The organism is Clavibacter tessellarius (assembly GCF_001618005.1).
Taxonomy (GTDB): domain Bacteria; phylum Actinomycetota; class Actinomycetes; order Actinomycetales; family Microbacteriaceae; genus Clavibacter; species Clavibacter tessellarius_A.
The window spans coordinates 1-56,817 of sequence record NZ_LQXA01000023.1; the positions used below are offsets into that span (position 1 = coordinate 1).

Consider the following 56,817-nt stretch of genomic DNA (forward strand, 5'->3'; position numbering starts at 1 on the left):
CGCGCCGCGGACCGACGCCCGCCCCGGCACAGGCACGCCCGCGCGCTCGGCCGCCACGCCTCCCTCGGCCGGGCGCCCCTCCGCCCCGTGGCGCGACGACGACGAACCCGACACCGAGCCGATCGTCCTCCCGCACCTGGCGGAGGCGCCCGTCAGCGCGCCTCCCACGCCGAGCACCGGCCGGGAGTCGGCCGCCTCCCGTGCGGGCGGCATCGCCGGACGCCTCGGCCGACGGGCGCGCGGTGCCGCCGAGGCCGCCGGATCCCGGGCCGCGAAGCCGCTCCGCCGCCGCACCCGGGGGGAGGGCGACGCCGAGCCGACGCCCCGCGCCCACCGGCCAGCGCGTCCGGCCAGCGCGACCACGGGAGACGCCGAGGCCCGTCGCCAGCTCCGCCGCGCCCGCCGCGAGCGCCAGCGCTACGAGCGCCAGGAGGTCCGCCGCTTCACGCAGCGCACGCGGCGTCGCCGCGCCGGTCTCCTCGGCGCGCTCGGCGCGTTCCTCGTCCTCGCGATCGTCGTCGGCATCGCCGTCTACTCGCCGCTCCTCGCCCTGCGGACCGTCGAGGTCGAGGGCGCCGACCGCGTCGCGCCGGACAGCATCCAGGCCGCCCTCGCCGACCAGGTCGGCACGCCCCTGCCTCTCGTCGACCTCGGACGGGTGGGCGACGAGCTGCGCGCCTTCCCGCTCATCCGCAGCTACAGCACGGAGAGCCGGCCGCCGTCGACCCTCGTGATCCGCATCGTCGAGCGCACGCCCGTCGCCGTGATCCAGTCGGGCGCGGGATTCGACCTCGTCGACCCCGCGGGCGTCACCATCGAGCGCGCCACCGCGCGTCCCGACGGCTACCCCCTCATCGACCTGCCGAGCGCCGGCCTGTCCAGCCCGCGCTTCCGAGCCGCGACGGCCGTGCTCGTCGCGCTGCCCGCCGACTTCCTGCCGCAGGTCGACAGCATCCAGGCCAACACGACCGACGACGTGATGCTCGTGCTCCGCAGCGGCAAGAAGGTGCTGTGGGGGAGCGGGGAGCGCTCGACGGAGAAGGCGCAGGTGCTGCAGGCCCTCGTGAAGGCCCGCGGCGACGTCGGCTCCTACGACGTCTCGGCGCCCGACGCGCCCGTCGCGGGTCCCTGAGCGACCGGGTGTGGCGACACGCGGCGCGCCGGTCGCCGCACCCGCCCCACGCCCCCTAACGTCGGGATCAGGAAATGCATACTGAGTAAACTCTAAGCCTCCACCGGAGGTCGAAGGTTCTAGCGGAGGCCCGTCGTGTCGAACAACCAGAACTACCTCGCCGTCATCAAGGTCGTCGGCATCGGCGGTGGCGGCGTCAACGCCGTGAACCGCATGATCGAGCTTGGTCTGCGGGGCGTGGAGTTCATCGCGATCAACACCGACGCGCAGGCCCTGCTCATGAGCGACGCCGACGTGAAGCTCGACGTCGGTCGCGAGATCACCCGCGGCCTCGGCGCCGGCGCCGACCCCGAGGTCGGCCGACGCGCCGCCGAGGACCACGCGGAGGAGATCGAGGAGGCGCTCGCGGGCGCCGACATGGTCTTCGTCACCGCGGGCGAGGGCGGCGGCACCGGCACCGGCGGCGCGCCCGTCGTGGCCCGCATCGCGAAGTCGATCGGCGCGCTCACCATCGGCGTCGTCACGAAGCCGTTCGGCTTCGAGGGCAAGCGCCGCTCCGCGCAGGCGGAGCTCGGCGTCGCGACGCTGAAGAACGAGGTCGACACGCTCATCGTCGTCCCGAACGACCGCCTCCTGGAGATCAGCGACCGCGGCATCAGCATGCTCGAGGCCTTCGCCACCGCCGACCAGGTGCTCCTCGCCGGCGTCCAGGGCATCACCGACCTCATCACCACCCCCGGTCTCATCAACCTCGACTTCGCCGACGTGAAGTCGGTCATGCAGGGCGCCGGATCCGCGCTCATGGGCATCGGCTCGTCGCGCGGCGCCGACCGGTCGATCAAGGCGGCCGAGCTCGCGGTGGCGTCGCCCCTGCTCGAGGCCAGCATCGAGGGCGCGCACGGCGTGCTGCTCTCCATCCAGGGCGGGTCGAACCTCGGCATCTTCGAGATCAACGACGCGGCCAAGCTCGTGCAGGAGGCCGTGCACCCGGAGGCGAACATCATCTTCGGCGCGGTCATCGACGACACCCTCGGCGACGAGGTGCGCGTCACCGTCATCGCCGCGGGCTTCGACGGCGGCGAGCCGTCGGCCAAGGTCGAGAACCGCCGCAGCGGATTCGTCGCCGCCGGTGGGGGAGCGGTCACCGCCCCCGAGGCCGTCGAGTCCGCGCCGTCGCGCCCGCAGGCCGAGGCGCCCGTCGCGGCCGTCCCGGCGAGCGACCCGACGTTCGAGGACGACGGCGACGACCTGGACATCCCCGACTTCCTGAAGTGAGCGACGCTCCGCTGACCGGCGGCGCGCACGCGTCGGACGCCCACCCTGGCGAGGCCCACCCCGGCCTCGCCGAGCGGTGGGCGTCCGTGCGCGCGCAGGTCGCCGACGCCGTCCGTGAGGCGGACCGCGATCCGGCCGAGGTGACCACGATCGTCGTCACCAAGTTCCAGCCCGTGTCGCTCCTCAGCGCCCTCGTCGACCTCGGCGTGCGCGATCTCGGCGAGAGCCGGCACCAGGAGGCGCAGGGCAAGGCCGCCGAGCTCGCGGGGCGCGACGTCGCCTGGCACTTCGTCGGGCAGCTCCAGGGCAAGAAGGCGCGCCAGGTGCGGCGGTACGCCTCCGTGATCCACTCCGTCGACCGTCCCTCCCTCGTGGACGCGCTGGCATCCGAGGAGGAGGGGACCCGCGTCTTCCTCCAGGTCAACCTCACGGACGACCCGGCCCGAGGAGGCGTCCCGCCCGCCGAGGCGGAGGCCCTCGCGGAGCACGCCGCGGCCGCGGCCGGCATCCGGGTGCTCGGGGTCATGGCGGTCGCGCCCGACGACGGCGAGCCCCGCCGCGCGTTCGCCCGGCTCCGCGGCATCTCGGACGACGTGCGGCGCATCCTGCCCGACGCCCGCGCCATCTCCGCGGGCATGTCCGGCGACCTGCGCGAGGCGCTGCTCGAGGGCGCGACACACCTACGGATCGGGTCGGCAATCACGGGAAAGCGACCCGACCGCCCTTAATGTCGGAGGTGCGGTCCGGTTCGTCAGGCCGAAACGGAAAGAGGAATGATGGCCAACCCACTTCGCAAGACCATGGTGTACCTGGGACTCGCCGACGAGGAGCTCGACTACCAGCAGCAGCCCACGCAGCAGCAGTCGCCCGTGCAGGCCGTCCCCGCGCCGGCGCCCGCCCCGCAGCAGCGCGAGCAGCAGCAGGCGAAGCGCGCACCCGTGACCCCCCTGCACAAGCCCTCGACCACCACAAGGAATGCGGCGCCGGCTGAAATGAACGAGATCCTCACCGTCCACCCCAAGGCCTACAAGGACGCGCAGGTCATCGCCGAGAACTTCCGCGAGGGCGTGCCGGTCATCATCAACCTGTCGCAGATGACGGAAGACGACGCGCGCCGCCTCATCGACTTCGCGAGCGGCCTCTCCATCGGCCTGTACGGCAAGATCGAGCGCGTCACGAGCAAGGTGTTCCTGCTCTCGCCGTCGCACGTCGCCGTCTCCGGCGAGCAGTCCGCCACCGAGGCCGAGGTCGAGGCCTCCTTCTTCGGGCGCTGATCCACGCGGACCGCTGAGATGGCGGGCGTCGACGGGACCTCCCATCGACGCCCGCCATACTTGTCTCCGTGATCATCGTCTCCCTCGTCGCCACCGTCGTGTGGTTCGCCCTCCTGGCGTTCATCATCTGCATGTGGGGGCGCTTCGTCCTCGACCTCGTGCAGTCGCTCTCGCGGGAGTGGCGTCCGCGCGGCGCGATGCTCATCGTCGCCGAGGCGTCCTACACGGTGACCGACCCGCCCATCGGCTTCGTGCGCCGGCTCATCCCGCCCCTGCGCCTCGGTCCGGTGGCGCTCGACTTCGGCTGGATGATCACGATGCTGGTCGCCATCATCCTGTTCAACGTCGCGCGCGGCTTCATCGGGTAGGCGCCGCCCCTCCGTCCGCGGATCGCGGCCCGAGTCCCCGGACCCGGGCGATCCGCTGGTAGCGTTGAGGCGCACGTTGTCCCGAATCCCCGTCCGCGCCCGCGGACCCCGCTCTACGCACAAAAGAGGTGGCAGGCCATGGCTCTCACTCCTGAAGACGTCGTCAACAAGCGTTTCCAGCCGACCAAGTTCCGCGAGGGATACGACCAGGACGAGGTGGACGACTTCCTCGACGAGGTGGTCGTCGAGCTGCGACGCCTCCACCAGGAGAACGAGGAGCTGCGCCAGCGCCTCTCCTCCGGCGAGTCCGCCCCCGCCGCCACCACGGCCATCGAGACCCCCGCTCCCGCCGCGGTCGAGCAGGCGCCCGTCGTCGTCGAGCCGGAGCCCACCCCCGAGCCCGAGCCGGCTCCCGTCGTCGTGTCGGCGCCCGTCGCCGCCCCCGCGGACGAGGACGACGAGACGTCGAGCACGAGCAGCCTGCTCAAGCTGGCCCGCAAGCTGCACGAGGAGCACGTCCGCGAGGGCGTCGAGAAGCGCGACGCGCTCGTCGCCGAGGCGCACGCCACCGCCGCCCGCATCGCCGCCGAGGCCGAGGCCGAGCAGCGCTCCAAGACCGCCGTGCTGGAGAAGGAGCGCCAGGTCCTCGAGGGCCGCATCGACGAGCTCCGCACCTTCGAGCGCGAGTACCGCACGAAGCTCAAGGGCTACATCGAGGGCCAGCTCCGCGAGCTGGACGCCGCCGGATCGACCGAGGCGCCCGCCACCGCCTCGTTCCCCGGCTACTCGGGCAACTAGCACCCGCACCACCCGCGCGCCCGACGGCGGCGCGGGACCCGGCTCGCACGAGCCACGAGGGTCCCGCGTCGCCGTCGTCGTTCGCGCGGCCCGTCGTCCCCGCACCGGAAGAGGCACCACCCGATGGAGCACCGCACCATTCCCGTCCCCGACGGCCTCGACGGGCAGCGCGTCGACGCGGGCCTCGCCCGCCTCCTCGGCTTCTCCCGCAGCTTCGCCGCCGAGGTCGCGGAGGCGGGCGGCGTCACCCAGGACGGCCGCGAGGCCGGCAAGTCCGATCGCCTCGTGGGCGGGTCCATGCTCGCCGTCAGCTGGCAGCCGAAGCGGGAGCCGTCGGTCGTCCCGCTCGCGGTGCCCGACCTCGGCATCGTGCACGACGACGACGACCTCGTCGTGGTCGACAAGCCCGTCGGCGTCGCGGCCCACCCGAGCGTCGGCTGGACCGGGCCCACCGTCCTCGGCGCCCTGGCCGCGGCCGGGTTCCGCCTCAGCACCTCCGGCGCCGAGGAGCGGCAGGGCATCGTGCACCGGCTCGACGCGGGCACGAGCGGGCTGATGGTCGTCGCCAAGACCGAGCGCGCGTACACCGAGCTCAAGCGCCAGTTCCACGACCGCGAGGTCGAGAAGATCTACCACGCGGTCGTCCAGGGGCATCCGGATCCGCTGACGGGCACCATCGACGCCCCCATCGGCCGCCACCCGCGCAGCGACTGGAAGTTCGCGGTCACGGCCGACGGCAAGTCGTCGGTCACCCACTACGAGACGCTCGAGGCGTTCCGCCGGGCGGCCCTGCTCGAGGTGCACCTCGAGACCGGCCGCACCCACCAGATCCGCGTGCACATGGCCGCGCAGCGCCACCCCTGCGTCGGCGACGCGATGTACGGCGCCGACCCCGTGCTCTCGGCGCAGCTCGGCCTCGGGCGGCAGTGGTTGCACGCGATGCGGCTGGAGATCACGCACCCCGCCACGGGCGACCGCGCGTCCTTCTCGAGCACGTACCCGGCCGACCTGCAGCACGCCCTCGAGGTCCTCCGCGACTGACGCCCGACACGCCCGAGGCGCCTTCGGGGGCCTGCCTATGATGGCCCCACCGCCCATCCATGAGTAGAAGAGACCCGTGCCCCGCAACGACTCGTTCGTCCACCTCCACGTCCACAGCGAGTACTCGATGCTCGACGGGGCGGCCCGCGTGGGACCGCTCGTGCAGGCCGCCGTGGAGCAGAAGATGCCCGCCGTCGCCATCACGGACCACGGCAACGTGTTCGGCGCCTTCGACTTCTGGAAGCAGGCGAAGAACGCGGGCGTGAAGCCCATCATCGGCACGGAGGCGTACATCACGCCGGGCACGCACCGCGGAGATCGCACACGCGTGCGCTGGGGCGACGGCGGCCGCGACGACGTCTCCGGATCCGGCGCCTACACGCACCTCACGATGCTCGCCGAGACCACGGAGGGCATGCACAACCTCTTCCGGCTGTCGTCGCGCGCTTCCCTCGAGGGCTACTACTTCAAGCCCCGCATGGACCGCGAGCTCCTCAGCACGTACGCGAAGGGCCTCATCGCCACCACCGGCTGCCCGTCGGGCGAGGTCCAGACGCGCCTGCGGCTCGGCCAGTACGACGAGGCCGTGAAGGCCGCGAGCGACTACCGCGACATCTTCGGGGCGGGCAACTACTTCTGCGAGATCATGGACCACGGGCTCGGCATCGAGCGCCGCATCATGAGCGACCTCCTCCGCCTCGCGAAGGACCTCGACCTCCCGCTCGTCGCCACGAACGACCTGCACTACACGCACGAGCACGACGCGACGAGCCACGCCGCTCTCCTGTGCGTGCAGTCCGGCACCACCCTCGACGACCCGAACCGCTTCAAGTTCGACGCCGACGAGTTCTACCTGAAGACGGCACAGCAGATGCGGCACCTCTTCCGCGACCACGAGGAGGCGTGCGACAACACGCTGCTCATCGCGGAGCGCTGCGACGTGCAGTTCAACGAGTCCGCCAACTACATGCCGCGCTACCCGGTGCCCGAGGGCGAGAGCGAGCAGACCTGGTTCGTGAAGGAGGTCGAGCGCGGCCTCGTCCGGCGCTACCCGCGCGGCTTCTCGGACGACGTGCGCAAGCGCGCCGACTACGAGGTCGGCGTCATCGCGCAGATGGGCTTCCCGGGCTACTTCCTCGTCGTCGCGGACTTCATCAACTGGTCGAAGGAGAACGGGATCCGCGTGGGCCCCGGTCGTGGATCCGGCGCAGGCTCCATGGTCGCGTACGCCATGGGCATCACCGACCTCGACCCGCTGGAGCACGGCCTCCTCTTCGAGCGGTTCCTGAACCCGGACCGCGTCTCCATGCCCGACTTCGACGTCGACTTCGACGACCGTCGCCGCGGCGAGGTCATCCGGTACGTGACCGACAAGTACGGCGACGAGCGCGTCGCGCAGATCGTCACGTACGGCACCATCAAGGCCAAGCAGGCGCTCAAGGACTCCAGTCGCGTGCTCGGCTACCCGTTCTCCATGGGCGACAAGCTCACGAAGGCCATGCCGCCCGCGATCATGGGCAAGGACATCCCGCTGTCGGGCATCCTCGACACCGACCACCCGCGCTACCGCGAGGCCGGCGACTTCCGCGAGGTGCTCGCGATGGACCCCGAGGCGCAGAAGGTCTTCGAGACCGCGCAGGGCATCGAGAACCTCAAGCGCCAGTGGGGCGTGCACGCGGCCGGCGTCATCATGTCGAGCGAGCCGCTCATCGACATCATCCCGATCATGAAGCGGGAGCAGGACGGCCAGATCGTCACGCAGTTCGACTACCCCGCGTGCGAGTCCCTCGGCCTCATCAAGATGGACTTCCTGGGGCTGCGCAACCTCACGATCATCGACGACGCGCTCAACAACATCGAGTCGAACCGCGGCGAGAAGCTCGTGCTCGAGGACCTGGGCCTCGACGACCAGGGCGCGTACGACCTCCTGGCCCGGGGCGACACGCTCGGCGTCTTCCAGCTCGACGGCGGCCCCATGCGCTCGCTGCTGCGCATGATGAAGCCCGACAACTTCGAGGACATCTCGGCCGTCATCGCGCTGTACCGACCGGGCCCCATGGGCGCGAACTCGCACACGAACTACGCGCTGCGGAAGAACGGGCTGCAGGAGATCACCCCCATCCACCCGGAGCTCGAGGAGCCGCTGCGCGAGGTGCTCGGCACCACGCACGGCCTCATCGTGTACCAGGAGCAGGTGATGTCGGTCGCGCAGAAGCTCGCCGGCTTCACGCTCGCGCAGGCCGACCTCCTCCGCCGCGCCATGGGCAAGAAGAAGAAGTCGGAGCTCGACAAGCAGTTCGCCGGGTTCTCGCAGGGCATGGTCGACAACGGCTACTCGATGGCCGCGGTGAAGGCGCTGTGGGACATCCTGCTGCCGTTCTCCGACTACGCGTTCAACAAGGCGCACTCGGCGGCCTACGGCGTCGTCTCCTACTGGACCGCGTACCTCAAGGCGCACTACCCCGCCGAGTACATGGCGGCGCTCCTCACGAGCGTCGGCGACTCCAAGGACAAGATGGCGCTGTACCTCAACGAGTGCCGCCGCATGGGCATCAAGGTGCTGCCGCCGGACGTCAACGAGTCGATCGGGTTCTTCGCGGCCGCCGGCGCCGACATCCGCTTCGGCCTGGGCGCCGTGCGCAACGTCGGCGCCAACGTGGTGGAGGCGCTCCGCGGCGCCCGCACCGAGCAGGGCGCGTTCGAGTCGTTCGACGACTTCCTCAAGAAGGTGCCGCTCCCCGTGGCGAACAAGCGCACCGTGGAGTCGCTCATCAAGGCCGGCGCGTTCGACTCGCTGGGTGACACGCGCCGGGCGTTGCTCGAGGTGCACGAGGGCATGATCGACGCGTCCGTGAGCGACAAGCGCGCCGCGATGAACGGCCAGGTCGGCTTCGACTTCGACAGCCTCTGGGACGAGCCGCAGCACGCGCGCAAGGTGCCGGAGCGGCCGGAGTGGGCGAAGCGCGACAAGCTCGCGTTCGAGCGCGAGATGCTCGGGCTCTACGTGTCCGACCACCCGCTCGCGGGGCTCGAGATCCCGCTGGCGAAGCTCGCCTCCACGGGCATCGCCGAGCTGCTCGCGACCGACGCGTCGATGGACGGCGAGACGGTCACGCTGGCGGGCCTGCTCACGAGCGTGCAGCACCGCACGGCGCGCAACTCCGGCAACCAGTACGGCATGGTGCAGCTGGAGGACTTCGGCGGCGAGATCACCTGCATGTTCATGGGCAAGGCGTACCAGGAGTTCGCTCCAGCGCTGCAGAGCGACACCGTCGTGGTGATCCGCGGCCGTGTGTCCACGCGCGACGACGGCATGAACATCCACGCGTTCTCGATGTTCCAGCCCGACCTCGGGCAGAGCCTCGGCTCCGGTCCGCTGCTCATCAGCCTGGCGGAGAACCGGGCGACGACCGAGACGGTCATGGGCCTCAACGACGTGCTGATCCGGCACTCGGGCGACACCGAGGTGCGTCTGCAGCTCGTGAAGGGCGACAACGGGCGCGTCTTCGAGATCCCGTACCCGGTCACGGTGAGCGCCGACCTCTACGGCGAGCTCAAGTCGCTGCTCGGGCCGAACTGCCTGGGCTGATCCGCGGCCCGGGCGCCTCGGGACCTCGGACGGCGTCCTCTCGGGCGGCGGCCTCTCAGGCGTCGGCGCCGGGGCGCAGGTAGCGCCGCGCGTGGTAGACGAGCGGCTCGTCCTCGACGCCCGCGCCGCCGTCCTCGATGCGCACGACCACGACGATCGCGTCGTGGACGTGCACGCGCTCCACGATGCGGGCGACGAGCAGGGCGGTGCCGCCGTCGAGCACCGGCAGGCCGTGCGGGCCGGAGGACCAGTGGTCGCCCGCGAAGCGCTCGGCAGCGGGGCCGCTGAGGCGCTCCGCGAGGGGCCGGTCGCGCGCGCCGAGCACGTGGATCGCGACGTGATCGGCGGTCCCGATCGCGGCGGCGCTCGATGCCGTGCGGGCCAGGCTGAAGCTCGCGAGCGGCGGGTCGGCCGACACGGAGGCGAGCGACGTCGCCGTGAAGCCGACGGGGGAGCCCTGGGCATCGCGCGTCGTGACGACCGCGACGCCCGCGGCATGGCGCCGGAACGCGGCGCGGAAAGCGGCCTGGCCCGGGGCCTCGGAGAGCGTGGTGGCGGGGTGCGCGTCCATGCCTGGAGACGCTAGCCGCCCGAACCGCCCGGCGCCCGCTCGGTAGACTTCCGGAGTCATGATGCGCATCCAGGACCTCCGCGGCACCACGCCCAGCACCGCCGACCTGCTCGACCTCCTCCCGCGTCCGGTCACCGACGTCGCCGTCGCGCTCGACGTGGCGCGCGAGCTCGTCGAGGACGTCCGCACCCGGGGGAGCGCCGCGCTCCTCGACCAGGCGGAGCGGCTCGACCGGGTCCGCCCCGACGCGCTGCGCGTGCCCGCCGAGGCGATCGCCGCGGCCGTCGACGGCCTCGACCCCGACGTCCGGGCCGCCCTCGAGGAGGCCATCCGCCGCGTGCGCCTCGGGTCCGCCGCGCAGGTCCCGCCGGAGACCACGACCACGGTCGTGCCCGGCGGGACGATCGTGCAGCGCTGGCAGCCGGTCCGCCGGGTCGGCCTCTATGCCCCGGGCGGCAAGGCCGCCTATCCGTCGAGCGTCGTGATGAACGTCGTCGCCGCGCAGGTCGCCGGCGTCGCGAGCATCGCGCTGGCCTCGCCCGCGCAGGCGGCGCACGGCGGATCCGTGCACCCCGCGATCCTCGGCGCCGCCGGGCTCCTCGGCGTCGACGAGGTCTACGCGATGGGCGGCGCCGGGGCCATCGGCGCCTTCGCGCACGGCGTCGCCGACATCGGCCTCGAGCCCGTCGACGTCGTCACCGGGCCCGGCAACATCTACGTCGCGGCCGCCAAGCGCGTCGTGCGCGGCGTCACCGGCATCGACTCGGAGGCCGGCACCACCGAGATCCTCGTCATCGCCGACGCGCACGCGGACGCCCGGCTCGTCGCCGCCGACCTGGTGAGCCAGGCGGAGCACGACGAGATGGCCGCGTCCGTCCTCGTCACCGACTCGCCCGAGCTCGCCCGGGCGGTGGACGCGGAGGTCGAGGCGCTGGCCGCCACGACCGCGCACTCCGCCCGCGTCGTCCAGGCGCTCGCCGGTCCGCAGTCGGCGATCCTCGTGGTCGACGACCTCGCGACCGCGGCGCGCTACAGCGACGCGTACGGCCCCGAGCACCTCTCCGTCCAGACCGCTGACCCGGATGCGCTGCTCCCGCACCTCCACAGCGCCGGGGCGATCTTCCTCGGCCCGCACTCGCCCGTGAGCCTCGGCGACTACCTCGCCGGCTCCAACCACGTGCTCCCCACCGGCGGCCAGGCGCGGTTCGGCTCGGGCCTCGGCGCCTACACGTTCCTGCGCCCGCAGCAGGTCGTGCGCTACGACGCGGATGCGCTGCGCGAGGCCGAGCCGATGATCGTCGCGCTGAGCCGCGCCGAGGACCTCCCGGCCCACGGCGACGCGGTGACAGCCCGCCTCCGGGGCTGACGTATCCTGGGCACACGATGTTCTGCCCCTTCTGCCGCCACCCCGACTCCCGCGTCGTCGACTCCCGCACGAGCGACGACGGGCTGTCGATCCGCCGGCGTCGGCAGTGCCCGGAGTGCGGCCGCCGCTTCAGCACCACGGAGACCGCGAGTCTCAGCGTGATCAAGCGCAACGGCGTGGTCGAGCCGTTCAGCCGGGAGAAGATCGTCACCGGCGTGCGGAAGGCCTGCCAGGGCCGGCCCGTCACCGACACCGACCTCGCGGTCCTCGCGCAGCGCGTGGAGGAGGCGATCCGGGCCACCGGCGCCTCGCAGATCGAGGCGAACGACATCGGCCTCAGCATCCTGCCGCCGCTCCGCGAGCTCGACGAGGTCGCGTACCTGCGCTTCGCCAGCGTCTACCAGGGCTTCGACTCGCTCGACGACTTCGAGGCCGCCATCGCCCAGCTGCGTGTCGCCCATTCGGCCGCGCCGGACGCCGACACGCCCTAGCCGCCGGCTGCGGGCGCCCGCCGGCTGCGGGCGCCCGCGGGGGACGGGGCCCGCACCCGCTAGCCTGGTGCCGATGTATCCCCTCCTCTTCCGCACGGTCCTGTCGCGCATGGACCCGGAGGACGCGCACCACCTCGCGTCCACGGCCATCGCCCTCCTCCCGCCGTCCGGCTTCGGCTGGATCGCCCGGCGGCTGACCGCACCGGATCCGTCACTCGCGGTGGACGCCCTCGGGCTCCGCTTCCCCTCGCCGTTCGGGGTCGCCGCGGGCTTCGACAAGGACGCGCAGGCCGTGCTCGGCCTGGGCCAGCTCGGCTTCGGCCACGTCGAGGTCGGCACGGTCACCGCCCTGGCGCAGCCGGGCAACCCGCGGCCGCGCCTGTTCCGCCTCATCGAGGACCGCGCCGTGATCAACCGGATGGGGTTCAACAACGGGGGAGCGGCCGCCCTCGCCGACCGCCTCCGCCGCCTCCGCGCGCGGCGCGACCGGCCCGTCATCGGCGTCAACATCGGCAAGACGCGCGCCGTCGCGGTCGAGGACGCCGTGGCGGACTACGTGCGTTCGACGCGCCTGGTCGCCCCCGTCGCCGACTACCTCGCCGTCAACGTCAGCTCGCCGAACACCCCCGGCCTCCGCGGGCTCCAGGAGATCGAGCTCCTCCGGCCGCTGCTCACGAGCATCCGCGACGCCGCCGACGGCGTGCCGGTCCTCGTGAAGATCGCCCCGGACCTGCAGGACGCCGAGGTGGAGCGCATCGCCGGGCTCGCCACGGAGCTGGGGCTGGCCGGCGTCATCGCCACGAACACCACGCTCTCCCGTGCGGGCCTCCGCACGGATGCCGACGTCGTCGCGGCGGCCGGGGCCGGCGGCCTGTCCGGCGCGCCGCTGGCCTCGCGCGCGCTCGAGGTGCTGGGGATCCTGCGCCGGGTGCTGCCGGACGATGCGTGCATCATCTCGGTCGGCGGGGTCGACACGGCCGAGGACGTGCAGGCGCGCATCGACGCGGGTGCCACCCTCGTGCAGGGCTACACGGCGTTCCTCTACCGCGGGCCGCTCTGGGCCCGATCGGTCAACGCCGGGCTCGCGCGGATCCGCCGCGGCCGCTGACGGCCGCCTCCCGCGGAGCTGCCGCTGGCGGCCGCCTCCCGCGGACGGCGATCAGCCGAACGTGATCTTCTCGCGACGCTTGACCTGCGGCTTCGGCAGGCGCATCGGGCGCATCTGGATGGTGCGCATGCCGGTGTACCAGCGGATGCCGCGCTCGACGCGGTCCGCGCCGACCCTCGTGGTGATCGCGGCTCGCACGCGGCGGCCGGTGAGGTACGCGTCGACGATGGCCGCCAGCACGAACGCGTAGATCGACAGCAGGGGGATCGTGGCCATGTTGGTCGGCAGCACGAAGGTCAGCACGACGACGACGCCCATCACGGGCAGCAGCAGCTCGCCGACGCTCCAGCGGGCGTCGACGACGTCGCGGGCGTAGCGCTTCTGCGGTCCCTTGTCGCGGACGGGCAGGTACCGCTCGTCTCCCGCCGCCATGCCGGCGTTGGCCCGGGCGCGCGCCTCGCGCGCCTTCTCCTTGCTCTGCTGAGCGGCGAGCTTGCGGTCCTGGGGGACGAGCGGACGCAGGTTCGCGGCCTCGCGCTCCCGGCGGGTGGGGGTGGGGCCCTTCTTCCCGTCGGCCGTCCGGCCCTCGGCGCCCGCCGGAGCGGTCGTCTCGGAGGGGGTCTCTGCGGGTGTCTGCTGCTTCGCCACGTCTCTCGTCCTTGCCTGGAGTGAATCTAAGATTACCTGCATGACGCCTCCCGACACCTCCGCAGACGCCGTGACCGCCCCGGACCAGGAGGCCGTCGACCGGCTCGCTGCGGCCGTCGCGGGCGGGTTCCCCGCCACGGTGGCCGACCTCTCCGCTCTCGTGCGCATCCCCTCGGTGTCCTGGCCGGCCTTCGACCCCACCCACGTGGCCGCCAGCGCGGACGCCGTCGCGGGACTGCTCGCCGGGCTCGGCGTCTTCGACGACGTCTCCGTCCACCGTGCCGCGACCCCGTCCGGCGACGACGGGCAGCCGGCCGTCCTCGCGACCCGGGCGCCGCGGAACGGGAAGCCCACGGTCCTCCTCTACGCGCACCACGACGTGCAGCCGCCCGGGGCGGACGAGCACTGGGATACTCCGCCGTTCGAGCCGACCCTGCGCGGCGACCGCCTGCACGGGCGCGGCGCCTCGGACGACAAGGCGGGCATCATGACGCACGTCGCGGCGATCCGCGCCCTCGTCGAGGCGGAGGGCGACGACCTCGATCTCGGCCTCGCGGTCTTCATCGAGGGGGAGGAGGAGGCCGGGTCCCGCTCCTTCTCCGACTTCCTCGCGAAGCACCACGACGCGCTGGCCGCCGACGTCATCGTCGTCGCGGACAGCGACAACTGGGACGTCGACACCCCCTCCATCACCATCGCGCTCCGCGGCAACGTCACGTTCCGCCTCACCGTCCGCACGCTCGACCACGCGTCGCACTCCGGTATGTTCGGCGGTGCCGTCCCCGACGCGATGATGGCCGCGGTCCGCCTCCTCGACTCGCTCTGGGACGCCGACGGCTCCGTCGCCGTCGCCGGCCTCTCCTCCGCGGACATGGACACCCCCGAGTACGACGACGCCCGCCTCGCCGAGGAGGCCGCGCTGCTCGAGGGCGTGTCCCCGGTGGGCACGGGGCCGATCCTGACCCGCCTCTGGGCGCAGCCCGCCATCACGGTGACGGGCATCGACGCCCCGTCGGTCGCGAACGCGAGCAACACGCTGCTGCCGGAGGTGTCGGTCCGGATCAGCGCGCGCATCGCGCCCGGCCAGACCGCGGCCGACGCGCACCGCGCCCTCGAGGCGCACATGCAGGCCCACCGTCCCTTCGGCGCGCACGTCGAGATCAGCGACGTCGACCAGGGCGATCCCTTCCTCGTCGACACGACCGGATGGGCCATGGCCGAGGCGACCGCCGCGATGACCGCCGGCTGGGGCCGCGCACCCGTGCAGGCCGGCATCGGCGGCTCGATCCCGTTCATCGCCGACCTCGTCGAGGCGTTCCCGTCCGCGCAGATCCTCGTCACCGGCGTCGAGGACCCCGACACCCGCGCGCACAGCCCGAACGAGTCGCAGCACCTGGGCGTCCTGCGGCGCGCGATCCTCAGCGAGGCGGTGCTCCTCAGCCGCATCGCCCGGCGCGGCTGAGCCGCCGGCCGACCGCGGGGATCCGTCGAGGATCCCCGCCGGACGGCGGGAACACCCGGGTGACTCCCGCGGTTGCACGACGTAGACTCCACCGGAGTCGCCCGACCGCAGATCCCATGACCCGAGGAGTGCTCATGACCGACACCACGCTGACCGAGGCCGCCCAGGCTGCCCACCGCGTCGGACTCACGGACACCGCCGCGAGCAAGGTCAAGAGCCTGCTCCAGCAGGAGGGCCGCCAGGACCTGCGCCTCCGCGTCGCCGTCCAGCCCGGCGGCTGCTCCGGCCTCATCTACCAGCTCTACTTCGACGAGCGCGAGCTCGACGGCGACGCCACGGTCGACTTCGACGGCGTCGAGGTCATCGTCGACAAGATGAGCGTCCCCTACCTCGACGGCGCGACGATCGACTTCGAGGACACCATCCAGAAGCAGGGCTTCACCATCGACAACCCCAACGCCGGCGGCTCGTGCGCCTGCGGCGACTCGTTCCACTGACACATGCAGCGGTAAGCGATCCGGCCCGGTAAACCGGGCTTCGAGCAGGGAGTCGTCCTTCGGGCGGCTCCCTGTCGCGTAGGGTGGAACCCGTCACATCCGGTTCTTCGAAGGGTCTGCACGTGCGCTTCACTCGCCGTCAACGTTGGCTGACGATCCCCGTCGCCATAGGCATCTCGGTACTCCTCGCGGGGTGCACGCAGCAGCAGCTCCAGGGCTTCCTCCCCACCGAGCCGGGCACCACGAACCACGTCGACTCGGTCATCGGCCTCTGGGTCACGGCCTGGATCGTCCTCCTCGCGGTGGGCGTGCTCACCTGGGGCCTCACCATCTGGGCAGCGGTCGTCTACCGCCGCCGCAAGGGCCAGACCGGCTTGCCGGTGCAGATGCGCTACAACATGCCGATCGAGATCTTCTACACGATCGTGCCCCTCATCCTCGTGCTCGGCTTCTTCGCCTTCACCGCCAAGGACCAGGCCGCCATCGAGGCTCGCTTCGACAAGCCCGAGGTCAAGGTCCAGGTCTTCGGCAAGCAGTGGGCGTGGGACTTCAACTACCTCGGCGGCCAGACCGAGGCCGGCCAGACCCTCGAGGGCGGCGCCTACGAGCAGGGCGTCCAGGCCGTCGAGGCCGAGAACGGCCCGCAGGGCGCCGTCGACAAGGCCAAGCTCCCCACGCTCTACCTGCCGGTCAACACCAAGGTCGAGCTGGAGCTCAACACGCGCGACACGCTGCACTCCTTCTGGGTGGTGGACTTCCTCTACAAGAAGGACCTCATCTCCGGCAAGACGAACTACATGTCGTTCATCCCGCAGAGGATCGGCACCTACAACGGCGACTGCGCCGAGCTCTGCGGCGAGTACCACTCCCTCATGCTGTTCCAGGTGAAGGTCGTGTCCATCGAGGACTACAACGCCTACATCGAGAAGCAGAAGGCGGCCGGGTTCGCAGGAGACCTCGGCAAGGACTACGACCGCCTGCAGAACCTCCCCGGCACCGAGGTGCCGGCCACCACCGAGTCGTCCGAAGAGTAGGGCAGCAGAAACGTGACATCGACCCTCAACCGTCCCACCGCGATCCCCGCGGGTCAGGCGAAGGTCCTCGACGGCAACGGCAAGGCCGAACGCCGGGGCAACGTCGTGGTCAACTGGATCACCTCCACCGACCACAAGACGATCGGGTACCTGTACCTGATCACCTCGTTCCTCTACTTCTGCCTCGGCGGGGTCATGGCGCTCGTCATCCGCGCCCAGCTGTTCGAGCCGGGTCTGCACGTGGTGGAGACGAAGGAGCAGTACAACCAGCTCTTCACCATGCACGGCACGATCATGCTGCTCATGTTCGCGACGCCGCTCTTCGCCGGCTTCGCCAACGTGCTCATGCCGCTGCAGATCGGCGCCCCGGACGTCGCGTTCCCGCGCCTCAACGCGTTCGCGTACTGGCTGTTCAACTTCGGCTCGCTCATCGCGGTCGCCGGCTTCCTCACCCCGGCCGGTGCCGCCTCGTTCGGATGGTTCGCGTACGCGCCGCTGTCGAGCACGACCTTCTCACCGGGGTTGGGAGGCAATCTGTGGGTGATGGGGCTCGCGCTCAGCGGCTTCGGCACCATCCTCGGGGCGGTCAACTTCGTGACGACCATCATCACCATGCGCGCCCCCGGCATGACCATGTTCCGGATGCCCATCTTCACGTGGAACATCCTGGTGACGTCGATCCTCGTGCTGATGGCGTTCCCGGTGCTCGCCGCCGCGCTGTTCGGCCTCGGCGCCGACCGGATCTTCGACGCGCACATCTACGACCCCGCCAACGGCGGCGCCATCCTGTGGCAGCACCTGTTCTGGTTCTTCGGCCACCCCGAGGTGTACATCATCGCGCTGCCGTTCTTCGGCATCGTGTCCGAGGTATTCCCGGTCTTCAGCCGCAAGCCGATCTTCGGGTACAAGACGCTCGTGTACGCCACCATCTCCATCGCGGCCCTCTCGGTCACGGTGTGGGCGCACCACATGTACGTCACCGGATCCGTACTGCTGCCGTTCTTCTCGCTCATGACCATGCTCATCGCGGTGCCCACCGGCGTGAAGATCTTCAACTGGATCGGCACGATGTGGCGCGGCTCGGTCACGTTCGAGACGCCCATGCTGTGGGCCATCGGCTTCCTCATCACGTTCACGTTCGGCGGTCTCACCGGCGTGATCCTGGCGTCGCCGCCGCTCGACTTCCACGTCTCGGACACGTACTTCGTCGTCGCGCACTTCCACTACGTGGTCTTCGGCACCGTCGTGTTCGCCATGTTCTCCGGCTTCTACTTCTGGTGGCCCAAGTGGACGGGCACGATGCTCAACGAGCGTCTCGGCAAGGTCCACTTCTGGCTGCTGTTCATCGGCTTCCACACCACGTTCCTCATCCAGCACTGGTTGGGCGTCATGGGAATGCCGCGTCGGTACGCGACCTACCAGCCCGAGGACGACTTCACCTGGATGAACCAGCTGTCGACCATCGGCGCAGGCATCCTCGCGCTGTCGATGATCCCGTTCTTCCTGAACGTGTGGATCACGGCCCGCACCGCGCCGCGCGTGACGGTCAACGACCCGTGGGGCTACGGCCGCTCGCTCGAGTGGGCCACGTCCTGCCCGCCGCCGCGGCACAACTTCACGTCCATCCCGCGCATCCGCTCCGAGGCCCCGGCCTTCGACCTGAACCACCCGGAAGCCGGCATCCCCGTCGGCATCGGGCCGGCCAAGGACGCTCCGGATGCCGCGACCTACGACATCTCCAGCGACAAGGTGAAGTGACGTGCGCGCCAATAGGAACCTCTTCTACATCCTCGCGGTCTTCTTCGTCCTCGCGGCGGCCGCGTACACCATCTGGCACCTCATCGACCAGAACACGGTCGAGTGGGTCGGCACGCTGGCCATCGCGCTCTCGGGCGTCCTGGCCGCGTTCATCGGCTTCTTCGTGGCTCGGCTCTACGCCGCGCAGAACGGGGAGCTCCCGGAGGACCGCAGCGACGCCAACGTCGATGACGGCGATCCGGAGCTCGGCTTCTTCAGCCCGTGGAGCTGGTGGCCGGTGATCCTCGCGGCCGGTGCGGCGTCCGTGTTCCTCGGCCTCGCCGTCGGCATCTGGATCGCGATCATCGGCGGTGGGCTCGCGATCATCGCGCTCGTGGGCTGGACCTACGAGTACTACCGCGGCTACTTCGCCCGCTGATCCGATGGTCGACATCCGGCACGCCCTGGCCTCCGACGGAGACGCCGTCTTCGCCCTGTGCCAGCAGCTCGACATGATCAACGCCCCGGCGACCAGGGACGACTTCGACGTCACGTTCTTCCACATCCTCCGGGCGAACAAGGACGTCGGTCGCGACGTGCTCCTGGTCGCCGAGGATGCCGGCCGCGTCGTCGGATACGCGTACCTCGTCGTCAGCCGTCTGCTCTACGCCGGTGGCCTCAGCGCGCACCTCGAGGAGCTCGTCGTCGACGGGGAGGCGCGGAGCTCCGGCACGGGTTCGGCCCTGGTCCGAGCGGTCGAGCGCCTCTGCGGCGATCGTGGCGTCGGGCAGATCACGATGAGCACGCGACGCGCCGGCGAGTTCTACAAGCGGCTCGGCTACGAGCGGACGGCGGAGTTCTACAAGAAGCTGCTTCGCTGAGCTGGTGAGGCGCTGACGCTGAAGACGCCCGGGCCGCGACTGCGGTCCCGGGCGTCTCGCGTTCCGGCTCGTCTGCGGTCGTTCCGAGCCGGAGGACATGTCGGGGGATCGAGCAGCGGACGCACGGATCCCGTGAGTCGCGTCGACGCGCACGTATCGGAGGCAGCAGGGAGCGTCGGGCGTCCGCCCTGAGTGCGGATGAGATCCGCGTGCGATGGGCGGAGAGCTCAGCTGCTCCAGGCGTTCCGCCGTCCGGCGGACGGCGACCTCCTCCGGCCGGCATGGGGCCGATCGTGCGTGGCGCGCGGCCCGAGGTCCCGTACGGAGGCGGACGTCGTCCCCGAGCATCGCAGTCCAGCCCGCCGGGCCCGCATCCGCCAGTGGCCACGCCGCGAGGTGATGACCTTCGAGCCCGTGAAAGCTGACCTGGCGGGGATCCTCCACCTCGGGGAGTCGGGGGATAGCCGACGGGAGCCGCGGCGCGTGGCGACCGGACGCGAGCTCCCGGCACGGGCCGCCGTCAGGCCGGGCCCTGGATGTCGCACCGTCGCATCAGATGGATCGTCACGTCGAGGGTGACGGGGGACGAGCCGGCCTCTAGAAGGGGCGGGGATCCGTCGCGCGGATCGCGGTGGTGCGCTGACGGCCCCATCCCGAGGAGGCGATCGACGTCGTCGGCGCCCAGCACGAGGTCGTGGCGGATGAGGGTCTCGGACAGGGGTTCGAAGAGCGGCGCGGCCGAGGCCAGTATCCGCTCGCGCTTGTCGGCCTGGATCCCGACCGCGCGGCCGGCCTCGCGCAGCTGACGGAGGTGCTCGGGTCCCGGCGCGACGATCAGGAGGAGGCCGTCGGGCACCAGGACCCGGTGGAAGTCGCGCATGTTCCGAGGGGCGAACACGTCGAGCAGGAGATCCGCGACACCGTCCCGGACGGGTAGACCCGCCCAGGTGTCGGCGACGAGCCCGTCGACGTCGTGCCGACCGCGCACTGCCGCACGCACGGCGTCGACCGACAGGTCCGCCGCGAGACCGTGCGCTGACGGCACGCGGTCGAGGAGGGTGCGCAGGTAGTGGCCCGTCCCGCACCCGGCGTCGAGGATCCGTCGGGGACCGCTCTCGCGCCGCGCCGCGTCGCGGCCGAGGTCGAGTGCGTCCGCGATCCCGTCGGAGATGGGGGAGTAGTGCCCGCCCTCGAGGAAGCGGTCGCGCGCGGACAGCATGTCGGCGGTGTCACCGGTGACGCGCGTTCCGGCCGGCAGGAGGGAGGCGTAGCCGCGCTTGTTCGCATCGAAGGCGTGCCCGTTCGCGCAGCGGAGGGCCAGGGGAGGCACGGCCGTCAGGTCCTCGCGGCACATCGGGCAGCGGAGCCAGGCAGCGAGACGATCGAGATCCACGGGCGCTCCTCGAGGCGGACGGCTGTGACGCGTGACAGGGGTCGTGCGTCGGGCGATGGGGCCGTGGACGCACGAGAGCCGATCCGGCGTGATGCCGGACCGGCTCTCGGTCGTGCCCGGGATCAATCCGAGCGGGTGCTGCTAGTGGTGGTCGCCGTGGCTGCGCTCGACGTCCTTGGTGGTGACCGGGGAGATGCGGTCCTCGAAGAACCACTTCGACAGCGCCGCGCGGGCCCGCTGGTTGACCGTGATGCGTCCACGGCTGTCCGGGCGGATCATGAGCGGCTTGTAGTCGTCGAAGCTCACCAGGCGCCAGCGCTCGTACTCGTCGAGCTGCTCGTGCACCTCGATGAATTCCCCGCCGGGGAGCTTCACGATGCGGCCCGACTCGACCCCATGGAGGGCGATCTCGCGGTCCTTCTTCATGAGCGCCAGGCAGATGCGCTTCGTGACCTGGTAGGCGATGACCGGTCCGAGGATCAGGAGCGCCTGCAGGGTGTGGATGACACCCTCCATCGACACCTTGAAGTGCGTGGCGATGAGGTCGGAGCTCGCGGCAGACCAGAGGACCGCGTAGAACGTGACGCCGGCGGCGCCGATCGCGGTGCGCGTCGGGGCGTTGCGCGGACGGTCGAGGATGTGGTGCTCGCGCTTGTCGCCCGTGATCCACGCCTCGATGAAGGGGTAGAGCGCGACGAGCACGATGAACAGGCCCAGGACCGTGATGGGCAGGATGATGTTGAACGAGAACGTGTGGTCGAACAGCACGAACTCGAGTCCCGGCGGGACGAGGCGCAGGGCGCCGTCCGCGAAGCCGATGTACCAGTCGGGCTGCGTTCCCGCGGACACCGGTGACGGGTCGTAGGGCCCGTAGTTCCAGATCGGGTTGATGGTGAAGAACGACGCCATGACCACGATCACGCCGAAGACGACGAAGAAGAAGCCGCCGGCCTTGGCCGCGAAGGTCGGGAGGACCGGCACACCGACCACGTTCTCGTTCGTGCGGCCGGGACCGGCGAACTGGGTGTGCTTGTGCACGACCACGAACAGGAGGTGGAGCGCGAGGAACGCGACGAGGATCGCGGGCAGCAGCAGGATGTGCAGCGTGTACAGCCTCGGGATGATGTGCGTGCCCGGGAACTCGCCGCCGAAGAGGAGGAACGAGATCCACGTGCCGATCACCGGGATGCCCTTGACCATGCCGTCGATGATCCGCAGGCCGTTGCCGGAGAGCAGGTCGTCGGGGAGCGAGTAGCCCGTGAAGCCCTCGGCCATCGCCAGGATGAACAGGACGAAGCCGATGAACCAGTTGAGCTCGCGCGGCTTGCGGAACGCACCGGTGAAGTAGATGCGCAGCATGTGCAGGCCGATGGAGGCGACGAAGAGCAGCGCCGCCCAGTGGTGGATCTGCCGCATGAGCAGGCCGCCGCGGATGTCGAACGAGATGTCGAGCGACGACGACATGGCGACGGACATCTCGACGCCCTTGAGGGGCGCGTAGGAGCCGGCGTAGTGCGTCTCCGCCATGGAGGGGTTGAAGAAGAACGTCAGCCACGTGCCCGTGAGCAGGATGACGACGAAGCTGTACAGCGCCACCTCGCCGAGCATGAAGGACCAGTGGTCCGGGAAGATCTTGCGCCCGAACTCCTTGACGGCGACGCTGACGCTGGTGCGCTCGTCGAGGTAGGTGGCGGCGGCGGCGGTGAGGCCGCCCCCGCTCGTGGCGGCGGGCGCGGCGGCACCCGTCGTGGTCGGATCAGCTGTTGTAGTCACCACGACGCTCCCAGAAACTCGCCCCTACGGGCTCGGTGAAATCACTCTGTGCAATGAGGTAGCCCTCGTCGTTGACGGCGATGGGCAGTTGCGGCAGGGGCCGCTTGGCAGGTCCGAAGATGACCTCGCAGTGGTTGGTCACGTCGAACTGGGACTGGTGGCAGGGGCAGAGCAGATGGTGGGTCTGCTGCTCGTAGAGCGCCACCGGGCATCCCACGTGCGTGCAGACCTTGGAGTAGGCGACGATGCCGTCGTACGACCAGCCCTTGCGCTCCGGCAGCTCGACCAGGTCTTCGGGACGCAGGCGCATGAGCAGCACCGCGGCCTTGGCCTTCTCCTCGAGCTTGCCCTCCTCCAGGTCCATGAGGGACGCGGGGATGACGTGGAACGCGGAGCCGATGGTGACGTCGGACGCCTTGATGGGCGTGCCGGACGGATCGCGCGTGAGGACCTCGCCGGCCTTCCACATCGTGTGGCTGAGGGCGGAGGCGGGCTCCTCGGCGCTGCCCGGGTAGAGGTCGCGGAACAGCACGACCGCGGGGAGCGGGAAGGCCACGAGGGCGCCGATGAGGCTGTTGCGGATGAGCGAGCGGCGACCGAAGCCGGACTCCTCGTTCGCCTGGGCGAAGATCTCGACGGCGCGCGCCTGCGTGGCGGGGGAGCCGCCCTGCGGGTGCCGCTCGTCGATCAGCTCGTGGTCGCTCATGAGCGCCTTCGACCAGTGGATCGCGCCGATGCCCAGGCTGAGCAGCGCCAGGGCGATGCCGATGCCGAGGAACAGGTTGTTGAGCCGTACGCTGCCCGGGTCGTCCGCGTAGATCGGGAAGCCGAAGTATGCGCCGATGGCGAAGACGCTGCCGACGATGGACAGGTAGAACCAGGTGTAGACGACGCGCTCGGCCGTCTGCGCCTTCTTCGGGTCCTTGTCGGTGACGCGGAGGCGGTGCTCCGGGAAGCCGGGGTTCTGGAACGCGTCGCGCGTGGCGACGGCGGTGCCGCCCGGGAGGACGACGTCACGGCCCGCGGACTCGAGCTCGCCGGCGTCGTAGCCCGCGGGGACGACGCCCGACTCGTCCTTATCGTCGTGTGCCATGTGCGTGCCTCTCGTGTGTTCTGGTGCGGTTCATCGATGCGGGCGTCAGTTGGACTTGGCGGTGAGCCACACGGTCAGGGCGACGATGCCGCCGAGGCCGAAGATCCACATGAAGAGCCCCTCGGAGACCGGGCCGAGCCCGCCGAGGTCGGCGCCGCCGACGTTGCTGTTCTGCTCGATGTACTGGAGCGACGTGATGATGTCGCGCTTGTCCTCGGGGGAGATGTTCGTGTCGTTGAAGACCGGCATGTTCTGCGGGCCGGTGACCATGGCCTCGTAGATGTGCACCGGGTCCACGCCCTTGAGGCTCGGGGCGAACTTCGCCTCGGTGAGGGCGCCTCCGGCCCCCGCCACGTTGTGGCACATGGCGCAGTTGATGCGGAAGAGCTCGGCGCCGTTCGCGGGGTCGCCCTGCCCGTCGAGGTACTGGCTCGCCGGGATCGCAGGTCCGGGGGCGAGCGACGCGACGTAGGCGGCGAGCTCCTTGACCTGGTCGTCCGTGAACTGCGTCGGCTTCTCCTCCGCCTGGACCGTGGTGGCCTGGAGGGGCATGCGACCCGTGCCGACCTGGAAGTCGACCGACGCGGCGCCGACGCCGATGAGGCTCGGGGCGACGCCCGTGCCCGTGGCGTCCATGCCGTGGCAGGTGGCGCAGTTCGAGCCGAAGAGCTTCTGGCCCTCGTCGATGGTCTGCGCGCTCTTGAGGTCGACCTGGGCCGAGGCGGTGCCCGTCTGGATCAGTGCGTAGGCCCCGCCCGTGAAGAGCAGGCCGATGGCGAGGAGGGCGACGGTGGTCAGGGGGCTGCGGCGGCCGGTGCGGCGGGCGCGTGCTGTCGTGGTGCTCATGCTGTGGTTGTTGCTCCCGCTCGGTGCTATTTGAGGACGTAGATGACCAGGAAGAGCCCGATCCAGACCACGTCGACGAAGTGCCAGTAGTAGGACACGACGATGGCGCTCGTCGCCTCCCTGTGCCCCATCGACCGGACAGCGAAGATGCGCCCGATGACGAGGAGGAAGGCGATGAGACCGCCCGTGACGTGGAGGCCGTGGAAGCCCGTGGTCATGTAGAACGCCGAGCCGTAGGCATTGCTGCTGAGCGTGATTCCCTCGGTGACGAGGGTGGCGTACTCGAAGATCTGGCCGACGACGAAGATGGCGCCGAGGGCGTAGGTGAGGAAGAACCACTCGACCGTGCCCCACTGGCTGGGCTTCCATCCGGTGGCCCGCGCCTGCAGGCGCTCCGCCGCGAAGACGCCGAACTGGCAGGTGAACGAGCTCGACACGAGGATGAGGGTGTTCACCAGCGAGAAGGGCACGTTGAGGCGGCCTGCCTCGAACTCCCAGAGGGCGCCGGACGTGGAGCGGAGGGTGAAGTAGATCGCGAAGAGGCCCGCGAAGAACATCACCTCGCTGCCGAGCCACACGATGGTGCCGACGGCGACCGTGTTCGGCCGGTTCACCACCGGCGCGGTGGATGCAGGGGAGATTGAGGTGGTCGTCACAGGTTCCATTATGACCCAGGCCGACGACACCCGACGCCCACCCGGGCCGCCCGTGAGATCCGATCCAGCCTCTCGTTAGGCTGATCCGCATGCCCTCCGCCCCCACATGGCCCGCGCTCATCACCGCCCTGATCGAGGGGGGCCACCTGTCCGTCGCGGAGTCGACGTGGGCGATGCGCCAGGTGATGCGGGGCGAGGCCACGCCCGCCCAGCTGGGGGGGCTGCTGGTGGCGCTCCGCGCGGCCGGCGAGACGGTCGATGAGATCGTCGGGTTCCGGGACGCGGTGCTCGAGGAGGCCCTGCCGCTCGACGCGGATCCGCGTGCCCTCGACATCGTGGGCACGGGAGGGGACCCTTACGGCGCGGTCCTCAACATCTCCTCGGTCGCCGCCGTGATCGCCGCCTCCGCGGGCGTCCCCGTCATCAAGCACGGCAACCGCGGGGCGAGCTCGGCCTCGGGCGCCTCCGACGTGCTGACGGCCCTCGGCGTCGACCTCACGATCACGCCCGAGCGCGTGGGGGAGGTGCTCCGCGAGACGGGCATCACCTACGCCCACGCGGCGCTCTTCCACCCCGGGTTCCGCCACGCCGCCGCGACGCGACGCGAGCTCGGCATCTCCACGCTCTTCAACGTGCTGGGGCCGCTCTGCAACCCGGCGCGGCCGGAGGCGTCCGCCGTCGGCGTGGCGGACCTGACCCGCGTGCCGCTCCTCGTCGGCGTGTTCCGCACCCGGGGGGCGACGGCGCTCGTGTTCCGGGGTGACGACGGGATCGACAAGCTGACCACCACGGGCCACAGCCACATCTGGGAGGTCAGCCGCGGAGCCGTGGTCGAGCACGATCTCGACCCGCTCGAGCTCGGCATCCCGCGCGCGCCCATCGAGGCGCTCCTCGGTGAGGGGATAGAGGAGAACGCCGCCGTCATCCGACGGGTGCTCGCGGGGGAGCCGGGTCCGCAGCGCGACGTCGTGCTGCTCAACGCGGCGGTGGGGCTCGAGGCCTTCGACCTCATGGGCGATCCCACGCGCGTGCAGCAGCCCATGGCGCAGCGGCTCCGCGAGAAGCTCGTCGTCGCCGCCGACGCCGTGGACTCGGGCCTGGCGGCCGCCAAGCTCGGGGAGTGGGCGGCCGCGACCCGCGCCTGATCCGCCCGCGACCGGCGATGTCGCGGGCACGGCGGATGATGGTCGCATGTGCGGGAGATTCGTGGTGGCGCGGGCGACGGGCGACCTCGTCGGGGACTGGGCGGTCGACGACGTGGAAGGCGACGACCCGCCGGCGTCGTGGAACGTGGCGCCGACCACGGAGGTGCGTCTGATCGCCGATCGCCGGCCGCGCGCGGACGCCGACGGCGGCACCCGCCGCGTGCTCGCCAGCGCGAGGTGGGGGATCGTGCCCCCGTGGGCCCGGTCGCCGCAGGGCCCGCCGCTCATCAACGCCCGGGTCGAGACCGTGACGGAGAAGCCCGCCTTCCGGAAGGCCGTGCTCGCACGGCGCGCGATCGTGCCGGCCGACGGGTACTACGAGTGGCAGGCGACCGCCGAGGGGAAGCTGCCGGTGTACCTGCATGCCGAGGACGAGGGTCCCCTCGCCTTCGCCGCCGTGTACGAGCACTGGCGCGACCCCGCGGTGGCCGACGGGCAGCCCGGCGCGTGGCTGCGGAGCCTCGCGATCCTCACGTCCGCCGCGAGCGACGCGCTCGGGCGCATCCACGACCGCACGCCGGTGATCGTCCCGCGCGACCGGCTGGACGACTGGCTCGACGTCGGGACGGCGGCGGTCGACGACGTGCGGCACCTGCTCGCGTCGCTGCCCGAGCCGCGCCTCGTGCCGCGCCGGGTCTCCACCCGGGTCAACAGCGTCCGGAACGACGGGCGGGACCTGATCGCGCCGGTGGACGACGTCCCCGCGGGCGGCGGGCAGCCGTCGCTCCTCTGAGCGCGCGGGCGGCCGATGCCCGTCGCCGGTGCCCGGGGGACGCCGCACGCCCCGTCACCGAGGGGCGACGGGGCGTGCGGATCGTGCGGGTGCGGCCTACTGCACGTCGTCGTCGACCCAGTCGAAGGTCTTCGTGACGGCCTTCTTCCAGAGGCGCAGCTGACGCTCGCGCTCGGCGTCGTCCATGTCGGGCGTCCAGCGGCTGTCCTCCTGCCAGTTGCTGCGCAGGTCGTCGAGGTCCTTCCAGAACCCGACCGCGAGGCCGGCCGCGTACGCGGCGCCGAGCGCGGTGGTCTCCGCGACGACGGGGCGGACGACGGGCACGCCGAGGATGTCGGCCTGGAACTGCATGAGCAGGTTGTTGGCGATCATGCCGCCGTCGACCTTGAGCTCGGTGAGGTCGACGCCCGAGTCGGCGTTGACCGCATCCAGCACCTCGCGCGTCTGGAACGCCGTGGCCTCCAGCGCGGCCCGGGCGATGTGGCCCTTGTTCACGTAGCGCGTGAGGCCGACGAGCGCGCCCCGCGCGTCCGAGCGCCAGTACGGCGCGAACAGGCCCGAGAACGCGGGCACGAAGTACACCCCGCCGTTGTCCTCGACCGTGGCGGCGAGGGTCTCGATCTCCGCGGCGCTCGACACGAGGCCGAGGTTGTCGCGCATCCACTGCACGAGCGAGCCCGTGACCGCGATGGATCCCTCCAGCGCGTAGTGCGGCTCCGCGTCGCCCAGCTTGTAGCCGAGCGTCGTGAGGAGGCCGTTCTGCGAGTGGATGATGTCGGTGCCGGTGTTGAAGATCAGGAAGTTGCCGGTGCCGTACGTGTTCTTCGACTCGCCCTGGTCGAACGCGGCCTGGCCGAACGTGGCCGCCTGCTGGTCGCCGAGGATGCCCGCGATGGGCACCTCGCGGAGGAGGCTCGAGGACTCGACCTGGCCGTAGACCTCGGAGGAGCTCTTGATCTCGGGGAGCATCGAGCGCGGCACGTCGAAGGCCTCCAGGATCCCGTCGTCCCACTGCAGGGTCTCGAGGTCCATGAAGAGCGTGCGGGAGGCGTTGGTCACGTCGGTGACGTGGACGCCGCCGTCGGTGCCGCCCGTGAGGTTCCAGAGGACCCAGGTGTCGGTCGTGCCGAACATCAGCTCGCCGGCATCGGCCTTCGCGCGCGCGCCCTCGACGTTCTCCAGGATCCAGACGATCTTGGTGCCGGAGAAGTAGGTGGCGAGCGGCAGCCCGACGGTGGGCTTGAAGCGCTCGACGCCGCCGTCGGCCGCGAGCCGGTCGACGATCTTCTGCGTGCGGGTGTCCTGCCAGACGATGGCGTTGTAGACGGGCTTGCCCGTGGTGCGGTCCCACACGACGGCGGTCTCGCGCTGGTTGGTGATGCCCACGGCCTCGACGTCGTGGCGGGTGATGTCGGCCTTGGACAGCGCCTGGCCGATGACCTCGCGCGTGTTGCGCCAGATCTCCATCGGGTCGTGCTCGACCCAGCCGGCGCGGGGGAAGATCTGCTCGTGCTCGAGCTGGCCGGTGGACACGATGGACCCGGCGTGGTCGAACACGATGGCGCGCGTGCTGGTGGTGCCCTGGTCGATGGCGACGATGTACTTCTCGCTCATGTGGTCTCTCCTGTGGGGTTCGGGGTTCTAGATGATGGGGAGCAGCGCGTAGGACGCGAGGCCGGCGAGCAGGCCGCCGATGGCCGGGCCCACGACGGGGACCCAGGCGTAGGACCAGTCGCTCGGGCCCTTGCCCTTGATGGGGAGGATCGCGTGCGCGATGCGGGGGCCGAGGTCGCGGGCCGGGTTGATGGCGTAGCCGGTCGGTCCGCCGAGGGACGCGCCGATGCCGACCACGAGGAGGGCGACGGGGATGGCGCCGAGCGCCGAGAGGCCGGCGGGGGTGGCCGCGGACGCGTCGGGGTGGTTCGCGAGACTGAAGCCGAGGATCACGATGACCAGCACGAACGTGCCGATGATCTCCGTGACGAGGTTCCAGCCGTAGTTGCGGATGGACGGGCCGGTCGAGAAGACGCCGAGCTTGGTGGCCGCGTCGGGCTCCTCGTCGAAGTGCTGCTTGTAGGCGAGCCAGCAGAAGACGGCGCCGATGATGGCGCCCACCATCTGGGCGAGGATGTAGACGGGGACGCTCGCGACGTCCTCGATCTTGCCGGCGGCGAGGAGGCCCAGCGTCACGGCCGGGTTGAGGTGCGCGCCGGACGCGTACGAGACGGTCACACCGGCGAAGACCGCGAGGCCCCAGCCGAAGTTGACCATGAGGGTGCCTCCGGCGAGGCCCTTCGACTTGATGAGCGCGACGTTCGCCACGACTCCGCATCCCAGGAGGACGAGGAGGGCGGTGCCCACCGTCTCCGACAGGAATATCGTTCTGAGTTGATCCACTGAGTGGTGCTCCGATCGTTCGTCGAGGCGCGGGTACGACCTCTGCCGCATCATCGCGGTCCTTCCAATCTAATGCCGGGGCAGCCGGTGGCCCGTCCCCGCCTGGCCGCTCCGCGACGCGCTTCCGGCCGCTCCGCCGGCACCGGTGCCGACCTGTGCCGCGCTCGCCGCCGGGCGTATGTTGAGCACGCACCCGAGTCGCCGCCGACCGAGTCCCGTTCCTCGATCCGGCTCGGACGCCCGGGGGCCCGCGCGCCGCCCGCGACCCGCGAGGAGCCGCAGTGAAGAAGCTGATCAACGACCCGAGGACCGTCGCCGAGGAGGCGGTCGCGGGGTTCGCCGCCGCGCACGCCGATCTCGTGCGCCTGAACGCGGACCCGCTGCACGTCCGACGCGCGGAGCCGACCCGCCCCGGACGGGTCGCCCTCGTGAGCGGCGGCGGCAGCGGGCACGAGCCCCTGCACCTGGGCTTCGTCGGGCACGGGATGCTGGACGCCGCGGTGCCCGGCCCGGTGTTCACGAGCCCCACGCCGGATCCCGTCGTCGCGGCCACGCTCGCGGTCGACGCCGGCGCGGGCGTCCTGCACATCGTCAAGAACTACACGGGCGACGTCCTCAACTTCGAGACGGCGGCCGAGCTCGCCGAGGCGGAGGGCGTGCGCGTGCGGACCGTCGTCGTGGACGACGACGTCGCGGTGACCGACTCGCTGTACACGGCCGGCCGCCGCGGGGTCGCCGGCACCGTGCTCGTGGAGCGCATCGCGGGGGCCGCGGCGGAGCGCGGGGACGACCTCGACGCCGTGGCCGCCATCGCCGAGCGGGTGATCGGGCAGGTGCGCAGCATGGGCGTCGCCATCCGCGCGTGCACCGTCCCGCACGCCGGCGAGCCGAGCTTCGCGCTCGAGGACGACGAGATGGAGGTCGGCATCGGGATCCACGGCGAGCCCGGCCGCGTGAAGCTGCCGCTCGAGCCCGTGGACGCGATCGTCGACCGGCTGCTCGACCCGGTGCTGGAGGACCTGGCCGCGCCGGCGGGGAGCCGCGTGCTCCTGCTGGTGAACGGGATGGGCGCGACGCCGCTCTCGGAGCTCTACATCGCCTACGCCCGCGCGGCCGCCGTGCTGCGCGAGGCCGGGCTGACCGTCGCGCGGAGCCTCGTGGGAGACTACGTCACGGCCCTCGACATGGAGGGCCTGTCCCTCACGGTGCTGCTGCTCGACGACGAGATCACCGAGCTGTGGGACTCGCCCGTGCAGACCGCCGCCCTGCGGTGGGGGAGGTAGCAGATGGCACTCGGGACCGACTGGGTCGTGGCCTGGACCACGGAGGCGGCGCGCGTGATCGCCGAGCGGCGGGGCGACCTCATCGCCCTCGACCGCGAGATCGGCGACGGCGACCACGGCGAGAACCTCGACCGCGGATTCAGCGCCGTGGTCGCGAAGCTCCCCGCGCTCGCCGCGGACGCGACGCCGGCCGACGCGCTGAAGGCCGTCGCGACCACGCTGATCTCCACCGTGGGCGGCGCATCCGGCCCGCTCCTCGGCACGGCGTACCTCAAGGCGTCCGCCGCCGTCGCCGGCCGCGTCGACCTCGACGGGGCCGCGCTGGCCGACCTGCTCGAGGCCGCGGTCGGCGGGATCGTGCTCCGCGGCAAGGCCGAGCGGGGGGACAAGACCACGGTCGACGCCTGGGGTCCCGCCGCCGAGGCCGCGCGCGCCGCCGCCGACGCGGGGACCGCTCCGGCCGACGTGCTCGCCGCCGCGGCCGACGCGGCCGAGCGCGGCGCGGAGGCGACCGAGCAGCTCGTCGCGCGCAAGGGCCGGGCCTCCTACCTGGGCGAGCGCGCGGTCGGGCATCGCGATCCCGGGGCCCAGTCGTCCGCGCTGATCCTCCGGGCGGCGGCCTCGACCGCCCGCGACGCCGAGGGGGCCGCGTCGTGAGCGTCGGGCTGGTCCTCGTCTCGCACAGCGCCCTGATCGCCCACGGCCTCGTCGACCTCGCGCGCCAGATGGCGCCGACCGTCGCGCTCGTCCCCGCGGGCGGATCCGGCGACGGCACCCTCGACGACGCCGGCATCGGCACGAGCTTCGACGTGGTCGCCCAGGCGCTCGCCTGGGCGGAGGGCGGCGACGGGGTCGTCGTGCTGGCCGACCTCGGATCCGCGTACCTCACCGCCGAGACCGCGGTCGACCTCCTGGACGACGACGCCCGCGCCCGCGTCGTGGTGGTCCGCGCGCCGCTCGTGGAGGGCGCGGTGGCCGCTGCGGTGGCCGCCGAGACCGGCGGGACCCTCGAGGAGGTGGCCGCGGTGGCCGCCTCGGCCGCGAGCGCGGACGCCGCGGAGGACGCCGACGCCGGGCTCGCCCCGGATCCGCGCGCCGACGGCACGGAGTCGGCCCCCGCGGGAGGCGCCGGCACGGTGCGCGGCGAGGCCGTGCTCGTGAACCGCGACGGGCTGCACGCGCGCCCGGCGGCGGACTTCGTCACGCGCGCCGCGGGCTACTCGTCGGCGATCACGGTCAACGGGCAGAACGCCGCGTCGCTCCTGGGCGTCATGGCGCTCGGGCTCACGCGCGGCGCGCACGTCGTCATCGAGGCCACCGGCGACGACGCGGAGGAGGCCGTCACGGCGCTGGTCGAGCTCATCGACTCGGGGTTCGGCGAGGCCTGACCCGCGGCGTCGCGGTCACTCCGCGTCGACGTACACCCAGGATCCGCCGTGGCGGGCGAACCGGCTCGCCTCGCGCTGCGTGCCGCGCTCCCCGTCGTGCCGGTACGCCGCCTCGAACTCGACGACGCCCGTGGCGTCCGCGGGCCCGCCGAGGGCGGTGCGCACGATCGTGAGGCGGAACCACCGGACGGCCGGGTCCAGCTCGAGCTCGTCGGGCCGCGTCGACGGGTGCCAGCTCCGCGCGAGGTGCGCGGCGTCCCCGCGCGCGTAGGCCGAGAAGCGCGAGCGCATCAGCCGCTCGGCGGTGGGCGCCGCGACGTCGCCGCGGTGGATCGGGCCGCAGCAGGCGCCGTACGGGTCGCCGCTCGTGCAGGGGCACCACGCGTCGTCGTCGGGCGTCGACCAGGGGGCGTCGGGGGAGAGTCGCGTCACCCCGCGAGCCTGCCATGTCGTCGTCGACGGCCGTGAGCGGAGCAGGATGGGAGGGCGCCCGCCCGGGTGCGCACCCGATCCGAGGAGACGCCATGACCCCCGCCATCGACCTGCTCGTCGACGCCTACGGACGCATCGGCGGGATCGTGCATGAGGCCGTGGACGGGCTCGACGCCGACGACCTGGCCTTCCGCCCGGACGCCGAGGCGAACACCGTGGGCTGGCTCGTCTGGCACCTCGCCCGCGTGCAGGACGCGCAGGTCGCCGATGTCGCGGGCACCCCGCAGACGTGGACGGCCGGGGGATGGGACGCGCGCTTCGCCCTGCCGTTCGACGCGTCCGCCACCGGGTACGGGCAGTCTCCCGAGGACGTGGGCGCGCTCGCGGGCACCGGCCCGGAGCTGCTCCTCGGCTACCTCGACGCCGTGCAGGCGGCGACCCTCGCGTACCTCGCCGGGCTCGACGAGTCGGAGCTCGCGCGCGTCGTGGACGAGGACTGGACGCCACCCGTCACGCTCGCCGCCCGCCTCGTGAGCGTGCTCTCCGACGACCTGCAGCACGCGGGTCAGGCGTCGTACCTGGCGGGGCTGATCGCGCGCCGCGGCTGAGCAGGGCGCGACGGCCGGATCAGCCGGGCAGCTCCGCCTCGATCAGCGACACGATCTCCGGCGCGTCCGGCTCCACGGTGGGCCGGAAGCGGTGCACGGCGCCCGACGGCGTCACGACGAACTTCTCGAAGTTCCATTTCACCCGCCCGGCCTTGCCCTCGGCGTCCGGCGCCTTCGTCAGCTCCGCGTAGACGGGGTGGGCCGAGCGCCCGTTGACCTTGACCTTCTCCATCATCGGGAAGGTGACGCCCCACGTGGTGGAGCAGTACTCGTCGATGGCCTCCGCGGACCCGAGCTCCTGCAGGAACTGGTTGCTGGGGAAGCCGATGACCGTGAACCCGCGATCGCCGTAGGTGCGCTGGAGCTGCTCGAGCTTCTCGTACTGGGGCGCGAGCCCGCAGCGCGAGGCGACGTTGACCACGAGGACGACCTTGTCGGCGTACGCGCCGAAGGTGGTCTCCTCGCCCTGGAGCGTGGTGAGCGGGATCGGGTCGAGCCGGGCGTGGGTCATGTCCCGAACCTAGACCCGTCGCCTGGCAGGGGCCGTGGCGCGATCGCGCGGCAGGACTCCACGACGAGGAGGCCGGCCACCTCTCGGCGACCGGCCTCCCGGGTGCGGGCGGGCCCGCGGCGGTCGTGCTAGTTCGCGAACTCGGTGACGGTCGCGTCCGCGGCCACCTTGGTCGCGCCCACGTCGACCCCGTGGTACGTGCTCAGCACGTCGACGGTGTCCTGGACCTCGGCGTCGCGCTCGTCGTCGCTCCAACCGAGCGCCTCCTGCAGCACGTCCGCGATCTCCGCGAGCATCTCGTGGGTGACGCCGCCGACGAAGGCGAGGTTCGTGCGGCGGAGGACGACGTCGGCGAGGTGCACCGCGTCCTCGTGCGTGGCGAAGTACGCGATCTCGGCGCGCGTGAGCTGCGGGTCGGTCGCGAGGGGCGTCGACGGTTGCCCGGACAGGACGTCGATGACGCTCGTGGCGCGCGTCCCGTAGCGGTTGAGCAGGCGGTCGACCTGCTCGGTGCCGATGCCCTCGGCACGGGCCGCCTGCGTGGCGATCCAGCGGGCGCGGGCGGTGCTGGAGGACGGGAAGTCCTTGCCGCCGCCGATGGGCATGCCCGTCGTGTCGACGGAGCGCTCGACGCCGAGGCGCGTCGTGGCCTCGGTCGACAGGTGCGCCGACAGGGCGCGGAACGTCGTCCACTTGCCGCCCACGAGGCTCAGCACCTTCGCGTCGGGGAGGCCGGCGATCTCGGTCTCGACGATGCGGTAGTCGCGCGACACGAAGCCGGGCGCGGTGTCCTCGTGGCGCGGCAGGGGGCGGATGCCCGAGTAGCGGTATACGATGTGCTCGCGGTTCAGCTCGATCTGCGGGAAGACGTGCTTGACGAGGTCGAAGAAGTAGTCGACCTCCTCCTCGGTGCACACGGCCGGCTCGCGCGGGTCGGCGTCGATGTCCGTGGTGCCGATGAGCACGCGGCCCTTGAGCGGGTAGATGAGCACGATGCGGCCGTCGTTGTTCTCGAAGAAGATCTCCCGGCCCTTGGTCGCCTCGAGCAGCTCGGCGTTGTCGACGACGATGTGCGAGCCCTTGGTCCCGCCCATGAACTCCGTGTCGCCGCCCATGGCGTCGTTCGTGAGGTCGGTCCAGGGGCCGGACGCGTTGACGACCACCGGCGCGGTGACGACGAACTCGGTGCCCGAGATCACGTCGCGCAGCTTCACGCCGCCGTCCTGGACGCCCACGGCCTCGAGGTAGTTGGCGCTGCGGGCGTGCTCGCCCGCGGCCAGGCCGTCCTTCAGCACGTCGAGCGCGAGGCGCTCGGGCTCGTGCACGGAGGCGTCGTAGTAGGTGCCCGTGAACTTCACGTCCTTGTTGAGGGCGGGCATGTCCTCGCGGGCGGCCTTGCCGACGCGGAAGCGGTGGCGCGGGACCGAGCCGCCGTCACGGGAGAAGGAGTCGTACAGCGTCATGCCGACGCTGATGAGGAGCGCGCCGCGCTCCTTGGTGCTGCGCTGCTTGTGCGTGAGCATGCGCAGCGGCGCGTTGAGGATGCCGGAGAACGTGGAGAAGATCGGCATCGTGGTCTGCAGCGGCTTCACGTAGTGGGGCGCGATGCGGATGAGGCCGTTGCGCTCCTCGACGGACTCGCGCACGAGGCGGAACTCGCCGTTCTCGAGGTAGCGGATGCCGCCGTGGATCATGTGCGAGCTGGCGGCCGAGGCGCCGGAGCCGTAGTCGGCGCGCTCGACGAGGACGACGTCAACGCCCTGCAGCGCCAGGTCGCGGAACGTCGCGATGCCGTTGATGCCGCCGCCGATGACGAGCACCTGCGCGCTCGGGCGGTCGTGGATGCGGGCGACGTTGTCCCGCAGGTCGGTCTTCTTCGACGTGGTCACGAGGAGGCTTCTCTCTGTTCGATGCGTGCGTGGTGCGCGTGCTGTCCGTCCATCATCCGCCCGCGAACGGATCCCGCGAAGCCCGTGCACGGATGTGCAAGCATCGTCGGATGGTCGACGGCATCGCGCACGAGCGCACCCAGGACGCCCTGCGCGCGGCGCACCTCTACTACATGCAGGACCTGACGATGGAGGCCATCGCCCGGGAGCTCGGCACCAGCCGCTCCTCGGTGTCGCGGCTGCTCTCGTACGCCCGGGAGTCGGGCCTCGTCGACATCCAGATCCGCTCGCCGCTCGACCTCGCGTCCGTGCTCGGGGAGCAGCTGCACGACCGGTACGGCGTGGTCGCGCACGTCGTCCCCGTGCCCGACCAGACGAGCGACGTCGACCGCGTCGACCGGGTGGCGCTCTCGGCTGCACGGATGCTCACCCAGTACGTCGACTCGAACATGGTCGTCGGCGTCGCGTGGGGCTCCACGGTGAGCGCCGTCAGCCGGTACCTCGTGCCGAAGCCCACCCACAACACGCTCGTCGTGCAGCTCAACGGGGCGGGCAACGTGCGCACCACCGGGATCATGTACGCCAGCGAGATCCTCCGGCGGTTCGGGCAGGCGTACGGCGCGACCGTGCAGCAGTTCCCGGTGCCGGCGTTCTTCGACGACCCCGCCACGAAGCTCGCCCTCTGGCGCGAGAGGAGCACGAAGCGCGTGCTCGAGCTGCAGGAGCGGATGGACATGGTCCTGTTCGGCGTCGGATCCCCGGTCGCCCTCGTGCCGAGCCACGTCTACTCGGGCGGGTACCTCGAGCGGTCCGACCAGCGCGCGCTCGATGCGGACGGCGTCGTGGGAGACGTCTCCACCGTCTTCTTCCGCGAAGACGGGTCGTCGGCCGACATCGCGATCAACGCGCGGGCGAGCGGGCCGGACCTGGCGACGATCCGCAAGGCGCCCCGACGCGTGTGCGTGGTGGCGGGGGCGTCCAAGGCGCGGAGCGTGCGCGGGGCCCTCGCCGCGGGGCTCGTGACCGACATCGTGCTCGACGAGGGGACGGCGCGGGCCCTGCTGCAGTAGCGGGGGAGAGGGAGATGACGGTGGGCGATACCGGACTCGAACCGATGACCTCTTCCGTGTGAAGGAAGCGCGCTACCAACTGCGCCAATCGCCCGTGCTCGCACCGCGGACGGTGCGGATCCATGATGCCATACCGCGGGCGCCGTCGCGGTCACGCCGGTCCCGGCGGGGCCGGCGACGACGGTCCGCTGCGCGACACGCCCGGGCTGGTCCCGAGCGCTCGCCCACCGGATCCGCGTGAACACGGGGCAGCGGGCGCGTGAACGGGGTGCCCGGAGTGGTCGGACGCGCGTCGTTTTGCACCCGCGCCAGGAGATCGGCTAGAGTCATCGAGCACGCAGGGACGCCGGGAAGCCGGCGGACATCGTGTGAAATGCGGATGTGGCGCAGTGGTAGCGCATCACCTTGCCAAGGTGAGGGTCGCGAGTTCGAATCTCGTCATCCGCTCGACAGGGGCCCCGAGAGGGGTCCCCTTTCACAAGGTGGGAACCACCGGTGGTGGGGTGGCCGAGAGGCGAGGCAGCGGCCTGCAAAGCCGTCCACGCGGGTTCAAATCCCGTCCCCACCTCGAGCAAGTGCATGAGCGATTGGCGCAGCGGTAGCGCGCTTCCCTGACACGGAAGAGGTCGCTGGTTCGATCCCAGTATCGCTCACCACCCAGAAGGCCCCGGGAGACCGGGGCCTTCTTTCTTTCCCCCCGGCGCCTCCTCCGGCCGGCCGGCGCGCGCACGCCCGCCGCTCCCGGCGAGGGGCGGCTCCCGCGCGCCGGTAGTCTGGATCGGTTCCCTCCCCGTCCCGCAAGGAGCCCGCAGTGGTAGACGCCGCCCAGCCCGAGAACCACGACGAGGCCGCGCCCGCGGAGACGACCGCGCCGGTCGAGGCGACGGAGGCGGGCACCGGGTTCACGCTCTTCGGCGACCGCGCGGTCGTCGCCATGCGCATCGGCGGGGAGCTGAAGGACCTCGCGGCAGAGGTCGCCCCCGGCGACGTCGTCGAGCCCGTGCGCATCGACTCGCCCGACGGCCTCGCGATCCTCCGTCACTCGGCCGCGCACGTCATGGCCCAGGCCGTGCAGCAGATCAACCCCGAGGCGAAGCTCGGCATCGGGCCGCCCGTCACGGACGGCTTCTACTTCGACTTCGACGTGGCCGAGCCCTTCACGCCCGAGGACCTGAAGGCGATCTCCAAGAACATGGAGCGCATCATCCGCCAGGGCCAGCGCTTCACGCGCCGCGTCGTCTCCGAGCAGGAGGCCCGCGAGCTCATGGCCGACGAGCCCTACAAGCTCGAGCTCATCGGCCTCAAGGGCGGATCCGGCGAGGAGCTCGGCGAGGACGGCGAGTCCGTCGAGGTCGGCGGCGCGGAGCTCACGGTCTACGAGAACGTCGACGGGAAGACCGGCGAGGTCTTCTGGCGCGACCTCTGCCGCGGCCCGCACCTGCCGAGCACGCGCATGGTCGGGAACGGCTGGGCGCTCTCGCGCGTCGCGGCCGCCTACTGGCGCGGATCCGAGAAGAACCCGCAGCTGCAGCGCATCTACGGCACGGCGTGGCCCACCAAGGACGAGCTGCGCGCGTACCAGGGCCGCATCGAGGAGGCCCTGAAGCGCGACCACCGCCGCCTCGGCGCCGAGCTCGACCTCTTCTCCTTCCCCGACGAGATCGGCTCCGGCCTCGCGGTCTTCCACCCCAAGGGCGGCATCATCCGCCGGGAGATGGAGGACTACTCGCGCCGCCGGCACGAGACGGCCGGCTACGAGTTCGTCTACTCGCCGCACATCACGAAGTCGAACCTGTTCGAGACGAGCGGGCACCTCGACTTCTACAAGGACGGCATGTTCCCCGCCATGCACCTCGACGAGGCGCGGAACGACGAGGGCGAGATCACGCGCCAGGGCGCTGACTACTACCTGAAGCCCATGAACTGCCCGATGCACGTGCTCATCTACCGGTCGCGTCAGCGCTCGTACCGCGAGCTGCCGCTGCGCCTGTTCGAGTTCGGCACGGTCTACCGCAACGAGAAGTCCGGCGTGATCCACGGCCTCACCCGCGTGCGCGGCATGACGCAGGACGACGCCCACATCTTCACGACGCGCGAGCGCATGGCCGACGAGCTGAAGGGCACGCTCGAGTTCGTCCTCTCGCTGCTGCGCGACTACGGCCTCGACGACTTCTACCTCGAGCTGTCCACGAAGGACCCGGAGAAGTTCGTCGGATCCGACGAGGTGTGGGAGGAGGCGACCGAGACGCTCCGGCAGGTCGCGGTCGACACGGGCCTCGAGCTCGTGCCGGATCCCGCGGGCGCCGCGTTCTACGGTCCGAAGATCTCCGTGCAGGCGCGCGACGCCATCGGGCGCACCTGGCAGATGTCCACCATCCAGCTCGACTTCAACCTGCCCGAGCGCTTCGGCCTCGAGTACACGGCGAACGACGGCACGCGCAAGCAGCCCGTCATGATCCACCGCGCGCTGTTCGGGTCCATCGAGCGCTTCTTCGGCGTGCTCACCGAGCACTATGCGGGCGCGTTCCCGGTGTGGCTGTCGCCCGTGCAGGTGGTCGGGATCCCCGTGGCCGAGGACTACGAGGAGTACCTCGGCGGCGTGCTCGACCGGCTCCGGGCGGCGGGCGTGCGCACGCAGCTCGACACCTCGGACGACCGGATGCCGAAGAAGATCCGCACCCACACCAAGCTCCGCGTCCCGTACCAGCTCATCGCCGGCGAGGACGACCGGGCGGCCGGATCCGTGAGCTTCCGCTTCCGCGATGGCACCCAGGTCAACGGCGTGCCGGTCGACGAGGCCGTCGAGCGGATCACGGGCGCCATCGCGCGCCGCGAGCAGGTGGTGACCGCGTGGCCCGTCTGACCCTGTCGGACCACGAGTCCGGGGGAGAGGACGAGCGCCCCGACGTGCGCGTCGACGACCCGGGCCACCTCGCGGGCGTGCCCGACGAGTTCCAGCGCCTGTGGACCCCGCACCGGATGGTCTACATCCAGAAGGGCCAGCAGCCGGACCGCGACGAGTGCCCGTTCTGCATCGCGCCGTCGATGTCCGACGAGGACGCGCTCATCGTGGCCCGCGGCGAGCACGCCTTCGTGCTGCTGAACCTGTTCCCGTACAACAGCGGGCACCTGCTCGTCTGCCCGTACCGGCACATCGCGACGTACGACCTCGCGGGCCCCGAGGAGGTGGCCGAGATCGGCGCGCTCACGCAGACCGCGATGCGCGTCGTGCGCGAGGTGTCGCGGAACGACGGCTACAACATCGGCATGAACCAGGGGCAGGTCGCGGGCGCCGGCATCGCCGAGCACCTGCACCAGCACATCGTGCCGCGATGGGGGCAGGACGCGAACTTCCTGCCGATCATCGCCAAGACCAAGGCGCTGCCGCAGCTGCTGGGCGACGTCCGGGCATCCATCGCAGCAGCCTGGCCCGCCCCGGCGGGCGAATAGGATAGGGATCACAATGACTGACACCAACACCCCCGGACAGGTCGGCTCGAGCCGCGTCAAGCGCGGACTCGCGGAGATGCTCAAGGGCGGCGTCATCATGGACGTCGTCAACGCCGAGCAGGCGCGCATCGCGGAGGACGCGGGCGCGGTCGCCGTCATGGCGCTCGAGCGCGTCCCGGCGGACATCCGCTCGCAGGGCGGCGTCGCCCGCATGAGCGACCCCGACCTCATCGACCAGATCAAGGCCGAGGTCTCCATCCCGGTCATGGCGAAGGCGCGCATCGGCCACTTCGTCGAGGCGCAGGTGCTGCAGTCCCTCGAGGTCGACTACATCGACGAGTCCGAGGTGCTGAGCCCGGCCGACTACGTGAACCACATCGACAAGTGGGGCTTCACCGTGCCCTTCGTGTGCGGCGCCACGACGCTCGGCGAGGCGCTCCGCCGCATCACCGAGGGCGCGGCCATGATCCGCTCCAAGGGCGAGGCGGGCACGGGCGACGTGTCCGAGGCCACCAAGCACATCCGCACCATCAAGTCGGAGATCCGCGCCCTGAGCGCCCTCACGCACGACGAGATCTACGTCGCCGCGAAGGAGCTGCAGGCGCCGTACGACCTCGTGCTCGAGGTCGCGCAGACCGGCCAGCTCCCCGTCGTGCTCTTCACCGCGGGCGGTGTGGCCACCCCGGCGGACGCCGCGATGATGATGCAGCTCGGCGCCGACGGCGTGTTCGTCGGATCCGGCATCTTCAAGTCCGGCAACCCGGTCGCCCGCGCGAAGGCCGTCGTCACCGCGACGGCGCTGTACCAGGACCCCGACGCCATCGCCCAGGCGTCGCGCGGGCTGGGCGAGGCGATGGTCGGCATCAACGTCGCCGATGTCCCCGCCCCGCACCGCCTCGCCGAGCGCGGCTGGTAGCAGGCGGACCGAGCGCCTCCGGTTCCGCGAGGGACGGGACCGCCGGGACGGCGACGGCCGGCGCGGTCGACGACGAGGGGACGAGCGCGGCTCGTCCCCCGGCGTCCGCCGCCGCGACGTCCGCCGCCGCGACGTCCACCGTCGAGGAGACGCGGATGTCGTCGGACGCCGCGCCGACGGACACCGTCCGGGGTCCCGTCCCCAGCACCCATCGCTGGGACGACTCGGACCAGGACGACAGCTCGCGCGCGGTGACGTGCATGCGAACCCGCTTCGACTGACCGGCGGCGAGGTCGACGCGGTCGAACTGGACGAGCTTCGTGGGCGCCTGCGCGATCCCGTCCGGCAGCTCCGAGGACGGACCGACGTAGACCTGCGGGATCTCCGAGCCCGCGACCCCTCCCGCGTCGGTGATCCGGAGGTCGACGTCGATGCCGCCGTCCCCGGTCGCCCGTGCCGAGTAGTCGTCGTAGACGTAGTGCGTGTACGACAGGCCGTGGCCGAAGGCGAACATCGGCGCGAAGCCCTGCGTGTTCTCCGCGGAGGCGTACCAGCGGTATCCCACGTCCAGCCCCTCGGTCCACTTGATCGTCCTCGTCGGCTCGCCCTGCGGCTGGGTGCCGCCCGCCCGCTCGGGATGACCGGCGAACAGGGTCTCCGAGCTGTTCCTCGGGAACGAGATCGTCAGCTTGCCGGACGGGTCGGAGACGCCGTAGAGGGTGTCCGCCGTCGCGGCGCCCCCCTCCTGGCCCGGGTACCACATCTCCAGCACGGCGTCGACGCCCTCCTCCCACGGCATCTGCACGGCGGCATCCGAGTTCACGACCACCACCACGCGGTGGCCCGCCCCGTGCGCGGCGGCGGTGACGCGCCGGATGAGCGCGTCCTGGTCGGCGCTGAGACGCGCGACGTCGCTGGTCGGGGAGACGCCGTCGCCGGTGACCTGGTTCGCGTCGTCGACGAAGACGGCGGAGACGTCGTGCGTGCGTGCTGCCGTCTCGGCCTGCCGCAGCGAGTCCTCGATCGGGGACCAGGCGAAGCGGAACGTCGGCGTCGTCGCGGCGATCGCGGACGGCGCGTACCCCAGCGTCACCCGATGCCGGCCCGCGGTGAGGTCGAGGACGGTCGCGGCGTTCTCGTAGCCCAGGTACTGGCCGTTGCCGGCGGTCGTCCTGATCCCCGCCTCGGTCGAGTACGTGGGGTACGCGTTGGGCAGCACCTTGGCGTCCGGGTCGGTCAGCGCGACGGATCTGCCGTCCACCGCGAGGGTGGCGGTGCTGTTGCTCGCCGGGCGGGTGTCCTGGTTGTACCTGCTGTCGTCGCCGCTGTCGGTGCCGTAGGGACGCTGGGTGAGCAGACGGTACTGGCCGTCCGCCGGCACGTCGAGGTAGCCGGTCCAGGAGTACGTGCTGCCCGGGCGGAGATCCGTCTGGTCGCCGTCGATGGCCGCGTCGGTCGACGTGGTCGAGACGGTTCCCGTCGTGGTCGTGCGGGTGAGGCCGCGCGTGGTGCCGCCCTCGTCGGCGCTGAGCGCGTCCGCCGGGACGGTGGTGCCGAGCAGGTCGATGCCGGGGGCGCTGGTGACGCGGTCGCCGGCGATGGAACGCATGGCCTTCAGCGGGGTGATGTTCGTCCGGTCCCCGAACCCGAGGGCGCGTTCTCCGCCCGGGCCGGCCGGGAGGAGGGTGGCGGACTGCCCCATCACCGCGACGGACCGCTGCGGGTCGAGCGGCAGGGCGCCCCCGTCGTCCTTCAGCAGGACGGCGGACTCCTCCGCGAGCTGGAGCGACTCCTCGATCCCCGCCTGCTCGTCGATCCGGATGGCGTGGTCCGTGTCGTCGACGTCGCCGTGCTGCGGCACCGGCGATCGCGCGGCCTCCGGGATGCGGCTGTCGTCGAGGAGCCCGAAGCGCTCGTACTGGTACAGGATCCGGCTCACCGACTCGCGCGCCGCGTGCGCGTACCGCTCGTCGTACGAGTCGGACTGCGGGTCGATGAGCGGCAGCAGCGCGTCCGACGAGAAGTTCGTGGTCGTGAACTCCTGGTCGGTCCCCGCGAGGAGGTCGGACGTGGCCGTGCCCCCGCCGTAGTCCGTCGTGATCCAACCGGGGAACCCCCACTCGTCCTTCACGATGCGCTGGAGCAGACCCGAGTTCGCGCAGGCGTAGCGGGGCTCGTCCTCCTCGCCGACGATCCGGGACGTCGCGTACGAGCACATCATCGAGCTCACCCCGGCGGACGCGGCAGCCTCGATCGGCGCGAGGTACAGCTCGTGCGCCGCCTGCCCCTCGACCAGCGAGGCGATGTTCTGGTCCTGCCCGTCGTAGGAGCTGACGTGCTTGACCTGCGCGAGCAGCCCGGTGCTCTGGATCCCCTGGATCTCGCGGGAGCCCAGCTCGGAGGCCACGTACGGGTCCTCGCTGAGCGCCGTCATGTCGCGCTTCCACGAGGGCATGCGCACGATGTCGACCTGGGGACCGTAGATGAGGTCCATGTCCATCTCAGCGCCGTCCTCGCCGACCCGCTGTCCGAACCGCGAGAACGCGTCCCGGTCGAACGACGACGCGAGGCCAAGCCGGTTCGGATACGACGTCGCGGCGGCGGACGCCTCGATGCCGAGCGCATCCGCGTGACGGGTCTCGGGGATGCCGAGCCGGGCCACGCCGCGCACGTAGCCGGCCTGGTCGTGGGTGTCCGGGTCGAGGGTGCCGTCGATGTTGGTCTTGTCCGCCCAGCTGCCCTCCATGAGGTCAAGCTCCTCCGTGGGCGTCATCCGGCTCACCAGCCAGTCGACCGTCCGCGTGTGCGGGGCGTTCGCCGCGATCGCCGGCGAGCGGAGCCCGGCGGGGTCGGAGCTCGCGGCGGTCCCGGCGGACGCCTGGGGAGCGAGGCCCAGGGTGGTGGCCGAGACGGCCGCCATCAGGCCGAGGCAGGCCGTCCGGCCGGGTGTCGTGCGTCGTCGCATCGAGGGCTCCTTCCTCCGGTGGTCCTGTGCCGTGCTGGTGGACCGTCGGTGGCGCCTGACGGACCGTGGGCAGGCGGTGCCTGCGTCGGCGACGGCCGCCGGATCGCCGACGATCCGGAGGATCCGGAGGATCCCCGGCAGGATGCCCGCGCCTCGTCATCGCCACGTACGTCTCCGGGCTGTCGGCCGGGCATGGTCGTCCGGTCCTCGCGGCGGCTACGCATCGGAGCCTCCGGGGCCGGGGCCGGGGCCGGCGTCCAGCGCATCCCCGTGCGCCAGGCACCAGGTGAGGGCGAGGCAGGTGAGGGCGTTGTGCACCCGGCCCTCCCCGAGGAGTGCGGCGACGTCGGCGAGTCGCACCCGGCGGACCCGCAGCATCTCCTCGTCGACCGTCATGGTCCAGCGGTCGTCGTCCTCCCGCGGTGCGACGCGGGCGAGGTGGAGGGACGTGATCTCCCCGGTGAAGCCGGGCGAGATCACGAAGTCGCAGAGATGCGCGATGTCGAGGGCCTCGAGGCCGGTCTCCTCCCGCAGCTCGCGGACGGCGGCGTCGCGCGGGCTCTCGCCGGGATCCACGAAGCCCGCGGGCAGCTCGAGGTCGGTCCTCCAGCCGTGCTTGACGAACAGCGCCGGCCGCACCTGCTCCACCAGGTGGACCGATGCGTCCTCGGGGCAGTACGGGATGACGGCGGCGAGGTCGGGAAGGTCGATGCAGTCCACCGACATCCTGCGCTCGGCCACCGGGGACGTAACGGTCAGGCTGTACCGCGTCGTCGGTCTCGATGACGGCTCGCGGGCCACGTCACCGATCCGCACCTCGTCGAGGTGGGGCCCGTCACCGTTCATCGGCGCCACCTCGGGTCCAGGCGGCACCGGGCCACGCCGATCACGTGGCTACTCCGACAGCACGGCACACAACCACTCCTCCACCTCGCCCAGGTCCATCTGCAGCTGCTCCGCAGGGCTGATCGGCCGCCCGCCGAGGACGACGCCCTGCTCTCCGGCGCGGAGCACCGCCGCGACGGCCTCCTGGGACGTCAGGTGCCTCCGGACCAGATCGGCCGCCTCCCGGTCGTGCGGCAGCCCGTACTTCTCCACCACGTGGACGAAGCCGCGCAGCTTCTGCCACCAGACGCTGGCGTTGCCGAGCGGGACCCAGGTCGTCTCCGTCTCCGAATCGAGCGAGACGATGGGCACGACGGCGAGCGGCGTCCCCTCGTGCTGCAGGTAGCCGAGCATGTCGTAGTCCACGCAGAAGTCGAAGACGTCGAGCTCCTCCAGCATCGCCGCGAGGCACGCGCGGTCGAACATCTTGAAGGGGCAGGTCACGTCGCGGAGGATCAGGTCGAAGGCGAGGAGTTGCCGCACCCGCTTCAGGACGTAGTTGGCCGTCGACTCGCTGTCCCGGGAGTCCTGCCAGTGCGAGACGCGCGTGGATCGGCGATCCCCGATGGCGGCTCGGACCCCGCCGGTGAGGAACGGCTCGAGCAGCAGCCCGATCTGACCCAGGTTGTTGCTGTTGTCGCAGTCCGTGAACATGACGTAGTCGTGGCCCCGCGCGGAGGCGCGTCGCAGCCCGAGCAGGAGGGCGCCGCCCTTCACCGAGAGGTCGGCCGCGGCCAGCTTCGACAGCGGCGGCTCCGCGGCGGGCAGCGCGTCGCGCAACCGGAGCAGCTCGACCGACTCGAGCCCGTCCTCCTCGACGATCGCGCGCGCGACCTCCAGGCTCCCCTCGGGGCACTCGTCGTCCACTATGTAGAGCCGCCAGCTGACGGGGGCGTCGCGGAACAGCCACTCCAGCTCGGCGACCTTCGCGCGCAGGGCGTCCTCGCCGGCGGGGTTCCGCTCGGTCCGGGGCTGGAGGCGTCGCGCCTCCTTCCACACGGCGAAGACGATCCCCACGCTCACCGGCTCGGCCAGGCTCCTCACCACGCGCCTCGACGCCGCCAGGTGCGTCACCAGCTCGGCGAGGATCCCGTCCCCGTGCGTCCACGCGAGGACGGTTCCCTCGTCGGTCACGTCCTCGTCGACGAGCCGGTCGGCGACCGCGAAGGCCTCCCTGCGGTACTCCCCGTCGCTCAGGAAGCGGACCAGGTACTCGTCGCTCGGCTCGAGCTTGCTCGTCGTGCTGCTCATCGGTGTTCCTTCCGGTCGTCGGTGCATGCGGTGGCGGGTGGTGTCGCGGGGCGAGGCCCCCGATCCGGCGCCCTGAGCGGGTCAGCTGCCCGGGAGCGTGTCCGGGCGCGGGCTCCGGCGACCACGATCACGAGCGCCCCGATGGCCATGAGCGCGGTGACCGCGGCCGAGGCGCCGTAGACCGCGCGGTAGGGGGCCGGGAAGCCGGCGAGGAGCGCGATGAGCGCCCCGGCGAGGATGGCGCCGACCCGTCGGGTGTTCGTGAAGAGGCCGGATGCGAGACCGGGGCTCGCGAAGGCGTCCTGGAACACGGTGAGCCCCACGCCCGCGACCACCGCGAAGAACCAGGCGTTCAGCGGCTGCAGGGCGAGGAGCTGCCAGGGGTGGGAGGCGAGCGCGGCGGTGCCGTAGTAGACGGCGCCGGAGGCGAAGCCGGTGAGGAGCAGCGACGCCGTGCTCGCGCGTCCGTGGAGCCGGCCGATGACGAGGAGCGCGGGGATCTCCAGGAGCGCGGCCGCGCCGAGGACGACGCCGGCCCAGACGAGCGGGCTGTCGAGGTCGCGCGTGATGAACAGGGACGCGATCGTGACCGTCGCGATGTTGGTGGCCTGCAGCAGGACGAACGCGGTCATCGTCGTCCAGCGCGACCAGCCGCGGAGCTGCGCGAGCAGCTTCGGGCGGGCGGCGCCGGCGCCCGCCGGGGCCGTGGATCCGCGCCGGCGCAGCAGGAGCAGGGCGGTGACGACGTTGACGACGCCGACCGCAGCGAGGAGCAGCAGCGCCGCCGGCGATCCCGCCACTCCCGTCCAGAGGGTGGCGAGCGGAGGACCGACGACCCAGGCGAACGAGACGATCGCCCGGGTGCGGATGACCTGGGCGGGCGCCGCCCCCTCGTGTCGGAGCTGCGCGAACAGCAGGGTCGACCCGACCCCGGGCGGCCCGCCCAGCACGACGAGCGCGGCCACGGCCCACGGCAGCGACGTCGTCACCGCCAGGACCACCACCAGCGCGACCCCGGCGACCGCGCACACGAGCAGCGGCCGGAGGTAGTCGCCCGTCCGGTCGGCGAGGACGGGGATCGCCAGCGACGCGATGAAGCCGCCCACGTTGTACGCGCCGAGCGCCCAGCCGACCTGCGAGGGCGTCGCGTCGTACAGCGTGACGAGCAGCACGGCCAGCAGGGGATTGAGGACCGCGAACTGCAGCGCCCAGAACAAGGCCGCGACCGGCCACACCAGCCGTCCGCGCTCCTGCGGGGGAGCCGCCGTCATGTCGGCCCCGCCTGACGGGTCCGACGGACGCCGGCGGTGGTCCGCTCGCTGCGCTCCATGTCCACGATCATCTCCTAGTCCACGAGCCCGAGCGATGCCGCCTGCTCGTGCGCCGCCGAGCTGGAGAAGACGTCCAGCGCCCCGAGGTACGCGAGCAGCTTGGCCGCCGTGGCCCGGTTGTAGGCGTGACGGATGTCGTCCGAGAACACGTCCGCCAGCACCTGCTCGATCTGGTCCGAGGGCAGCCCGTACGCGGCGAGCTCGGCGGCGACGGAGGGCCGGTCGGGGTCCAGGAAGACGTCGATGAGCCGGGGGAACAGCTGCGCGACGAACTCGCGCTGCCCGGGATCGAGGCTCCCCCAGAGGTGCTCGAGGTACGCGGCGAAGTACGCGTGGTGGCGGCCCTCGTCCAGCGCGTGGTCGTGGACCGCGTCCGTGACGGCGGGATCGACGCGCACGCCGCGTGCCACGTCCGTGAGCGTGGAGGAGATCAGCGTCTCGGAGACGATCGTGAAGGCCAGCTCGATGAGGCCAGCCAGCCGGGGCTCGTGAAGAGCCTGCAGGCCGCGCAGCCGCACGAGGAAGAAGGGCTCCTCGTCCGCCTTCGGCGGGGCGATGCCCGTCAGCTGCTCGGCCTGGCGGATGAGGTCCACCGAGAAGTAGGCGTGGTACGCCTCGTCGCAGTAGATCTTGAGCGCGTCGAACCGCATCTGCTCGGGGATGGGGACGCGGACGTCCCCGTTGGCGATGCCGAGCGCCACGTGGTTGACCACCAGGTGCTCGAGCTTCGCGGTGAAGTGCAGGTAGCGGTAGAGCTGGCGCGTCTGCATCCCCACGAGCACCTCTGGGCCGAGGGCGCGGACGAGGGGATGCGCGGCGACCGGCACCAGCTCCTCCGGGAACAGGGCGAGGCCCGCGTCCGGCCGCAGCACGCGCCGGGGCGCCGATCGGACGCTCGCGCGCGCGTCCCAGCTGCTGAAGGCGGAGCGGTAGTCCGGCGGAGGCGCGTCCGGCGGGACGCCGGCCGCGTCCGTCGTGCCCTGCGTCCGGGCGACGGGGCAGAAGGCCGCGGCCGCGCAGCCGACGAACAGGCCTACGGTGCCGCACATGACGCACTCCTCTCCGCGGACACGAGGGGTCGGTCGCGAGCCGATGCGACGGCGGGGGTGTCACGACACATCGATGGTCACCGTCCTCGTCTCGAGGAAGAAGCCGAGGCCCTCCTCGGAGCACTCCGCGGGACCGAACTGCGAGGACTTCGCCCCCGTGTGCGCCATGTGCGGGAACGCTCCCGTACCCGCCCGGTTGACATGCAGCATGCCGGCCTCCGTCTCGGCGACGAAGCGCCCGACGCTCCGGATGTCGGAGGTGAAGATGGCCGCGGACATCCCGTACTCCACGGAATTGCCGATGGCGATCGCCTCCTCCAGCGACGATGCCGCGAGGACGACGAGGACGGGCCCGAACACCTCCGTCCGGGCGAGCGGCGCCGTGGGATCCAGCCCGACGATGACGGTGGGCAGCACGAAGTTCCCCACGGTCCCCATGCGCTCGCCGCCGCACAGCACGGTGCCGCCATCCAGGCGGCTCGCCTGCACGGCGTCGAGGCACCGCCGCATGGCGTCCTCGCTGATCAGCGGGCCGAGGTCCGAGCTCGGGTCGTCCGGGGGACCGGGCCGGAGCCGCATGGCGTGCTCGACGATCCTCGCGACCAGCGCGTCGTGCACCGGCGCGTGCGCGATGACGCGGCTCGTCGCGGAGCAGCGCTGGCCGGACTGGCCGAACGCGCCGCGCACGACGGCCGTCGCGGCGCGATCGAGGTCGGCGTCCTCCATGACGATGACGGCGTTCTTGCCGCCCATCTCGAGCTGGGTCCTGGCCATCGTCCGCGAGGCGGCCCGGTGGATCGAGCGCCCGACGTCGACGCTCCCCGTGAAGCTGACGGCGCGCATCTCTGCGCGGGAGACCAGCAGGTCCCCGGTGACGCCGTCGCCCTGGACCACCGAGACGACGCCGTCGGGGACCCCGGCGAGCGCGGCGAGGTCGACGAGGAGCTCGGCCGTCCGCGGGGCGAGCGGGGACGGCTTCAGCACGACCGTGCACCCGGCCACGAGCGCCGGGGCGAGCTTCCAGGCCGGGATCGCCAGGGGGAAGTTCCACGGCGTGATGAGGGCGACCGGCCCGACCGGCCGTCGATGCGTCGAGCTCGCCGTGAGCGGGGTGTCGGAGGGGAGCGTCTCACCGCCGGTGCGCCTGCCGAAGCCGGCGGCGAAGCGCACGAGGGCCACCGTGCGCTCGACCTCGCCCACGGCGTCCCGGACCGGTTTGCCGGTCTCCGCCCGGATGCTGGCGGCGAGCTCGTCGCGGTGCGCCTCGATCAGCTCGGCGAGCCGGTGCACGACGTCGCCTCTCCGAACCGCTCCCGCGTCCGCCCAGCCGCGGGAGGCCGACGCCGCGCGCTCCGCCGCCACGCGCACCTGCTCCGCCCGACCCGCCGGGAAGGTGCCGAGCACCCTCCCGGTCGATGGATCCGTCTTGACGAGCGCCGGGCCCGCCGTCGCCGTCGCGGCGTCCATGACCGACACCGGCTCAGCCCACCCGCGGGGCGGGCGACTCGGCGGCCATGGCGACGTCGCGGCCGATGGCCTCGTAGCGGGCCTCCCGGCTCACGTGATCGGCCATGTCCTGGAGGTCGAACACCTCCTGCAGGGGCGCGATCGAGTCGTCCACCGCGGCGGCTGAGCCGCACTCGAGGATCGTGCGGAGCGTCGTCCGCGTGGAGGAGATCGCGCTGCGCAGGCCCTGGTTCGCGTAGATGGCCAGCGACGCCCCCATGCGCTGCAGGTCCGTGAGGGTGGTCTCCTTGTAGGTCGTGGGGACGACGACCACGGGCAGCTCGCCGTCGTAGGCCGCGAGGAACCCCTCGATCTCGGTCGCGTCGGCGCGCTTCGAGTGGATCAGCAGCGCGTCCGCGCCGGCGGCCTCGTACGCACGGGCCCGGACCAGCGCCTCGTGCAGGCCGAATCCCGCGATGAAGGCCTCGATGCGCGCGATCACGACGAACGCGTCCGAGGACCGGTTCTCCCGGGCGGCGGCGAGCTTCCCGCAGAAGTCCTCGATCGGCACCAGCGACTGGTTCCCCGCCACGAAGCTGTTCAGCTTCGGGAAGGTCTTGTCCTCGACGCACACGCCCTGGATGCCCGCGGCCTCGTAGGCCCGCACCATGGCGGCGACGTTGGCGGTGCCGCCGAATCCCGAGTCGCAGTCCGCGAGGACCGGGATCCGGACCTTCGCGGCCATCGACGCCGCCACCGCCAGCACGTCGCTCATCGTCAGGATGTTCGCGTCGGGCACGGCCATCGACGCGGAGATCTCGAGCCCGCTGGCCCAGACCACGTCGTATCCCGCCTGTTCGACCAGCCGCGCCGTCAGCGCGTTGTGCGCGCCGGCCGCGCTCCCGATGCGCGCTGAGGCCAGCACGTCCCGGAGCGTCCGTTGCATCGTCATCGTCCCTCTCCTCTCATCTCGTGTCCGTCCGACCGCAGATGCGCGGCGAACCTGTCGCGGAGCTCCCGCGGTGCGAGCGACACGCGGGGTCCGATCGGCCCGGACCTCGGGGCGACCCGGATCCGTGCGAAGGCGGGGAAGCGCGCGATCCCCGCGATCCCCGCGAGCCCGTCCTCGGTCGTGATGTCCAGCACGGTGCGGTACCCGAGCCCGCGGGCGACGGCGGCCAGGTCCCCGGAGGGGGACACGCGCTGACCGCCCGTGCTGCCGTGCTGGCCGTTGTCGAGCACGACGTGCAGGATCCGGTTGCCGCTCCCCGCGACGCTGGCCGCTCCGCTGAGGTTCATGGCCGCGGAGCCGTCGCCGTCGATCGCGATCACCGTCGTCGACGGGAGCTGGATCGAGACGCCGAGCGCCACCGGTCCCGCCATCCCCATCGACCCGACGAGGTAGAGGTTGCCGCCCCTGTCGTCGAAGCCGAACAGGTCCCGCGAGATGTGGCCGCACGTGGCGACCACGGCGGCGTCCGCGTGCGCGTCGAGCAGGGCTCGGAACGCGTCCTCGTACCGCACGGCTAGATCCCCTCCACGACGAGCACGACGAACGGCTGAGCGTCCCGCACCGCGTCCATGCCCGACGCCACGGCCCGCTCCGGCCGCTCGGGGTCCAGGACCGCGTGCGCGATCCCGACGACGTCGAGGAGGCGGACGACCTCGCGGCCGATGACGTCGTGCTCGACGGCGTCCGTCCCGTCGTGCCCGCGCCAGCTCATGATGATGAGCGGATGGACGTCGTAGATGAGGGTGAGGCTCGTGAGCACGTTCAGGCAGTAGCCCAGTCCGGAGTTCTGCATCAGGACGACGGGCATCGCACCCGCCAGCCGTGCCCCGACCGCCATCCCCATCGCGGTGTCCTCGCGCGGCGCCGGGACGTACCGGATGCGCTCGCCCGGCCCTCCGCGCTCCAGGGCGGAGAACAGCCCCGCGAGCAGGGAGCACGGGACGCCGGTCGCGAAGTCGACCCCCTCCCGCCGCAGGGCGGCGAGCACCCGGTCGGCGGCCGTCGCCGTCGCGGTCCCGGCGGTCACGAGTGCACCACCTCCTGCATCCAGATCGCCACGTTCATGTACATCCAGACCTTCTTCCCGTAGAAGTCGTGGTCGAGGTCCTGCGGGCGGCGGAGGAACTCCTCCATCGCCCGCCGATCGAAGAGGCCGTCGCGCTGGGTGGCCCCGTCCAGGAGCACCTCGCGGGCGCGGACCAGCATGCCGTCGCGCATCCAGTCGTCCAGCGGCGTGGGGAAGCCCATCTTCTTGCGCGACGTCAGCGTCCCCGGGAGGTACCTGTCGGCGACCCTCCGCAGCACGGTCTTCGTCGTGTCCAGGGTCTCGGAGGCGCGGAAGGCGGGCGTGAACCACGAGCGGAGCTGCGCGGAGCGGCTGTTCCACGCCATCTTGTGGCGGACGGGCATGTGCACGAACGCCTCGACCAGCTCGTGGTCGACGAACGGCACGCGTCCCTCCAGGCTCGCGGACATGCCGATCGCGTCGACCTTGTCGAGGATCGCGCCGATGTGGAGGTGCTGGAACGCGTGCAGGACCCGGTCGTAGGGGTCGGCATCCGCGGTCCGGGCGAACGACCGCTCGAACGGGGCCCTGACCGCGCGATCACCCTGCAGGGCCTCGCGCGCCTCGGGGGAGAAGAGGCCCCACTTCTCCTCGAACGGCACCCAGTGGTACATGCGGTAGAAGTGCTCGAGGTGGTCGCGCACGTCCAGGTTCGCGGCCAGCGAGGTCTGGCTCGGGCCGTGCGCGGCCGCGATCCTCCTCGCCAGGGCCGGCGGGACCACCTTCTGCAGCGCCGCCGTCTTCTTCCAGTCGAGCGGCGAGCGCATCACCCGCCCGTATCCGCCGAACAGCTCGTCCGCCCCGTCCCCCGAGAGCGCGACCGTCACGTGGCGCCTCATCTCGGTGGAGAGAGCGTGGACGGCGATCTCCTGCGGGATGGACAGGGGCGCGTCGCGGTGCCGGATCAGCGGCACGAGCCCCTCCTCGTACGTCTCCCTGCCGACGACGAGATGGGTGTGCTCGGCGCCGACGTGGTCGGCGACCTGCTGCGCGAACGCCCCCTCGTCGTACGCGCCCGTCCCGTAGCCGACCGAGAACGTCCGCACCGGGCGATCGAGGCGCCGCGCCATCATCGCGACCACGAGGCTCGAGTCGAGGCCCCCGCTCAGGTACGCCCCGAGCGGCACCTCCGAGACGAGGCAGCGGTCGACGGCCCTCCCGAGCATCTCGTCGGCGAGGTCGATCCACTCCGGTCCGCTCCGGGACCCGTCCGGCCGGGGCACGGGGAGCTGCCAGTACTCGCGGTCGACGACCCGCCCTCCGGACACCTCGACCAGATGGCCGGGCAGCACCTTCTCGATCCCCTCGAAGTAGCTGTTCCCCCACACGGCCTGACGGAAGGTGAGGTAGCTCGAGATGCCGGCGAGGCTCGCCTGCCTGCGGAAGCCCGGCACCGCGAGGATCGCCTTCATCTCGGACGCGAAGACGAACCTCCCGTCGACCACCGCCCAGTGCAGGGGCTTGATCCCGAGCCGGTCCCGAGCCAGGAGGAGCGTGCCCGTGCGACCGTCGTGGATGCCGAACGCGAACATGCCGTTCAGCCGGTGCACCACGTCCGAGCCCCACTCGAGGTACCCGCGGAGGAGCGACTCCGTGTCGCTCGACGTCCGGAACACGTGGCCGCGCGCCCGCAGCTGGCTCCGGAGCTCCCGGAAGTTGTAGATCTCCCCGTTGAAGACGAGCGACACGCGCGTGTCCGCGTCGACCATCGGCTGCTGCCCGTGCGGCACGTCGATGACGCTGAGCCGCGTGAATCCCAGACCGACGGGACCGTCGACGTGGTAGCCGGACTCGTCGGGTCCGCGATGAGCCTGGCACGCGTTGACGGCGGCGAGCATCTCCAGGTCGGCGAACGGCCGACCGTCGAGCTCCAGGATCCCCGTCACCCCGCACATGGGCCGGCACCTCCACGCCCCGTCTCGAAGATGCTGCGCGCGCGGGCGTAGTCCGCGGGCGTGTCCACCTCCGCCCATCGGTTCCCCCCGACGCTGACGCACTCGATGGACAGCGTGTGCGCGAGGTCCGGGAGGACCGCCGTGTAGTAGTCGTCGCGATCGCGGCCCTCGGCGAACCGACGCGCGAGCTCGGCCGCGACGGGCGCGCAGGCGCGCTCGCTCAGCTTGAGGATCCCCACGAAGTTGCCGTCCGCCTCGGCCGGCGCGAGGCGGTTGCCGATCTCGAGCGCACCGTCCCGGAGGCGGACCCGCATGGTGCCCTCGAGGCGGGAGGAGCCGTCGACGGCGAGCGCGACGTCCGCGGGCGAGTCGAGCAGCGCGTCGAGGATGCCCGGATCGAAGACCACGTCGCCGAAGAGGATCACCCGGTCGCCTCCCCCCTCGAGGAGGTCGACGTTCGCGCCGAGCGTCCAGAGGTTGTTGGCGGTCTCCCAGCCGTCCCAGACGCGCACCGTCCCGGTCGGTCCCACGGCGCTCGCCAGCTGGCGCCACTCGAACCCGGCGACCACCACGGAGTCGCGCACCCCGGCGCGTGCGAGCTGGGCGCGGGCGCGGGCGAGCAGCGACACGGCGTCGATCTCGAGCAGGCACTTCGGGACGTCGCCCGTGACGTCGCGCGCGCGGGTGCCGGATCCGGCGCAGAGGAGCACCGCCCTCGTCTCAGCCACGGTCGGCTCCCCGACCGGCGGACGCCCCGACGACCTCGCGCGACCGGACCCGGTCCCGTCCCTGCACCCCTTCGCGGACGGCAGCCGGCGCGTCGGCCAGCAGCCTCCGCCTGCACCCCTCGGGTACGCCCTGATGCGACATCGATCCCTCCCCGTCTCGTCCTGCACGCGTACGACCTGTGCGCCTCCGACGAGAAGGGAGCTCGTGAACGCCTGCCCGTCCGTGGACGGAGCCTCGCGTTCGATACGACATCGTCAGCTTCGTGCGAGGACGGTATCGACGTCCATCCCCCGTTCGCCATCTGTTGACGAAGCGGTCATCCCGTCGCATAATCGCGCCCGCGGGCCGGGCACCCGTCGCGCGCGGGATATCCTGTCCTCCATGCCCTCGTCCTCCGCATCCCGCTCCGCACGGGGTGGTGGCACGTCGATCCCGGCTGACGGCGACGAGCTCGCCGGCGTGAGCGCCGCCCACCGGCTCGCCCAGCGTGGCCGGTAGCACGGCGGCGCCGAACGCCGACGGGACTCTCGTCGGCGTCCTCGCGCTGCAGGGGGACGTCCGCGAGCACGTGCGGGTGCTCGAGGGATTCGGTGCGCGCACGCGGCTCGTCCGCCAGCCGAAGGACCTGCCGGGGCTCAACGGCCTGGTCATCCCGGGCGGCGAGTCCACCGTGATGGACAAGCTGTCGCGCCAGTTCGGGATCGCCGAGCCGCTCCGCGGTGCGATCGACGACGGGCTGCCCGTGTACGGGACCTGCGCCGGCCTCATCATGCTGGCCGACGAGATCGTCGACGCGATCCACGACCAGCGGAGCATCGGCGGGCTCGACGTCGCGGTCCGCCGCAACGCCTTCGGATCCCAGACCGCGTCCTTCGAGGTGGACCTCGACGTGCCCGAGCTGGGGGACCCGCCCGTGCACGCCGTCTTCATCCGCGCGCCCGTGGTCGCGTCGGTCGGGCCGGCAGCGTCGGCTCTCGCGTCGCTCGACGACGGCCGCGTGGTCGCCGTCCGCCAGGGCGCGCTCCTCGGCACCTCGTTCCACCCGGAGGTGACGGGCGACCTCCGCTTCCACCGCCTCTTCCTCGACATGGTCGAGGAGTCCGGCCGCACCCTCTGACCCCCGGGGTCGATCGGCGCGGCCGCCCGATGGTCCATCATTGACAGCGAGCAGACGCCGCGTAAGGAGAACCACCCGTGTCCGGACATTCCAAGTGGGCGACCACGAAGCACAAGAAGGCGATCATCGACTCGCGTCGCGCCAAGTCGTTCGCGAAGCTGATCAAGAACATCGAGGTCGCGGCCAAGATCGGCGGCGCCGACATGTCCGGCAACCCGACCCTCGTCGACGCGGTGCAGAAGGCCAAGAAGACCAGCGTCCCGAACGACAACATCGACCGCGCCGTCAAGCGCGGCGCGGGCCTCCTCGGCGAGGTCGTCGACTACCAGACGATCATGTACGAGGGCTACGCGGCCAACGGCGTCGCGATGCTCGTGGAGTGCCTCACGGACAACAAGAACCGCGCGGCCGCCGAGGTCCGCACGGCGATGAGCCGCAACGGCGGCACCATGGCCGATCCGGGCAGCGTCGCCTACAACTTCCACCGCAAGGGCGTCCTCGCCGTTCCCCATGCCGAGGCGCCGACGGAGGACGACGTCCTCACGGCGGTCCTCGACGCGGGCGCGGAGGACGTCACCGACCACGGCGAGGTGTTCGAGATCCGGTGCGAGCCGAGCGACATGGTCGCCGTGCGCCAGGCGCTCCAGGCGGCGGGCATCGAGTACGACTCCGCCGACGTGGAGTTCGTGCCGCAGGTCAAGGTCGAGGTCGACCTCGAGACCGCGCGCAAGGTGAACAAGCTCATCGACGCCATGGAGGACCTGGACGACGTCCAGAACATCTACGTCAACAGCGACGTGCCCGCCGAGGTCCAGGCGGCGCTCGACGACGACGACGAGGAGTAGCCCCTCATCGCCGGGGCGCGGGGGAGCGGCGCGGGCGGCACCGGGCCGTCCGTCCGGATCCTCGGGATCGACCCCGGACTGACCCGCTGCGGCGTCGGGGTGGTCGACGTGTTCGCGGACCGCTCGGCGCGCATCGTCGACGTGCAGGTCGTGCGGACGAGCCCCACGGACGAGCTGCACCACCGGCTGCTCGCGGTGGGCGACGGCATCGACGAGCTCGTGGCGCGGCACGGCCCGGCGGTCGTCGCCATCGAGCGCGTCTTCGCGCAGGACAACCTCTCCACGGTGATGGGCGTCGCGCAGATCACGGG

Annotated in this window: 53 protein-coding genes and 4 tRNA genes (1 of these 57 only partly in view); 33 read left to right on the plus strand and 24 right to left on the minus strand. The window is 71.7% G+C overall.

Going from position 1 to position 56,817, the window contains the following annotated elements; all coding sequences use genetic code 11:
• From AWH51_RS05615 to dnaE, 8 genes are all read left to right on the plus strand, one after another.
• Positions 1–1,132 (plus strand): FtsQ-type POTRA domain-containing protein (locus AWH51_RS05615; protein ID WP_254654489.1); only part of this gene is annotated, 1,132 nt, incomplete at its 5' end.
• A gap of 135 nt (positions 1,133–1,267) precedes the next feature.
• Positions 1,268–2,407: a cell division protein FtsZ gene (ftsZ, locus tag AWH51_RS05620; RefSeq protein WP_063071129.1), complete on the plus strand. Its 1,140-nt coding sequence runs from the start codon at positions 1,268–1,270 to the stop codon at positions 2,405–2,407.
• Positions 2,404–3,135, plus strand: a complete 732-nt coding sequence (locus AWH51_RS05625) for a YggS family pyridoxal phosphate-dependent enzyme (protein ID WP_081234899.1) — start codon at positions 2,404–2,406, stop codon at positions 3,133–3,135. The genes ftsZ and AWH51_RS05625 overlap by 4 nt, the downstream gene beginning before the upstream one ends.
• Positions 3,136–3,183: 48 nt before the next feature.
• Positions 3,184–3,681, plus strand: coding sequence for a cell division protein SepF (locus AWH51_RS05630; RefSeq protein WP_063071183.1), 498 nt, complete (start codon positions 3,184–3,186; stop codon positions 3,679–3,681).
• A gap of 68 nt (positions 3,682–3,749) precedes the next feature.
• Positions 3,750–4,049 (plus strand): YggT family protein, encoded by a 300-nt coding sequence (locus tag AWH51_RS05635; protein ID WP_063071130.1) that lies wholly within the window; start codon positions 3,750–3,752, stop codon positions 4,047–4,049.
• Between the two features lie 138 nt (positions 4,050–4,187).
• Positions 4,188–4,847, plus strand: coding sequence for a DivIVA domain-containing protein (locus AWH51_RS05640; RefSeq protein WP_063071131.1), 660 nt, complete (start codon positions 4,188–4,190; stop codon positions 4,845–4,847).
• Between the two features lie 123 nt (positions 4,848–4,970).
• The gene (locus AWH51_RS05645) at positions 4,971–5,888 is read left to right on the plus strand and encodes an RluA family pseudouridine synthase (RefSeq protein WP_063071132.1); all 918 of its coding nucleotides are present in this window, start codon (positions 4,971–4,973) and stop codon (positions 5,886–5,888) included.
• A 127-nt stretch (positions 5,889–6,015) separates the two neighbouring features.
• Positions 6,016–9,477 (plus strand): DNA polymerase III subunit alpha, encoded by a 3,462-nt coding sequence (dnaE, locus tag AWH51_RS05650; RefSeq protein ID WP_063071184.1) that lies wholly within the window; start codon positions 6,016–6,018, stop codon positions 9,475–9,477.
• 55 nt (positions 9,478–9,532) lie between these two features.
• Here the strand turns inward: dnaE and AWH51_RS05655 are convergent, their stop codons facing one another.
• A complete protein-coding gene (locus AWH51_RS05655) occupies positions 9,533–10,048 on the minus strand; it encodes a flavin reductase family protein (protein WP_063071133.1) in 516 nt (171 codons plus the stop codon).
• 61 nt (positions 10,049–10,109) lie between these two features.
• Here AWH51_RS05655 and hisD point away from each other — a divergent pair, with 61 nt between their 5' ends.
• From hisD to AWH51_RS05670, 3 genes are all read left to right on the plus strand, one after another.
• Positions 10,110–11,414, plus strand: coding sequence for a histidinol dehydrogenase (gene hisD, locus AWH51_RS05660; RefSeq protein ID WP_175345472.1), 1,305 nt, complete (start codon positions 10,110–10,112; stop codon positions 11,412–11,414).
• Positions 11,415–11,431: 17 nt separating this feature from the next.
• Positions 11,432–11,905, plus strand: coding sequence for a transcriptional regulator NrdR (nrdR, locus tag AWH51_RS05665; protein WP_063071135.1), 474 nt, complete (start codon positions 11,432–11,434; stop codon positions 11,903–11,905).
• Between the two features lie 73 nt (positions 11,906–11,978).
• Positions 11,979–13,013 carry a quinone-dependent dihydroorotate dehydrogenase gene (locus AWH51_RS05670; RefSeq protein WP_063071136.1) on the plus strand — a complete coding sequence of 345 codons (1,035 nt, stop codon included), beginning with the start codon at positions 11,979–11,981 and terminating at the stop codon, positions 13,011–13,013.
• A 51-nt stretch (positions 13,014–13,064) separates the two neighbouring features.
• Here the strand turns inward: AWH51_RS05670 and AWH51_RS05675 are convergent, their stop codons facing one another.
• Complete coding sequence (locus tag AWH51_RS05675; RefSeq protein WP_081234903.1) at positions 13,065–13,661, minus strand: DUF3043 domain-containing protein; 597 nt, start codon at positions 13,659–13,661, stop codon at positions 13,065–13,067.
• A 40-nt stretch (positions 13,662–13,701) separates the two neighbouring features.
• On the opposite strand from AWH51_RS05675, the gene AWH51_RS05680 reads away from it, so the two are divergent.
• The 6 genes from AWH51_RS05680 to AWH51_RS05705 all read left to right on the plus strand — a co-directional run bounded on the left by AWH51_RS05680 (position 13,702) and on the right by AWH51_RS05705 (position 19,272).
• Positions 13,702–15,123 (plus strand): dipeptidase, encoded by a 1,422-nt coding sequence (locus tag AWH51_RS05680; RefSeq protein WP_063071138.1) that lies wholly within the window; start codon positions 13,702–13,704, stop codon positions 15,121–15,123.
• A 134-nt stretch (positions 15,124–15,257) separates the two neighbouring features.
• Positions 15,258–15,620, plus strand: coding sequence for an iron-sulfur cluster insertion protein ErpA (erpA, locus tag AWH51_RS05685; protein WP_063071185.1), 363 nt, complete (start codon positions 15,258–15,260; stop codon positions 15,618–15,620).
• Between the two features lie 122 nt (positions 15,621–15,742).
• Positions 15,743–16,654: a cytochrome c oxidase subunit II gene (gene coxB / locus AWH51_RS05690; protein WP_063071139.1), complete on the plus strand. Its 912-nt coding sequence runs from the start codon at positions 15,743–15,745 to the stop codon at positions 16,652–16,654.
• A 12-nt stretch (positions 16,655–16,666) separates the two neighbouring features.
• A complete protein-coding gene (ctaD, locus tag AWH51_RS05695) occupies positions 16,667–18,412 on the plus strand; it encodes a cytochrome c oxidase subunit I (RefSeq protein WP_175345470.1) in 1,746 nt (581 codons plus the stop codon).
• A 1-nt stretch (position 18,413) separates the two neighbouring features.
• Positions 18,414–18,830: a cytochrome c oxidase subunit 4 gene (locus AWH51_RS05700; protein WP_063071140.1), complete on the plus strand. Its 417-nt coding sequence runs from the start codon at positions 18,414–18,416 to the stop codon at positions 18,828–18,830.
• A gap of 4 nt (positions 18,831–18,834) precedes the next feature.
• Complete coding sequence (locus tag AWH51_RS05705; protein ID WP_063071141.1) at positions 18,835–19,272, plus strand: GNAT family N-acetyltransferase; 438 nt, start codon at positions 18,835–18,837, stop codon at positions 19,270–19,272.
• A gap of 520 nt (positions 19,273–19,792) precedes the next feature.
• Here the strand turns inward: AWH51_RS05705 and AWH51_RS05710 are convergent.
• From AWH51_RS05710 to AWH51_RS05730, 5 genes are all read right to left on the minus strand, one after another.
• Positions 19,793–20,665, minus strand: a complete 873-nt coding sequence (locus AWH51_RS05710) for a putative RNA methyltransferase (RefSeq protein ID WP_063071142.1) — start codon at positions 20,663–20,665, stop codon at positions 19,793–19,795.
• Positions 20,666–20,806: 141 nt separating this feature from the next.
• Positions 20,807–22,438, minus strand: a complete 1,632-nt coding sequence (locus tag AWH51_RS05715) for a cytochrome b (RefSeq protein WP_063071187.1) — start codon at positions 22,436–22,438, stop codon at positions 20,807–20,809.
• Positions 22,422–23,531: a ubiquinol-cytochrome c reductase iron-sulfur subunit gene (locus AWH51_RS05720; RefSeq protein ID WP_063071143.1), complete on the minus strand. Its 1,110-nt coding sequence runs from the start codon at positions 23,529–23,531 to the stop codon at positions 22,422–22,424. The genes AWH51_RS05715 and AWH51_RS05720 overlap by 17 nt, the downstream gene beginning before the upstream one ends.
• A 45-nt stretch (positions 23,532–23,576) precedes the next feature.
• Entirely contained in the window at positions 23,577–24,377 is an 801-nt protein-coding gene (locus AWH51_RS05725) for a cytochrome c (RefSeq protein WP_063071144.1), read from the minus strand.
• A 26-nt stretch (positions 24,378–24,403) separates the two neighbouring features.
• The gene (locus tag AWH51_RS05730; protein ID WP_081001874.1) at positions 24,404–25,042 is read right to left on the minus strand and encodes a cytochrome c oxidase subunit 3; all 639 of its coding nucleotides are present in this window, start codon (positions 25,040–25,042) and stop codon (positions 24,404–24,406) included.
• Between the two features lie 80 nt (positions 25,043–25,122).
• Here AWH51_RS05730 and trpD point away from each other — a divergent pair, with 80 nt between their 5' ends.
• On the plus strand, positions 25,123–26,178 hold the full coding sequence (trpD, locus tag AWH51_RS05735) for an anthranilate phosphoribosyltransferase (RefSeq protein ID WP_063071145.1): 1,056 nt from the start codon (positions 25,123–25,125) through the stop codon (positions 26,176–26,178).
• Positions 26,179–26,224: 46 nt separating this feature from the next.
• Positions 26,225–26,971 (plus strand): SOS response-associated peptidase, encoded by a 747-nt coding sequence (locus AWH51_RS05740; protein ID WP_063071146.1) that lies wholly within the window; start codon positions 26,225–26,227, stop codon positions 26,969–26,971.
• Positions 26,972–27,067: 96 nt separating this feature from the next.
• On the opposite strand, the gene glpK is transcribed toward AWH51_RS05740, so the two are convergent.
• Both glpK and AWH51_RS05750 read right to left on the minus strand, forming a co-directional pair.
• Entirely contained in the window at positions 27,068–28,585 is a 1,518-nt protein-coding gene (glpK, locus tag AWH51_RS05745) for a glycerol kinase GlpK (RefSeq protein ID WP_063071147.1), read from the minus strand.
• A gap of 27 nt (positions 28,586–28,612) precedes the next feature.
• Complete coding sequence (locus AWH51_RS05750; protein WP_414146347.1) at positions 28,613–29,419, minus strand: MIP/aquaporin family protein; 807 nt, start codon at positions 29,417–29,419, stop codon at positions 28,613–28,615.
• A gap of 230 nt (positions 29,420–29,649) precedes the next feature.
• Here AWH51_RS05750 and dhaK point away from each other — a divergent pair, with 230 nt between their 5' ends.
• The 3 genes from dhaK to dhaM are packed head-to-tail and all read left to right on the plus strand — an operon-like array spanning position 29,650 to position 32,039.
• Positions 29,650–30,651: a dihydroxyacetone kinase subunit DhaK gene (gene dhaK / locus AWH51_RS05755; RefSeq protein WP_063071149.1), complete on the plus strand. Its 1,002-nt coding sequence runs from the start codon at positions 29,650–29,652 to the stop codon at positions 30,649–30,651.
• Between the two features lie 3 nt (positions 30,652–30,654).
• Positions 30,655–31,308: a dihydroxyacetone kinase subunit DhaL gene (dhaL, locus tag AWH51_RS05760; protein ID WP_063071150.1), complete on the plus strand. Its 654-nt coding sequence runs from the start codon at positions 30,655–30,657 to the stop codon at positions 31,306–31,308.
• Complete coding sequence (gene dhaM / locus AWH51_RS05765) at positions 31,305–32,039, plus strand: dihydroxyacetone kinase phosphoryl donor subunit DhaM (protein WP_063071151.1); 735 nt, start codon at positions 31,305–31,307, stop codon at positions 32,037–32,039. The genes dhaL and dhaM overlap by 4 nt, the downstream gene beginning before the upstream one ends.
• Before the next feature lie 15 nt (positions 32,040–32,054).
• Here the strand turns inward: dhaM and AWH51_RS05770 are convergent, their stop codons facing one another.
• Complete coding sequence (locus tag AWH51_RS05770) at positions 32,055–32,471, minus strand: YchJ family protein (protein ID WP_063071152.1); 417 nt, start codon at positions 32,469–32,471, stop codon at positions 32,055–32,057.
• A 92-nt stretch (positions 32,472–32,563) separates the two neighbouring features.
• On the opposite strand from AWH51_RS05770, the gene AWH51_RS05775 reads away from it, so the two are divergent.
• The gene (locus AWH51_RS05775; protein ID WP_063071153.1) at positions 32,564–33,079 is read left to right on the plus strand and encodes a mycothiol transferase; all 516 of its coding nucleotides are present in this window, start codon (positions 32,564–32,566) and stop codon (positions 33,077–33,079) included.
• 19 nt (positions 33,080–33,098) lie between these two features.
• On the opposite strand, the gene AWH51_RS05780 is transcribed toward AWH51_RS05775, so the two are convergent.
• Both AWH51_RS05780 and AWH51_RS05785 read right to left on the minus strand, forming a co-directional pair.
• Complete coding sequence (locus AWH51_RS05780; protein WP_063071154.1) at positions 33,099–33,590, minus strand: glutathione peroxidase; 492 nt, start codon at positions 33,588–33,590, stop codon at positions 33,099–33,101.
• A 128-nt stretch (positions 33,591–33,718) separates the two neighbouring features.
• Positions 33,719–35,479: a glycerol-3-phosphate dehydrogenase/oxidase gene (locus AWH51_RS05785; protein WP_063071155.1), complete on the minus strand. Its 1,761-nt coding sequence runs from the start codon at positions 35,477–35,479 to the stop codon at positions 33,719–33,721.
• A 110-nt stretch (positions 35,480–35,589) separates the two neighbouring features.
• Here AWH51_RS05785 and AWH51_RS05790 point away from each other — a divergent pair, with 110 nt between their 5' ends.
• Positions 35,590–36,549, plus strand: a complete 960-nt coding sequence (locus tag AWH51_RS05790; RefSeq protein WP_063071156.1) for a sugar-binding transcriptional regulator — start codon at positions 35,590–35,592, stop codon at positions 36,547–36,549.
• 21 nt (positions 36,550–36,570) lie between these two features.
• Here AWH51_RS05790 and AWH51_RS05795 read toward each other — a convergent pair.
• Positions 36,571–36,643: transfer RNA gene (locus AWH51_RS05795), tRNA-Val, on the minus strand.
• Between the two features lie 281 nt (positions 36,644–36,924).
• On the opposite strand from AWH51_RS05795, the gene AWH51_RS05800 reads away from it, so the two are divergent.
• The 6 genes from AWH51_RS05800 (at position 36,925) to pdxS (ending at position 40,915) form a co-directional block, all read left to right on the plus strand.
• A tRNA-Gly gene (locus AWH51_RS05800) sits at positions 36,925–36,996 on the plus strand.
• A 50-nt stretch (positions 36,997–37,046) separates the two neighbouring features.
• A tRNA-Cys gene (locus tag AWH51_RS05805) sits at positions 37,047–37,117 on the plus strand.
• A gap of 13 nt (positions 37,118–37,130) precedes the next feature.
• A tRNA-Val gene (locus AWH51_RS05810) sits at positions 37,131–37,205 on the plus strand.
• A gap of 155 nt (positions 37,206–37,360) precedes the next feature.
• On the plus strand, positions 37,361–39,412 hold the full coding sequence (gene thrS, locus AWH51_RS05815; protein WP_063071157.1) for a threonine--tRNA ligase: 2,052 nt from the start codon (positions 37,361–37,363) through the stop codon (positions 39,410–39,412).
• A 44-nt stretch (positions 39,413–39,456) separates the two neighbouring features.
• Positions 39,457–39,999 carry an HIT family protein gene (locus AWH51_RS05820; RefSeq protein ID WP_107490168.1) on the plus strand — a complete coding sequence of 181 codons (543 nt, stop codon included), beginning with the start codon at positions 39,457–39,459 and terminating at the stop codon, positions 39,997–39,999.
• A 13-nt stretch (positions 40,000–40,012) separates the two neighbouring features.
• Positions 40,013–40,915: a pyridoxal 5'-phosphate synthase lyase subunit PdxS gene (gene pdxS / locus AWH51_RS05825; RefSeq protein ID WP_063071158.1), complete on the plus strand. Its 903-nt coding sequence runs from the start codon at positions 40,013–40,015 to the stop codon at positions 40,913–40,915.
• Here pdxS and AWH51_RS05830 read toward each other — a convergent pair.
• From AWH51_RS05830 to AWH51_RS05880, 11 genes are all read right to left on the minus strand, one after another.
• On the minus strand, positions 40,863–43,880 hold the full coding sequence (locus AWH51_RS05830; RefSeq protein WP_081234905.1) for a glycoside hydrolase family 3 C-terminal domain-containing protein: 3,018 nt from the start codon (positions 43,878–43,880) through the stop codon (positions 40,863–40,865). The genes pdxS and AWH51_RS05830 overlap by 53 nt on opposite strands.
• 216 nt (positions 43,881–44,096) lie before the next feature.
• The gene (locus AWH51_RS16445; protein ID WP_063071160.1) at positions 44,097–44,600 is read right to left on the minus strand and encodes an NUDIX hydrolase; all 504 of its coding nucleotides are present in this window, start codon (positions 44,598–44,600) and stop codon (positions 44,097–44,099) included.
• Between the two features lie 174 nt (positions 44,601–44,774).
• Complete coding sequence (locus AWH51_RS05840; RefSeq protein WP_063071161.1) at positions 44,775–46,016, minus strand: glycosyltransferase; 1,242 nt, start codon at positions 46,014–46,016, stop codon at positions 44,775–44,777.
• A complete protein-coding gene (locus tag AWH51_RS05845) occupies positions 46,013–47,287 on the minus strand; it encodes an MFS transporter (RefSeq protein WP_081234909.1) in 1,275 nt (424 codons plus the stop codon). The genes AWH51_RS05840 and AWH51_RS05845 overlap by 4 nt, the downstream gene beginning before the upstream one ends.
• Positions 47,288–47,361: 74 nt before the next feature.
• Positions 47,362–48,396 (minus strand): diiron oxygenase, encoded by a 1,035-nt coding sequence (locus tag AWH51_RS05850; RefSeq protein WP_063071163.1) that lies wholly within the window; start codon positions 48,394–48,396, stop codon positions 47,362–47,364.
• Positions 48,397–48,456: 60 nt separating this feature from the next.
• Positions 48,457–49,863, minus strand: a complete 1,407-nt coding sequence (locus tag AWH51_RS05855; protein ID WP_063071164.1) for an aldehyde dehydrogenase family protein — start codon at positions 49,861–49,863, stop codon at positions 48,457–48,459.
• 13 nt (positions 49,864–49,876) lie between these two features.
• Positions 49,877–50,794 carry an isocitrate lyase/phosphoenolpyruvate mutase family protein gene (locus AWH51_RS05860; RefSeq protein WP_063071165.1) on the minus strand — a complete coding sequence of 306 codons (918 nt, stop codon included), beginning with the start codon at positions 50,792–50,794 and terminating at the stop codon, positions 49,877–49,879.
• Entirely contained in the window at positions 50,791–51,366 is a 576-nt protein-coding gene (locus AWH51_RS05865) for a thiamine pyrophosphate-dependent enzyme (RefSeq protein ID WP_063071166.1), read from the minus strand. The genes AWH51_RS05860 and AWH51_RS05865 overlap by 4 nt, the downstream gene beginning before the upstream one ends.
• 2 nt (positions 51,367–51,368) lie before the next feature.
• Positions 51,369–51,881 carry a thiamine pyrophosphate-binding protein gene (locus AWH51_RS05870; RefSeq protein WP_063071167.1) on the minus strand — a complete coding sequence of 171 codons (513 nt, stop codon included), beginning with the start codon at positions 51,879–51,881 and terminating at the stop codon, positions 51,369–51,371.
• A complete protein-coding gene (asnB, locus tag AWH51_RS05875) occupies positions 51,878–53,806 on the minus strand; it encodes an asparagine synthase (glutamine-hydrolyzing) (protein ID WP_217491909.1) in 1,929 nt (642 codons plus the stop codon). The genes AWH51_RS05870 and asnB overlap by 4 nt, the downstream gene beginning before the upstream one ends.
• On the minus strand, positions 53,803–54,543 hold the full coding sequence (locus tag AWH51_RS05880; protein ID WP_175345471.1) for an NTP transferase domain-containing protein: 741 nt from the start codon (positions 54,541–54,543) through the stop codon (positions 53,803–53,805). Before AWH51_RS05880 ends, asnB begins: the two co-directional genes overlap by 4 nt.
• 488 nt (positions 54,544–55,031) lie before the next feature.
• On the opposite strand from AWH51_RS05880, the gene pdxT reads away from it, so the two are divergent.
• The 3 genes from pdxT to ruvC form a co-directional block, all read left to right on the plus strand.
• Entirely contained in the window at positions 55,032–55,661 is a 630-nt protein-coding gene (gene pdxT / locus AWH51_RS05885) for a pyridoxal 5'-phosphate synthase glutaminase subunit PdxT (protein WP_063071170.1), read from the plus strand.
• A 77-nt stretch (positions 55,662–55,738) separates the two neighbouring features.
• Entirely contained in the window at positions 55,739–56,506 is a 768-nt protein-coding gene (locus tag AWH51_RS05890; RefSeq protein WP_063071171.1) for a YebC/PmpR family DNA-binding transcriptional regulator, read from the plus strand.
• A gap of 6 nt (positions 56,507–56,512) precedes the next feature.
• Positions 56,513–56,817, plus strand: partial view of a crossover junction endodeoxyribonuclease RuvC gene (ruvC, locus tag AWH51_RS05895; RefSeq protein WP_063071172.1) — the start only. The gene runs 349 nt beyond the window's last position; only the first 305 of its 654 coding nucleotides appear in the window; its start codon is at positions 56,513–56,515; the stop codon falls past the right edge of the window.

Excerpts from the sequence above, each read along its gene's own strand:
- dhaL (WP_063071150.1), top strand. The coding sequence starts at position 30,655 with ATGGCACTCGGGACCGACTGGGTCGTGGCCTGGACCACGGAGGCGGCG.
- hisD (WP_175345472.1), top strand. The coding sequence starts at position 10,110 with ATGCGCATCCAGGACCTCCGCGGCACCACGCCCAGCACCGCCGACCTG.
- AWH51_RS05845 (WP_081234909.1), bottom strand. The coding sequence starts at position 47,287 with ATGACGGCGGCTCCCCCGCAGGAGCGCGGACGGCTGGTGTGGCCGGTC.
- AWH51_RS05720 (WP_063071143.1), bottom strand. The coding sequence starts at position 23,531 with ATGGCACACGACGATAAGGACGAGTCGGGCGTCGTCCCCGCGGGCTAC.
- AWH51_RS05855 (WP_063071164.1), bottom strand. The coding sequence starts at position 49,863 with ATGGACGCCGCGACGGCGACGGCGGGCCCGGCGCTCGTCAAGACGGAT.
- AWH51_RS05740 (WP_063071146.1), top strand. The coding sequence starts at position 26,225 with ATGTGCGGGAGATTCGTGGTGGCGCGGGCGACGGGCGACCTCGTCGGG.
- AWH51_RS05640 (WP_063071131.1), top strand. The coding sequence starts at position 4,188 with ATGGCTCTCACTCCTGAAGACGTCGTCAACAAGCGTTTCCAGCCGACC.
- AWH51_RS05850 (WP_063071163.1), bottom strand. The coding sequence starts at position 48,396 with ATGTGCGGCACCGTAGGCCTGTTCGTCGGCTGCGCGGCCGCGGCCTTC.
- dnaE (WP_063071184.1), top strand. The coding sequence starts at position 6,016 with ATGCTCGACGGGGCGGCCCGCGTGGGACCGCTCGTGCAGGCCGCCGTG.
- trpD (WP_063071145.1), top strand. The coding sequence starts at position 25,123 with ATGCCCTCCGCCCCCACATGGCCCGCGCTCATCACCGCCCTGATCGAG.
- AWH51_RS05725 (WP_063071144.1), bottom strand. The coding sequence starts at position 24,377 with ATGAGCACCACGACAGCACGCGCCCGCCGCACCGGCCGCCGCAGCCCC.
- AWH51_RS05750 (WP_414146347.1), bottom strand. The coding sequence starts at position 29,419 with ATGCGGCAGAGGTCGTACCCGCGCCTCGACGAACGATCGGAGCACCAC.
- AWH51_RS05790 (WP_063071156.1), top strand. The coding sequence starts at position 35,590 with ATGGTCGACGGCATCGCGCACGAGCGCACCCAGGACGCCCTGCGCGCG.
- AWH51_RS05830 (WP_081234905.1), bottom strand. The coding sequence starts at position 43,880 with ATGCGACGACGCACGACACCCGGCCGGACGGCCTGCCTCGGCCTGATG.
- AWH51_RS05730 (WP_081001874.1), bottom strand. The coding sequence starts at position 25,042 with ATGGAACCTGTGACGACCACCTCAATCTCCCCTGCATCCACCGCGCCG.
- nrdR (WP_063071135.1), top strand. The coding sequence starts at position 11,432 with ATGTTCTGCCCCTTCTGCCGCCACCCCGACTCCCGCGTCGTCGACTCC.
- AWH51_RS05840 (WP_063071161.1), bottom strand. The coding sequence starts at position 46,016 with ATGAGCAGCACGACGAGCAAGCTCGAGCCGAGCGACGAGTACCTGGTC.
- AWH51_RS05860 (WP_063071165.1), bottom strand. The coding sequence starts at position 50,794 with ATGACGATGCAACGGACGCTCCGGGACGTGCTGGCCTCAGCGCGCATC.
- AWH51_RS05645 (WP_063071132.1), top strand. The coding sequence starts at position 4,971 with ATGGAGCACCGCACCATTCCCGTCCCCGACGGCCTCGACGGGCAGCGC.
- pdxS (WP_063071158.1), top strand. The coding sequence starts at position 40,013 with ATGACTGACACCAACACCCCCGGACAGGTCGGCTCGAGCCGCGTCAAG.
- AWH51_RS05705 (WP_063071141.1), top strand. The coding sequence starts at position 18,835 with ATGGTCGACATCCGGCACGCCCTGGCCTCCGACGGAGACGCCGTCTTC.
- erpA (WP_063071185.1), top strand. The coding sequence starts at position 15,258 with ATGACCGACACCACGCTGACCGAGGCCGCCCAGGCTGCCCACCGCGTC.
- glpK (WP_063071147.1), bottom strand. The coding sequence starts at position 28,585 with ATGAGCGAGAAGTACATCGTCGCCATCGACCAGGGCACCACCAGCACG.
- AWH51_RS05630 (WP_063071183.1), top strand. The coding sequence starts at position 3,184 with ATGGCCAACCCACTTCGCAAGACCATGGTGTACCTGGGACTCGCCGAC.
- AWH51_RS05680 (WP_063071138.1), top strand. The coding sequence starts at position 13,702 with ATGACGCCTCCCGACACCTCCGCAGACGCCGTGACCGCCCCGGACCAG.
- AWH51_RS05775 (WP_063071153.1), top strand. The coding sequence starts at position 32,564 with ATGACCCCCGCCATCGACCTGCTCGTCGACGCCTACGGACGCATCGGC.
- AWH51_RS05670 (WP_063071136.1), top strand. The coding sequence starts at position 11,979 with ATGTATCCCCTCCTCTTCCGCACGGTCCTGTCGCGCATGGACCCGGAG.
- AWH51_RS05780 (WP_063071154.1), bottom strand. The coding sequence starts at position 33,590 with ATGACCCACGCCCGGCTCGACCCGATCCCGCTCACCACGCTCCAGGGC.
- AWH51_RS05655 (WP_063071133.1), bottom strand. The coding sequence starts at position 10,048 with ATGGACGCGCACCCCGCCACCACGCTCTCCGAGGCCCCGGGCCAGGCC.